At 37.3% G+C, this 55279-nt stretch carries 73 protein-coding genes (1 of these 73 cut by a window edge); 54 read left to right on the forward strand and 19 right to left on the reverse strand.

Going from position 1 to position 55279, the window contains the following annotated elements:
• Positions 1-855: hypothetical protein (locus tag MTT09_RS10020; RefSeq protein ID WP_429803739.1), on the reverse strand; the 855-nt coding region annotated here is incomplete at its 3' end.
• 202 nt (positions 856-1057) lie between these two features.
• On the opposite strand from MTT09_RS10020, the gene MTT09_RS10025 reads away from it, so the two are divergent.
• The 7 genes from MTT09_RS10025 to MTT09_RS10055 all read left to right on the forward strand — a co-directional run bounded on the left by MTT09_RS10025 (position 1058) and on the right by MTT09_RS10055 (position 6783).
• Positions 1058-1321 carry a type II toxin-antitoxin system prevent-host-death family antitoxin gene (locus MTT09_RS10025; RefSeq protein WP_429803740.1) on the forward strand — a complete coding sequence of 88 codons (264 nt, stop codon included), beginning with the start codon at positions 1058-1060 and terminating at the stop codon, positions 1319-1321.
• Complete coding sequence (locus tag MTT09_RS10030) at positions 1314-1616, forward strand: type II toxin-antitoxin system RelE/ParE family toxin (RefSeq protein ID WP_429803741.1); 303 nt, start codon at positions 1314-1316, stop codon at positions 1614-1616. The genes MTT09_RS10025 and MTT09_RS10030 overlap by 8 nt, the downstream gene beginning before the upstream one ends.
• A 142-nt stretch (positions 1617-1758) precedes the next feature.
• Positions 1759-2307, forward strand: a complete 549-nt coding sequence (locus tag MTT09_RS10035) for a tyrosine-type recombinase/integrase (protein ID WP_429803776.1) — start codon at positions 1759-1761, stop codon at positions 2305-2307.
• A 34-nt stretch (positions 2308-2341) separates the two neighbouring features.
• On the forward strand, positions 2342-3688 hold the full coding sequence (locus MTT09_RS10040) for a hypothetical protein (RefSeq protein ID WP_429803742.1): 1347 nt from the start codon (positions 2342-2344) through the stop codon (positions 3686-3688).
• Entirely contained in the window at positions 3685-4149 is a 465-nt protein-coding gene (locus MTT09_RS10045) for a hypothetical protein (RefSeq protein ID WP_429803743.1), read from the forward strand. The genes MTT09_RS10040 and MTT09_RS10045 overlap by 4 nt, the downstream gene beginning before the upstream one ends.
• A gap of 96 nt (positions 4150-4245) precedes the next feature.
• Positions 4246-4797, forward strand: a complete 552-nt coding sequence (locus tag MTT09_RS10050) for a zinc ribbon domain-containing protein (protein ID WP_103652011.1) — start codon at positions 4246-4248, stop codon at positions 4795-4797.
• A 12-nt stretch (positions 4798-4809) separates the two neighbouring features.
• The gene (locus MTT09_RS10055; RefSeq protein ID WP_429803744.1) at positions 4810-6783 is read left to right on the forward strand and encodes a double zinc ribbon domain-containing protein; all 1974 of its coding nucleotides are present in this window, start codon (positions 4810-4812) and stop codon (positions 6781-6783) included.
• Between the two features lie 38 nt (positions 6784-6821).
• Here MTT09_RS10055 and MTT09_RS10060 read toward each other — a convergent pair whose 3' ends face one another.
• From MTT09_RS10060 to MTT09_RS10075, 4 genes are all read right to left on the reverse strand, one after another.
• Complete coding sequence (locus MTT09_RS10060; RefSeq protein ID WP_429803745.1) at positions 6822-8372, reverse strand: hypothetical protein; 1551 nt, start codon at positions 8370-8372, stop codon at positions 6822-6824.
• Position 8373: 1 nt separating this feature from the next.
• A complete protein-coding gene (locus tag MTT09_RS10065; protein ID WP_196088722.1) occupies positions 8374-8931 on the reverse strand; it encodes a ClpP family protease in 558 nt (185 codons plus the stop codon).
• 96 nt (positions 8932-9027) lie between these two features.
• Positions 9028-10314 (reverse strand): hypothetical protein, encoded by a 1287-nt coding sequence (locus MTT09_RS10070; protein ID WP_429803746.1) that lies wholly within the window; start codon positions 10312-10314, stop codon positions 9028-9030.
• Positions 10315-10691: 377 nt separating this feature from the next.
• Entirely contained in the window at positions 10692-11123 is a 432-nt protein-coding gene (locus MTT09_RS10075; RefSeq protein WP_103615040.1) for a hypothetical protein, read from the reverse strand.
• Positions 11124-11322: 199 nt separating this feature from the next.
• Between MTT09_RS10075 and MTT09_RS10080 the strand changes: the two genes are divergently transcribed.
• The 7 genes from MTT09_RS10080 (at position 11323) to MTT09_RS10110 (ending at position 17666) form a co-directional block, all read left to right on the forward strand.
• On the forward strand, positions 11323-11805 hold the full coding sequence (locus MTT09_RS10080) for a DUF1566 domain-containing protein (RefSeq protein WP_103634384.1): 483 nt from the start codon (positions 11323-11325) through the stop codon (positions 11803-11805).
• A 158-nt stretch (positions 11806-11963) separates the two neighbouring features.
• Positions 11964-12287, forward strand: coding sequence for a DUF1566 domain-containing protein (locus tag MTT09_RS10085; RefSeq protein ID WP_429803777.1), 324 nt, complete (start codon positions 11964-11966; stop codon positions 12285-12287).
• A 224-nt stretch (positions 12288-12511) separates the two neighbouring features.
• Entirely contained in the window at positions 12512-12949 is a 438-nt protein-coding gene (locus MTT09_RS10090) for a DUF1566 domain-containing protein (protein ID WP_180997408.1), read from the forward strand.
• 99 nt (positions 12950-13048) lie between these two features.
• Positions 13049-14641, forward strand: a complete 1593-nt coding sequence (locus tag MTT09_RS10095) for an McrB family protein (protein WP_103634381.1) — start codon at positions 13049-13051, stop codon at positions 14639-14641.
• A 4-nt stretch (positions 14642-14645) separates the two neighbouring features.
• Positions 14646-15182, forward strand: a complete 537-nt coding sequence (locus MTT09_RS10100; protein WP_429803747.1) for a hypothetical protein — start codon at positions 14646-14648, stop codon at positions 15180-15182.
• Entirely contained in the window at positions 15175-15900 is a 726-nt protein-coding gene (locus tag MTT09_RS10105; RefSeq protein ID WP_429803748.1) for a 5-methylcytosine restriction system specificity protein McrC, read from the forward strand. The genes MTT09_RS10100 and MTT09_RS10105 overlap by 8 nt, the downstream gene beginning before the upstream one ends.
• Before the next feature lie 515 nt (positions 15901-16415).
• On the forward strand, positions 16416-17666 hold the full coding sequence (locus MTT09_RS10110; RefSeq protein WP_196088720.1) for a hypothetical protein: 1251 nt from the start codon (positions 16416-16418) through the stop codon (positions 17664-17666).
• Between the two features lie 10 nt (positions 17667-17676).
• Here MTT09_RS10110 and MTT09_RS10115 read toward each other — a convergent pair whose 3' ends face one another.
• Together MTT09_RS10115 and MTT09_RS10120 are read right to left on the reverse strand one after the other, a co-directional pair.
• Positions 17677-17964 (reverse strand): type II toxin-antitoxin system RelE/ParE family toxin, encoded by a 288-nt coding sequence (locus MTT09_RS10115; RefSeq protein WP_196088719.1) that lies wholly within the window; start codon positions 17962-17964, stop codon positions 17677-17679.
• Positions 17965-18216, reverse strand: a complete 252-nt coding sequence (locus tag MTT09_RS10120) for a hypothetical protein (RefSeq protein WP_002941240.1) — start codon at positions 18214-18216, stop codon at positions 17965-17967.
• 170 nt (positions 18217-18386) lie between these two features.
• On the opposite strand from MTT09_RS10120, the gene MTT09_RS10125 reads away from it, so the two are divergent.
• Both MTT09_RS10125 and MTT09_RS10130 read left to right on the forward strand, forming a co-directional pair.
• Positions 18387-18611, forward strand: coding sequence for a type II toxin-antitoxin system VapC family toxin (locus MTT09_RS10125; protein ID WP_103615032.1), 225 nt, complete (start codon positions 18387-18389; stop codon positions 18609-18611).
• A 971-nt stretch (positions 18612-19582) separates the two neighbouring features.
• On the forward strand, positions 19583-21451 hold the full coding sequence (locus tag MTT09_RS10130; protein WP_429803749.1) for an NERD domain-containing protein: 1869 nt from the start codon (positions 19583-19585) through the stop codon (positions 21449-21451).
• Between the two features lie 6 nt (positions 21452-21457).
• Here the strand turns inward: MTT09_RS10130 and tpx are convergent, their stop codons facing one another.
• The 3 genes from tpx to MTT09_RS10145 all read right to left on the reverse strand — a co-directional run bounded on the left by tpx (position 21458) and on the right by MTT09_RS10145 (position 23814).
• A complete protein-coding gene (gene tpx, locus MTT09_RS10135; protein ID WP_429803750.1) occupies positions 21458-21988 on the reverse strand; it encodes a thiol peroxidase in 531 nt (176 codons plus the stop codon).
• A gap of 9 nt (positions 21989-21997) precedes the next feature.
• The gene (locus tag MTT09_RS10140) at positions 21998-23140 is read right to left on the reverse strand and encodes a trans-sulfuration enzyme family protein (RefSeq protein WP_429803751.1); all 1143 of its coding nucleotides are present in this window, start codon (positions 23138-23140) and stop codon (positions 21998-22000) included.
• Between the two features lie 218 nt (positions 23141-23358).
• A complete protein-coding gene (locus MTT09_RS10145) occupies positions 23359-23814 on the reverse strand; it encodes a DIP1984 family protein (RefSeq protein WP_103613104.1) in 456 nt (151 codons plus the stop codon).
• Positions 23815-23902: 88 nt separating this feature from the next.
• Between MTT09_RS10145 and MTT09_RS10150 the strand changes: the two genes are divergently transcribed.
• On the forward strand, positions 23903-25069 hold the full coding sequence (locus MTT09_RS10150) for a MalY/PatB family protein (protein WP_087583613.1): 1167 nt from the start codon (positions 23903-23905) through the stop codon (positions 25067-25069).
• A gap of 783 nt (positions 25070-25852) precedes the next feature.
• Here MTT09_RS10150 and sodB read toward each other — a convergent pair.
• Complete coding sequence (gene sodB, locus MTT09_RS10155; protein ID WP_107965538.1) at positions 25853-26470, reverse strand: superoxide dismutase [Fe]; 618 nt, start codon at positions 26468-26470, stop codon at positions 25853-25855.
• Positions 26471-26892: 422 nt separating this feature from the next.
• Here sodB and MTT09_RS10160 point away from each other — a divergent pair, with 422 nt between their 5' ends.
• The 3 genes from MTT09_RS10160 to MTT09_RS10170 are packed head-to-tail and all read left to right on the forward strand — an operon-like array spanning position 26893 to position 29722.
• Entirely contained in the window at positions 26893-27885 is a 993-nt protein-coding gene (locus tag MTT09_RS10160) for a DctP family TRAP transporter solute-binding subunit (protein WP_429803752.1), read from the forward strand.
• Positions 27885-28427 (forward strand): TRAP transporter small permease, encoded by a 543-nt coding sequence (locus MTT09_RS10165; RefSeq protein WP_021084026.1) that lies wholly within the window; start codon positions 27885-27887, stop codon positions 28425-28427. The genes MTT09_RS10160 and MTT09_RS10165 overlap by 1 nt, the downstream gene beginning before the upstream one ends.
• An 11-nt stretch (positions 28428-28438) precedes the next feature.
• Positions 28439-29722 carry a TRAP transporter large permease gene (locus tag MTT09_RS10170; RefSeq protein ID WP_103568883.1) on the forward strand — a complete coding sequence of 428 codons (1284 nt, stop codon included), beginning with the start codon at positions 28439-28441 and terminating at the stop codon, positions 29720-29722.
• Positions 29723-29747: 25 nt separating this feature from the next.
• On the opposite strand, the gene MTT09_RS10175 is transcribed toward MTT09_RS10170, so the two are convergent.
• Genes MTT09_RS10175 through MTT09_RS10195 form a run of 5 tightly spaced genes read right to left on the reverse strand, consistent with a single transcriptional unit; the run spans position 29748 to position 34581 of the window.
• Positions 29748-30797: a GGDEF domain-containing protein gene (locus MTT09_RS10175; RefSeq protein ID WP_193798651.1), complete on the reverse strand. Its 1050-nt coding sequence runs from the start codon at positions 30795-30797 to the stop codon at positions 29748-29750.
• Positions 30790-31884, reverse strand: a complete 1095-nt coding sequence (locus MTT09_RS10180) for a GGDEF domain-containing protein (RefSeq protein ID WP_429803753.1) — start codon at positions 31882-31884, stop codon at positions 30790-30792. Before MTT09_RS10180 ends, MTT09_RS10175 begins: the two co-directional genes overlap by 8 nt.
• A 46-nt stretch (positions 31885-31930) precedes the next feature.
• Positions 31931-32089, reverse strand: a complete 159-nt coding sequence (locus MTT09_RS10185; RefSeq protein WP_002941615.1) for a hypothetical protein — start codon at positions 32087-32089, stop codon at positions 31931-31933.
• Positions 32090-32099: 10 nt separating this feature from the next.
• Entirely contained in the window at positions 32100-33944 is a 1845-nt protein-coding gene (locus MTT09_RS10190; RefSeq protein ID WP_429803754.1) for a mechanosensitive ion channel domain-containing protein, read from the reverse strand.
• Complete coding sequence (locus tag MTT09_RS10195; protein ID WP_021086289.1) at positions 33937-34581, reverse strand: carbonic anhydrase; 645 nt, start codon at positions 34579-34581, stop codon at positions 33937-33939. Before MTT09_RS10195 ends, MTT09_RS10190 begins: the two co-directional genes overlap by 8 nt.
• A 171-nt stretch (positions 34582-34752) precedes the next feature.
• On the opposite strand from MTT09_RS10195, the gene MTT09_RS10200 reads away from it, so the two are divergent.
• The 6 genes from MTT09_RS10200 to MTT09_RS10225 all read left to right on the forward strand — a co-directional run bounded on the left by MTT09_RS10200 (position 34753) and on the right by MTT09_RS10225 (position 39397).
• A complete protein-coding gene (locus tag MTT09_RS10200) occupies positions 34753-35451 on the forward strand; it encodes a Bax inhibitor-1/YccA family protein (RefSeq protein WP_002941542.1) in 699 nt (232 codons plus the stop codon).
• Positions 35444-35827 (forward strand): hypothetical protein, encoded by a 384-nt coding sequence (locus tag MTT09_RS10205; protein ID WP_021089275.1) that lies wholly within the window; start codon positions 35444-35446, stop codon positions 35825-35827. Before MTT09_RS10200 ends, MTT09_RS10205 begins: the two co-directional genes overlap by 8 nt.
• Positions 35828-35889: 62 nt before the next feature.
• Complete coding sequence (secG, locus tag MTT09_RS10210; protein ID WP_103568887.1) at positions 35890-36219, forward strand: preprotein translocase subunit SecG; 330 nt, start codon at positions 35890-35892, stop codon at positions 36217-36219.
• A gap of 2 nt (positions 36220-36221) precedes the next feature.
• Entirely contained in the window at positions 36222-37181 is a 960-nt protein-coding gene (locus MTT09_RS10215) for a polysaccharide deacetylase family protein (protein WP_103616246.1), read from the forward strand.
• The gene (gene frr / locus MTT09_RS10220; protein ID WP_087581160.1) at positions 37171-37728 is read left to right on the forward strand and encodes a ribosome recycling factor; all 558 of its coding nucleotides are present in this window, start codon (positions 37171-37173) and stop codon (positions 37726-37728) included. The genes MTT09_RS10215 and frr overlap by 11 nt, the downstream gene beginning before the upstream one ends.
• Before the next feature lie 91 nt (positions 37729-37819).
• Positions 37820-39397, forward strand: a complete 1578-nt coding sequence (locus tag MTT09_RS10225; protein WP_429803755.1) for a DUF4153 domain-containing protein — start codon at positions 37820-37822, stop codon at positions 39395-39397.
• Here MTT09_RS10225 and MTT09_RS10230 read toward each other — a convergent pair.
• The 3 genes from MTT09_RS10230 to MTT09_RS10240 all read right to left on the reverse strand — a co-directional run bounded on the left by MTT09_RS10230 (position 39389) and on the right by MTT09_RS10240 (position 41973).
• Complete coding sequence (locus MTT09_RS10230; protein WP_429803756.1) at positions 39389-39943, reverse strand: ribonuclease HII; 555 nt, start codon at positions 39941-39943, stop codon at positions 39389-39391. The two genes, MTT09_RS10225 and MTT09_RS10230, sit on opposite strands and share 9 nt — an antisense overlap.
• The gene (locus MTT09_RS10235; RefSeq protein ID WP_429803757.1) at positions 39943-40797 is read right to left on the reverse strand and encodes a hypothetical protein; all 855 of its coding nucleotides are present in this window, start codon (positions 40795-40797) and stop codon (positions 39943-39945) included. Before MTT09_RS10235 ends, MTT09_RS10230 begins: the two co-directional genes overlap by 1 nt.
• A gap of 78 nt (positions 40798-40875) precedes the next feature.
• A complete protein-coding gene (locus MTT09_RS10240; protein WP_429803758.1) occupies positions 40876-41973 on the reverse strand; it encodes an AAA family ATPase in 1098 nt (365 codons plus the stop codon).
• A gap of 153 nt (positions 41974-42126) precedes the next feature.
• Here MTT09_RS10240 and MTT09_RS10245 point away from each other — a divergent pair, with 153 nt between their 5' ends.
• The 28 genes from MTT09_RS10245 to rpsD all read left to right on the forward strand — a co-directional run.
• On the forward strand, positions 42127-42774 hold the full coding sequence (locus tag MTT09_RS10245) for a tetratricopeptide repeat protein (protein WP_103617599.1): 648 nt from the start codon (positions 42127-42129) through the stop codon (positions 42772-42774).
• A gap of 293 nt (positions 42775-43067) precedes the next feature.
• Positions 43068-43376, forward strand: a complete 309-nt coding sequence (gene rpsJ, locus MTT09_RS10250; RefSeq protein ID WP_009295257.1) for a 30S ribosomal protein S10 — start codon at positions 43068-43070, stop codon at positions 43374-43376.
• A 20-nt stretch (positions 43377-43396) separates the two neighbouring features.
• The gene (gene rplC / locus MTT09_RS10255) at positions 43397-43975 is read left to right on the forward strand and encodes a 50S ribosomal protein L3 (protein WP_002941563.1); all 579 of its coding nucleotides are present in this window, start codon (positions 43397-43399) and stop codon (positions 43973-43975) included.
• Complete coding sequence (rplD, locus tag MTT09_RS10260; RefSeq protein WP_429803759.1) at positions 43972-44586, forward strand: 50S ribosomal protein L4; 615 nt, start codon at positions 43972-43974, stop codon at positions 44584-44586. The genes rplC and rplD overlap by 4 nt, the downstream gene beginning before the upstream one ends.
• 1 nt (position 44587) lies before the next feature.
• On the forward strand, positions 44588-44869 hold the full coding sequence (locus tag MTT09_RS10265) for a 50S ribosomal protein L23 (RefSeq protein WP_002941535.1): 282 nt from the start codon (positions 44588-44590) through the stop codon (positions 44867-44869).
• 1 nt (position 44870) lies between these two features.
• Positions 44871-45704 carry a 50S ribosomal protein L2 gene (gene rplB / locus MTT09_RS10270; protein WP_103567076.1) on the forward strand — a complete coding sequence of 278 codons (834 nt, stop codon included), beginning with the start codon at positions 44871-44873 and terminating at the stop codon, positions 45702-45704.
• A 2-nt stretch (positions 45705-45706) separates the two neighbouring features.
• Positions 45707-45988 carry a 30S ribosomal protein S19 gene (gene rpsS / locus MTT09_RS10275; RefSeq protein ID WP_002941639.1) on the forward strand — a complete coding sequence of 94 codons (282 nt, stop codon included), beginning with the start codon at positions 45707-45709 and terminating at the stop codon, positions 45986-45988.
• 11 nt (positions 45989-45999) lie between these two features.
• Positions 46000-46332: a 50S ribosomal protein L22 gene (gene rplV, locus MTT09_RS10280; protein ID WP_009295259.1), complete on the forward strand. Its 333-nt coding sequence runs from the start codon at positions 46000-46002 to the stop codon at positions 46330-46332.
• Between the two features lies 1 nt (position 46333).
• Positions 46334-47032, forward strand: coding sequence for a 30S ribosomal protein S3 (gene rpsC / locus MTT09_RS10285; protein ID WP_002941650.1), 699 nt, complete (start codon positions 46334-46336; stop codon positions 47030-47032).
• 2 nt (positions 47033-47034) lie between these two features.
• Positions 47035-47460 (forward strand): 50S ribosomal protein L16, encoded by a 426-nt coding sequence (gene rplP, locus MTT09_RS10290; protein ID WP_002941572.1) that lies wholly within the window; start codon positions 47035-47037, stop codon positions 47458-47460.
• Positions 47447-47641 carry a 50S ribosomal protein L29 gene (gene rpmC, locus MTT09_RS10295; RefSeq protein WP_087586687.1) on the forward strand — a complete coding sequence of 65 codons (195 nt, stop codon included), beginning with the start codon at positions 47447-47449 and terminating at the stop codon, positions 47639-47641. The genes rplP and rpmC overlap by 14 nt, the downstream gene beginning before the upstream one ends.
• Position 47642: 1 nt before the next feature.
• Positions 47643-47894 carry a 30S ribosomal protein S17 gene (gene rpsQ / locus MTT09_RS10300; RefSeq protein ID WP_002941511.1) on the forward strand — a complete coding sequence of 84 codons (252 nt, stop codon included), beginning with the start codon at positions 47643-47645 and terminating at the stop codon, positions 47892-47894.
• A complete protein-coding gene (gene rplN / locus MTT09_RS10305; RefSeq protein ID WP_002941516.1) occupies positions 47894-48262 on the forward strand; it encodes a 50S ribosomal protein L14 in 369 nt (122 codons plus the stop codon). Before rpsQ ends, rplN begins: the two co-directional genes overlap by 1 nt.
• On the forward strand, positions 48262-48498 hold the full coding sequence (gene rplX, locus MTT09_RS10310; protein ID WP_002941666.1) for a 50S ribosomal protein L24: 237 nt from the start codon (positions 48262-48264) through the stop codon (positions 48496-48498). The genes rplN and rplX overlap by 1 nt, the downstream gene beginning before the upstream one ends.
• A gap of 5 nt (positions 48499-48503) precedes the next feature.
• Positions 48504-49049 (forward strand): 50S ribosomal protein L5, encoded by a 546-nt coding sequence (gene rplE / locus MTT09_RS10315; RefSeq protein WP_002941643.1) that lies wholly within the window; start codon positions 48504-48506, stop codon positions 49047-49049.
• 1 nt (position 49050) lies between these two features.
• Positions 49051-49236 (forward strand): type Z 30S ribosomal protein S14, encoded by a 186-nt coding sequence (locus tag MTT09_RS10320; RefSeq protein ID WP_002941532.1) that lies wholly within the window; start codon positions 49051-49053, stop codon positions 49234-49236.
• Between the two features lie 9 nt (positions 49237-49245).
• A complete protein-coding gene (rpsH, locus tag MTT09_RS10325) occupies positions 49246-49641 on the forward strand; it encodes a 30S ribosomal protein S8 (protein ID WP_009295261.1) in 396 nt (131 codons plus the stop codon).
• Between the two features lie 197 nt (positions 49642-49838).
• Positions 49839-50375: a 50S ribosomal protein L6 gene (gene rplF / locus MTT09_RS10330; RefSeq protein ID WP_002941606.1), complete on the forward strand. Its 537-nt coding sequence runs from the start codon at positions 49839-49841 to the stop codon at positions 50373-50375.
• A gap of 10 nt (positions 50376-50385) precedes the next feature.
• Positions 50386-50742, forward strand: coding sequence for a 50S ribosomal protein L18 (gene rplR / locus MTT09_RS10335; protein ID WP_002941658.1), 357 nt, complete (start codon positions 50386-50388; stop codon positions 50740-50742).
• A 15-nt stretch (positions 50743-50757) separates the two neighbouring features.
• Entirely contained in the window at positions 50758-51201 is a 444-nt protein-coding gene (gene rpsE / locus MTT09_RS10340) for a 30S ribosomal protein S5 (protein WP_002941646.1), read from the forward strand.
• 15 nt (positions 51202-51216) lie between these two features.
• Entirely contained in the window at positions 51217-51618 is a 402-nt protein-coding gene (gene rplO / locus MTT09_RS10345) for a 50S ribosomal protein L15 (RefSeq protein ID WP_103597035.1), read from the forward strand.
• The gene (secY, locus tag MTT09_RS10350) at positions 51618-52880 is read left to right on the forward strand and encodes a preprotein translocase subunit SecY (protein ID WP_009295263.1); all 1263 of its coding nucleotides are present in this window, start codon (positions 51618-51620) and stop codon (positions 52878-52880) included. Before rplO ends, secY begins: the two co-directional genes overlap by 1 nt.
• 1 nt (position 52881) lies before the next feature.
• Positions 52882-53640, forward strand: coding sequence for a type I methionyl aminopeptidase (gene map, locus MTT09_RS10355; protein ID WP_103597034.1), 759 nt, complete (start codon positions 52882-52884; stop codon positions 53638-53640).
• Positions 53641-53674: 34 nt separating this feature from the next.
• The gene (gene infA, locus MTT09_RS10360) at positions 53675-53893 is read left to right on the forward strand and encodes a translation initiation factor IF-1 (RefSeq protein WP_002848031.1); all 219 of its coding nucleotides are present in this window, start codon (positions 53675-53677) and stop codon (positions 53891-53893) included.
• Positions 53894-54082: 189 nt separating this feature from the next.
• Complete coding sequence (rpmJ, locus tag MTT09_RS10365) at positions 54083-54196, forward strand: 50S ribosomal protein L36 (RefSeq protein WP_002941545.1); 114 nt, start codon at positions 54083-54085, stop codon at positions 54194-54196.
• A 3-nt stretch (positions 54197-54199) separates the two neighbouring features.
• The gene (gene rpsM, locus MTT09_RS10370) at positions 54200-54568 is read left to right on the forward strand and encodes a 30S ribosomal protein S13 (RefSeq protein ID WP_002941610.1); all 369 of its coding nucleotides are present in this window, start codon (positions 54200-54202) and stop codon (positions 54566-54568) included.
• A 22-nt stretch (positions 54569-54590) separates the two neighbouring features.
• Positions 54591-54983, forward strand: coding sequence for a 30S ribosomal protein S11 (gene rpsK / locus MTT09_RS10375; protein ID WP_002941551.1), 393 nt, complete (start codon positions 54591-54593; stop codon positions 54981-54983).
• 25 nt (positions 54984-55008) lie between these two features.
• A protein-coding gene (gene rpsD, locus MTT09_RS10380) for a 30S ribosomal protein S4 (protein WP_429803760.1) crosses the window boundary here: on the forward strand, positions 55009-55279 show its start. It continues 356 nt past the right edge of the window; only the first 271 of its 627 coding nucleotides appear in the window; it begins with the start codon at positions 55009-55011; its stop codon lies beyond the right edge, outside the window.

Consider the following 55279-nt stretch of genomic DNA (forward strand, 5'->3'; position numbering starts at 1 on the left):
ACTAAGGATAGGTAAGGTTACGCCATAAAGAGATCTATTACTTTGATGCTCGACCATCTTGTAGGTTAATTTACTAAGCTCATAGAATAAAAAGCATCCGTTTGCCTTTTTAAGCGCAGCCTTTGGGTCACTTAGATCAACTATGCTTAGTATAAAAAGAAATATTTGTTTTAGTAAAAACTCTCCGCTTTCTTTATTTAACTCGCTCAAATTCTTATCTAACTCTATAAAACACTCTTCAATGCTTTTTTCAAATTTAGCTCCATCTAGCCCCTCGCTAGATATCAAAGAGCTAGCATCACTTAGTAGATCATTTTTTAAGGTATTTAGGCACTCTTTTACGATATCTTTGGCGTCATCATAGTTGGATACTATGACCTCAAACATATCATAAAAGCTTATAGCTTCTGTCTTTGTTTCACCCATGCTTTTTAGCAAATTTCTCTCGTGCTCATCCTGAGCAGCTTCAAGTTCAGCTTTATATCTTGCTTTACTTTTTATGGGGCTTATCTTCTCTTTTAAATTTGCAAAAAACTTGTCAACCGCACTCTTTTTATGAACAATCTTTACTGGTATATCTCTATATTCAAATTCTCTTATTCTATTTAGCTTGCTATCAGTAAAGCTCTCTTTATTTATATAAAAGTCAGATACGATCGATACATCTTTTTTATCTCTCTTCTTAGAAAATATTAGATTAGATATGATCTCATTAGCTATGCCGTTAGAGTACGATGTGAGTGAATTTAGGCTAGACGTATAAAGCGTCACACTCTTTGCATCAGCCATATACTCTTTTATCTTTTTTAATGTCTCTTCACAAGAGTAGGTTATATTTATTTCGTTGTTTTGCATATTAAGCCACCACTACTGTTTTTGATATTTTATTGTGATTGTATTTATAATATTATTAATTTATTACTGGTTAAGGAAAAGTAGGAAATGTTTAATACTTGGGCTTATATTTTTTAGTTTGCCAAGTTAGCTAGATAAAGCCATCTAAATTTATATCATAATTATGCTATAATCATGTCATATTATTAAAAGGAAATAACATATGCCTCAAATAGTACCTATAAAAGAGCTTAGAAACACAAATGAAATTTCACAGCTATGCAATAGCAAGGATGAACCAATATTTGTAACTAAAAATGGCTATGGAGACTTGGTTGTGATGAGCATAAAGACATATGATAAGCTAGTAGCCACAGCCGATATAGATAGCGCCATCGCATCATCTGAAGCTAAGATAACAGTAGATACAAAGATGCTAGAAGCAAAAGACGTTTTTGCTAGTTTAAAAGATAAGTATCTTGAGTAAGTATAAAATCCTTGTCTCACCACAAGCTTATGAAGAGCTTGAAGAGATTTATAAATATATCGCACTATCTTTGCTCTCGTCAGGTGCTGCAAACTCTACGCTAGAGGCTATCAAAAACACTATCCTTAGTCTAGATGAGATGCCAAATCGTGGTGCTATTAGAAAAGTTGGCAGATATGCCAATATGGGCTATAGACAGCTATTTGTTAAAAACTACACGGTGATTTATAGGGTAAATGAAAAAGATAAGGCTGTTATAATCATCACTATTAGATATACACCAAGTGCTTTTTAGACATACAACTTCAATAATATCTTTCTAGAGAAATATCCACCAATCTAGCACTCTTTTTTTGTGAAAATATACATAAACATCTTTTAAAATTCCAGCCGATGAGAAGTCACCGAAAGACAACTTTAGTCTAGATGAACTAAAAATAGTTCTTGATACAAAAAGGCTTGATCTACGAAACTATATGATGTTTGCTCTTCATACTGGGCTAAGGCTTAATGAAATTTGGCAACTTGATAGCAAAAGCATAGGCAAAGAAGATGGTATAAAATTTATAAATGTTAAGACTGCCAAGCAAAAAGGAGGCGTTAGCAAATATAGACAAATTCCGCTACATAAGAATATTGAGCATTTGGCTGACTTAAAGTGGTTAGAGCAAATCAAGAAAGGAAAAGAGAGTAGTGATTATTTTGGAAAGCGCCTAAATAGACACATTCATAAATCTATCCCAAGTGCAAATGTTAGTTTTCACAGACTACGTGGCAATTTCGCAAAAGCCATTAAAGACTATTGTTTGGAAAATTCTCTAGCAGATCTTACTTCCGTTCTTTTGGGTCATAGCATAGACCTAGCAACTGATACATATGCAAAAGGAGTGCCCTTGAAGGCTAAAAAAGAGGCATTAAAGGGGCTCGAAATCTTTAATTTTTTGATTTTTAGCGCTAGCAAAAATTTTTTATCGCAAAAGATATAATTACTAGTATAAAAATTTTAAAAAAGGATTTTTTATGACAAAATATATTAAACAGCAACTTGAAGTTGATGATTTCAATGAATTAAATCATCTAGGAACAAAGTTTTATTATCAAGACAAGATAGAAGAACTATCTGATGATATAAAATATTGTCTCACAAAGGGATATGGGAGAGCCACAAGTGATAAGAATAAAGATTACTGGCTAAAAATATGCTTTAATCTTTTTGGTCTATTTCCATACTCTGTCCATTTGCCTGGAGCTAAAAAGCTTGATAAGATAATAGATGAGCGACTTAGTGCCTTAAAATTCAAGACCGATACTACCCAAAGACTTGCCGTCCCGATAGATGATGATCTGCCTGTAGAGGAGTTAATAAATAGTTTTTGTCCAGCTGCACCAGAGAAAAAACCAGCCCATAAGAAAAAGAATGCTAAAGAAATTCCTAGTGGCAATACAGTAGAGGTAAAAGATGGGCTTATTGCTTTTATACCACATTATATCGTGTCAGAGATATTAAACTATAAAGAAAAGAAAAAGAAAACCAAAATAAAGCCAATCAAACCTAACAAAGATTCACTAAATATAGCAACGATAGAAGATTTAGTTGAAAACTATTTAGAAAGTGTTGGATCAAGACAAAAGTTTAGCGAAAGCACAAAAAAAGAATACAGATTTGCATCAAAACTACTTCAAGAATTTCTTGATAGTAAAAGCATTGGGATAAATGATATAAATTTAATTGTAGCTGAAAAATTTCAAGGTAGTCTTTTAAATTCTAAAGATGGAACACAGAAACGTGGCGAAAAAAGAGTGAATAAGCAAGCATATAATTGTGTCATTATAGATACAGCAAAAGGCAAATACAGTAGCGAATCCAAAAGAGTAATTGTCCTACATGAAAATATCAAAGACTTACATAATTATAAATGGGTTAAAGCCATAAAAGAACAATACCCTACAATAAAGTCTTTTAATAAAAAAGCCAATGGCTGCATAAGAAAAGTTATAAGTGATAAAAAAGTTAGTGATCATCGCTTGAGAGGCAACTTTGCTAAGAAATTAGTAGAATACGATCATATAAACAACATAAGTGACTCCATTGTAAATGTTGCAGATGAATTAGGCCACAATACAAATAAAAACAATAGAAAGAATCTTGAACAATATAACGACCAAGTTAGGGGAATGTTGGGTTACAATCTCTCCGACGCTCTTGACATATACGCCCAGTCTAAACTTTTGAAAACTAAACTAAGAGACATAAAAGCATTTGATGAATATTCAGGTATTTTCAAATACTTAGATATACCAAGTAATAAAATACCACACATTAAATCAAATAAAAATAATAAAAATAATAAAAAGGACAAAAAATGATAATAATTCATAACAATGAACTTTTGTTCAGACCTGCTTACTCAGACGAACTTTATATATTTGATGATCCGTTTGAGACTGTTAATGATTGGCTTGATGCGATGATCATGGGCTTAAAACAAGAATGCCCTTTTGTTTTAAGCGGTTCATCTCTTGGCGAATTTACTACAGAAACGAGTGATTTCACAATAGGTGGCGAACAAGGCGAGGCATTGACTTACCAAAATGTATTAGATTTTTGTAAAGAGCTATACGATGAAGTCTTTAAGATCAGGGGCAAGCTAGTTGGGCTCTTTTGTCAGTCCATAGGCTGCACAGACAAAGAGGAATTTGACGAAATTTATCAAAAATTCAATAAAAAACTTGATGAGTTTAAAAAAATTCTAGACAAGTTTAAAATACCACAAGGTTTAGATATGCAATATGGCTTCAAGCAGTCCATGCCTTCTTATATTTATTAAAGCTATGCTTATTTTTAAGAATGAGCTTAGTAAAAGTTAAATAGAATTATTCACTTTGAATAGTTCTATTCTTTAAAAATAAAAAAGGAATGTAGTATGGAGACTAAATTTTGTCCATTTTGTGGTGAGACAATTAACAAAGATGCTATTAAATGCAGATTTTGTGGTAGCTTCTTAAATGAGGAAGCCAAAAACCAAGCAAGAGAACAAATGAATAGCCAAAAAAATATGGCGAATAATTTCCCATATCAAAACCAAGCAAATAGTAATGAAATCCCGCTTGGTTTTATAAGAACATGGGATGGAGAAGTAATCCTAAAGCCACAAGGCTTCAACTTTTGGGCATTTATATTTGGGCCTCTATACTATACTGGATATGATAACCTGCTATATATATCTCTAGCAACTATATCAACAGTTTTATTATACTTCTTGATTAGTATAGGCATAAAAAATGATAGTATGGAAATGATTAATATTGTTTATGTGGTTTATTCAATCGGTTTGACCGTGGCACAAATCATAGCGGGTGCAATAGCAAATAAGGTTCTTCCAGTAAAAACAGTTAAATTTAATTATGGCTGGGCAATTGGTGCATTTTTAGTATTGCTTATTGCACAATTGATATCTCTAAGACTATTTTTTTAGTAGGATTTGGGCATGAATAACAATCTAGTCAAATGTCCCTTTTGTGCTGAAGAAATAGAAAAGGACTTGGAGTTTTGTCCTATCTGCGACACACAGCTAAAAACGCAGTGCCCTTTTTGCAAAGAAGAAGTAAAGACAAATGCTACCAAGTGCAGATTTTGTGGTGAAACCTTGCACTTTATGCCAAAAACCAAGAAAGAGATCATTAAAGAGCAAGAAGAGAGTGAAAGAAAAAGGCTGCGAAAGTTAGAAGAAGAAGCAAGAGAGAAGCAGCTAAGAAAAGAAAAAGAAGAAGAGGCAATTCGCTTGAGAGAGCAAAGACAGCGTGAATTAGAAGAAGCTAGACTTGCCGAAGAAGCCAAAAAAAGAGAAAACAAAGAGCAACTAAAAAAGCATATAAAAAACTATAAATTTATATATGCTATATCTATTTTTATACTTGCTGTAGCGGTAGCTTCTGCATTTATATTCTTAGGAAATCCAAGTAGATATGAAATTTATAGCCTAGAAAATGAATGCGAAAATCAAAATGGTGATAGTTGTATGAAGTTGGCATACTTTTATGAAAAGGAACATGACACTGCAGCAAAGCTGTATGCAGACAAAGCGATAAGTCTTCTAAAAGAGAAGTGCAAATCTGACTCTAAAGCCTGCTATCAACTAGGCCTGCTTTATGAACATGGCGACTATCAAACTAGTAGTTTTACTTTAGAGAAGATAAAAAATATAGATTATAAAGAGGCTTATGAATATTACAAAACATCTTGCAAATCAGATAATACGCAAGCTTGCGATAAGCAAAAAGCACTTGAAGACGATGCAAAAATTGCTTGCGAGATAGGGATAAGCGATGGCTGCATAAAACTGGCTAAAGATTATGAACAAAAAAACGACCTAGAGCATGCAAATGAGATCTATACAAAGCTATGCAACAATAACAACAAAGAAGCTTGCAAGGCTTTAGCTGGCAATCTACTAAAAGGTAATCCCTCTGAAAAAAATATAAAAGTAGCTTATGAGATATATAAAAAAGTTGATGCCTCTAAAGCAAATACAGTTTTTAACGGCGAACATGGATGCCTTCTAAACAATAGTCTTGCTTGCTTTGAATTGGGATTAGAATATAGCAACAAGGGTGATTACAAGAAAGCGAATGAATATTATGAAATGGGGTGTAATTTAGGAAATGGCGAATCTTGCACTAACTTAGGCGTTAATTACCAAATGGGAAAAGGAGTCTCAATGGATATAGACAAAGCAAAAGAGTTTTACCAAAAAGCTTGTGATATTAAAGATGGTTTTGCTTGCCAAAACCTAGCTTTTGTATATTATATAGTTGAAGAAAAGATAGATAGTGCTGCTATAAATTTTGAAAAAGCTTGTAATCTTGGTATGGCTAAATCTTGTGGGTATGCAAGCGAACTTTTTAAGGATGACGCAAACATCTTTAAGGATCTAAAAAAAGCTATCGAATTTGCTAAAAAAGGGTGCGATCTAAAAGATGGCAAGAGCTGCTTTATCCTTGGTGCTGGATACGGAGAAGGCGATGGTATAAAAAAGGATCTTAAAGAAGCTAATAAATACTATCAAAAAGCTTGCGATCTAAATAACGATGCTGAAGGATGTGCAAGTCTTGGTTATAACTATAAATATGGCTATGGGATAACTAAAGATCTAACTTTGGCTAATAAATATAATCAAAAAGCTTGTGACGCAGGAAGTGGTAGAGGTTGTAACTATCTTGGTGTAAATTATAGAGATGGTGCTGGCTTTGAAAAAAATATGCAAAACGCATACTCTTACTTCAAAAAATCTTGTTATGACTACAACTATGCTAGGGGATGCACAAATTTAGGCGAAATATTATGCATATATGGCAATTATACCAATGCAAAACAAGAAGCACAAGACGCGCTAAATAAAGCATACTATAAACTAGGCGACAAAAAAGCACTAGATATACTTAATCAATATTTTAGCAACTAAACACTCATGGGAAGCTCTCCCATGAGTAAATTTACATCTTATAAAATCTCCCAGAGCTCTTTATCTTCGTCACTTGCTTCGTTTGCTTCTTGAACTAAAGCATTTAGCTTTTTAAGCAGTGCATCAAGTTTTTGATTTAGCACTGGCACTTCAGACTTCTTTTTTGTCACTATGTCTTGTTTTATGAGCAAAGAGCGCCTTTTAAATAGCTGCTCGTTATATACTAAAATTTCATTATCCCCAAGAGCTACATTAGTAAAACTACTACCGATACCAAGCTCTTTTTGATAGCTTAACTCAGCCTTTAATAGGTCATTTTCATCTATAAATATAGGCGAAGCTTTATAAATTTTACCATCGTGGTAATACTCAAATTTTTTTAACTTGCTAAAGTCTTTATCCTCTCCGCTGGCGTATTGTCTGACCGAGTTTTTAAAGAAGTATTGATTGGTTAAATTTCCCACCAGCTCTTTATATCTTGAGTCACTACCAAGGCTACTTTTTAGCACATCTTCGTTTTGAAAGGCGAGTATGAGCTCAACCCTAGCCTCTCTTAGCACGTCAGCGTGTAGGTCCGTTGAGGGATTTAGCACACGCTGCGCCTCGTCTATAAAGATACTAACTGGCACCTTCTCTTCGTTTGCTATGCGTTGCGCCATATTTGAAAGGGTGGAATTTAGCATAAGCTCTACCGCACTATCCTTTAGCCCTTGAGAATTTACAACAACTATCTTTCCTTCATTTAGTAGCTTACTTATGCTATTGCCATGATAGTTTAGCATCTCATCGTCAGCTATGCTTTGCAAGGCAAAAAGCATAAATGTGTAGTTTGAGAAAAGCCTTGCTTTTTGTGACTCTTCATCATTTCTTACACCTTCATACTCCTTAAAAGCTTGTATGAAATTTTCAGATTTTTCATTAAACTCGCCTAATGCCCAAATTTTCTCATTTAAAGAGCTAGCCAAATGTCTTCTTTTGCTTATACCTTTTGCAAATGCTGTGTCGCTTTTTACATGATCATCTACCAGTTTAACTAAGGCATAAAATTTTTTAAAGTCGCCTAGCTGCTGGGTTGATTTGCATAAATTTGCAAAGCTTGGCTTTATATCTTTCGCTCTATTTTCTATATATGGGGTGCAAAAACCTTGCTCCGTAAGGTCACATATCGCCTTCATCATTGAAAGGGACTTTGTAGCGATATTTGCCGCTAAATTTCCCCAAAATGGATCACGCTTTGTGCCAAATGTCTTTTGAAAGAAATTCATCAATAAGCTCTCACTTGCATCATCCATTATGTTTATTTTGTTTCCCCATGGCACGTTTATCATTACTACATCTTTTAGCCTGCCATGCTTCTTGGCTAGAAATTTAACCTTTTTATGCTCAACTCCTTTGTAGTCAAAGACAAGCATCCCATGCCCTACTTTTATACGCTCATCCATCGCTGGCAGGATCGCTGAAGTGGTCTTGCCACAACCTGTTTGCCCCGTTATCATCGCATGCGTAAAGCTAATAGGTATGCTAAGAGCGTTTGAAGTAGCGACTTGGGCTACACCTTTTGTATTATTAATTAGTGAAAAAACTGACATATTATTCTCCTTTATTAGTTGGTATTATTTCATTGGCTAGGCCATAAGCAATAGCTGATGATGCGTCTATATAGCAGTCCCTATCGGTGAGCTGCTCTATCTTTGCTATTTTTAGGTTGCTATTAGTCTTTATCATCTCATTGACTTTTGATTTGATTTTTAAAATTTGATTTGCGATCAGCTCTATGTCGCTTGCCTGACCTGATGCACCGCCAAGAGGCTGATGAAGCATGAGGCTTGAGTTTGGCAGCATATAGCGCTTATCTCCGTTTAAAAATATGAGTGCAGACATAGAGGCAGCTAGCCCCACGCAAAATGTATTGATTGGTGATTTTATGGTCTTCATAAAGTCGATTAGTCCAAAGCCATCATATATCGAGCCTCCAGGGCCGCTTATATATATGTTTATGTCGCTTTGATCTACGCTGTCAAGATACAAAAGCGTCTTTTGTGTAGTTAGGCAAATTTCTTGATCGATCTGCCCATATAAAAAGATATTTCTATCAGCTAGCAAGCTCATGTGAATGTCGGCGAAATTTAACTTGTCAAACTCTGCCATCTTCTCTCCTTGTTTTGATTTTTGTGAGAGAAGTTTAAGATAGTAGATGAGTCTTTAAATTCCACCTATTGCTTCTAGAGCCGGTGGCTTGGTCGTTTATAAAAGCTCTATATCGTCTATGTGATGTCCCAAAGCAGGAGATCTTTTTTCATCAATGAATAAATTTAAGCTCTTACCAAGGAGATCTTCAAAGTAAATTTTAGCTATCTCTTTAGAGTTTTTATATTTAAAAGGAGTATGCACGGCAATATATAGTCCGTAGATATCATCAATAAGCCACTGCCTTGCGTATCTATCTTTGTTTATTTCAAAATTTTTGTGAGAAAGATCATTTTTTAGATTATCTAGCTCCTTTTTAAATTTGCTTAATACAAAGATATTTTCATCTTTAAGGGATTTATATATAAGCTCAGGGTCTAAAAGCGAGCTATCATCTAAAGATTTTAAACGCTTTTTAGTGAGGGTGGTTTTTATTTTTATCACATTTTGCTTTATCTTCCAAATTTCATCATAAATTTGATCAAAGTTACCAAAAAATGCGGGTGAGAATATAATCAAGGCATCATCTTCTCTAAAACTTATATATCTATCTTTAAAAATTTCAAACTCAAAAATTTCAGATCCCATATTGCTAAAAACTAGCTCTTGGTTATCTCTATCTAGCCCCATCACAAAGCCTCTTTTTATGATCAAAACATTCATGGATTTTAAAAATCTCTGAACTTTTGCCTCTTCATAAACATAGCTTAAAAGATAAAGCGTCATATCATCTGGCTGACTACTTGAAAAGTCTTTGTATTCGCAATCCCAAAGGTAATTTCCTGGTCTTAAACACATCATTATAAAAGCAGCGTCTTGCATATATGCAAATTTTTTATCATCGCCTATTGATCTACTTTTTAGAGATTTTACATGCTTTTCTAGGTATTCATTTGGAGCTAGGATGTAACTATTTTTATCGTTTATATGCTGTTTTTGGCTCGGTACTAAATTTTGATCTAGCTTTATAAGTGCATACTCTTCACATACTTTTTTTAGCTTTATATTTATTTGCCTTCTTTTGCTGTCTATTTTTTCATCAAAATTTTTGATGTAACCACGAAGTCTTGGCACATTTACTATTAGACCTTCGTCTTTGCCGCAAACTTTGCAAACTTCATCCATAAATTTTTCAGTCTGCTTATCTCTTTCTTTATTAACCAACTTTTTAAGTATAGGCAGATCATTTTCTTTACTAAAATCATAAAATTTACCAACAAAAAGAGAGAGCGCATATGTATTTACAATAGAGTTTAAAATAGGTGTTTGATGTATTTCTAGGTTATTATTTGGTTTCTTTTTACTTCTACCATTAAAAAGTTTATATTCGACCTCGAATGACATATTTTATCCTTGTAGTTTTTAATAGACCTATAGTATTTCAATAGACTACATCCACCAAAATTCTACCTATATTTTTATTAGTTTTCCAAAAAACAAAGCAAAAATATTGCTGAAATGATAAGTCTCATAGCCGTCTGTTCTATTTTGAAGCACATAGGTTGATTGAACACCTGTATCTATAGTATATTTGAAATTGCTAGTAGCACCTCTTTCCAATCCATATACCATACTAGCAAAAAAGCATATAATAAATAATGCCTTTTTCTATAAGTAAAAATTTGCAAGTATATTATTCATTACGAACTTTATTTAATATAAAATTTATTCTAACTACATAGTTTCTAGGTATGGTTGTCTTTATGGCGAGTAGAAGGTGGTTATAAAAGAGAAATATCTCTCATATGTCTTAGCGTTTGCTCTTTGTTTTTCTCTAGAATTTCTATTAGCCTTGATAAGAGTGGTTCTGAAGCATATTGACAAAGATCTATGATACGACTTATGTTTTGTAAATTTTCATATTCTTTATCATTGTAATTACATTTATTGACAATATCTTTTAAAAAGCTTGAGATATTAAGGTCGTCTATGAAAAGTTCTTGCTCGCTTACTTCAAGGGCTTTTGCTATATAAGGTATAAGCTCGGCCTTGATCTCTCTATTTCCATTGAGATAGTTATATATAGATGGCAGAGACGGCACTTCGCCTGTGCTTTTTAGCCTAGGTTCAAGATCTATAAATTTTTGGACAAAGTCCTTTTTCTTTAACTTTTTACTTCTTAGGATCGCATTTATTCTTTCATAAATTTGCATTTTACACTCTTTGAAATTGCTCTAAATTTAAGAAGTATAGTTGATAAAAAAATACTATATGAATTAAGTATTCAATAAGAATAATTCTAATAAGATTATCCGTATAGTAAATTTATTCTTAATAGTGATAGTTTTTATGAACCAACATACGTAATCAAGTTAATAGGTCTAATTTCAAGAAAAACAAGAAAGGATAAAGATGAAAAAGATAGCTTTTATGTTTGCTCTTTTGCTGTGTTGTGGCTCTGCGTTTGCGTTTGACCCAGTTGTGGGCGATATAACTACTGGATTTAGCAGAGATGACCGTTTGGGAGTTGTCAAAGACGATATATATAAACTGATGTGGCAAGATGGTGATTTGTCGCCACATGAGATGACTCACGACGAAGCCGTTCACTACTGCGAAAATTTAAATTCTGCTGGCTTTAATGACTGGCGTTTGCCTACGATAAAAGAGCTTTTAAGCATCACGGATGATACTAGATTTGAGCCTGCTATAAACAAAGCTTTTAAAAACGTCGCATACGAGACGACGGACCATAGAGGCGAGAGATGGTACTGGAGCCAAACTAAAAGTGCCGGCGCCTCGTCTAGTGTGTGGGTCGTGAATTCCAATGATGGCTTCGTTGGCTGGCGCGACGTTTCCTCTCGCCGCTTCGTGCGGTGCGTCCGGGACTATTGATTTTTGAAAATTTAGATAAAGGAAAAAGTATGAAAAGATATATAGCCGCTTCTTTGCTGCTTTGCGGTTTACTTCACGCAGAAGCTCTAAGCCCTACGTGCTACCGAGATAACGATAAAAACGTAGTGATATGTAACGACAAAAAGCTAGGAAGACTAATGTGGCAGGATGAAAAGCAAGGCTTTAAAGTAACGTGGGATGAGGCGCAAAAGTACTGCAAAACATTAAGCCTAGCCGGATACAAAGACTGGAGGCTACCAACAAAAGTGGAGCTACTAAGTATAGCGGATCATAGTAGGTATAACCCCGCTCTAAATACCGCTTTTAAATACATAGCAGACCCTAAATATTCAGATTACTGGAGCCAAACTAAATACGCCGTCAACTCGTCTTATCCGTGGTTCGTGGGTTTCAGTCTTGGCTACGCTGGCTTGAACTGCGTTTATTGTCGCCCCTTCGTGCGGTGTGTCCGACAGTATTGATTTTTGAAAGGATTTGAAAGAGTTGCGATATAAAAATTTGTCTATATTTAGAGCTTCTATGAGATTTTGCGTCTATTTAGAAAACAGTGTGATGAAAAACTTATAAATTTAAAAAGCTTCGTTTCTAACTCATATAAAATGGGCTAAGTAAAAGGTGGCTTTGATAAATGAAAGTCTGGAAAATATCCAAGCGATATATAACTTTAAAAAGTAAAGGAAGATGGATGAAAAAATACATAATTATATCTTTGCTGCTTTGCGGACTGCTTCACGCAGAGGAGTTAAGCACTGCGTGCTACCGAGATAACGATAAAAACGTAGTGATATGTAGCGAAAAGAAACTGGGAAGACTAATGTGGCAGGATGAAAAACAAAGCTTTCAAGGAACGTGGGAGCAGGCGCAAGAATACTGCAAGATAGTAAACCTAGCCGGATACAGAGACTGGAGGCTGCCGACCGAGACAGAGCTGCTAAGTATAACGGAAAGATCCAACCCCACTCTAAATACCATTTTTAAATACATAGCAGACTCCCCATGGTACTGGAGCTCTAACTATAACGCCAACTCGTCTAGTGCGATAATTATGCGTTTCTGGGACGGCATCTCTGGCTGGGAAAACGTTTCTCGTCGCTTCTACGTGCGGTGCGTCCGACAGGATTGATTTTTAAAATTTCTTTTTTAAGAATTTTAGACTTAATGGAGGCGCTTTGAAAAGCCTTTTGCTCCCTTTACGGGAGCTTTTTAAATTTTGGAGAATGAAATGACAAATTTTACGGCAGAACAGATAATAAAAATAAACGAAATTTTTAGCAGAGTTGTCGACTGCAAGGGAAATTTGAAAGTGTTTGGAGGCTTTCATTGGGACGAGCAAAGCAAAAGATATGAGTCAAACACCAAAGATGAACAGACCGTTATACTTTATGGCAATAAAACGGATAAAAATATAAAAACCTTTAATCAAACTAGCGATAATACCCTGGAAAACAAATTTTCATATTACTATAAGCATACAAATGATCAAAATTTTAATTCAAATGTCGTATTTGGGCTTTGCAGTAAAAGCAACATAGCTGATTTTAACCAAGAAAAAAACAAAGGTCTTATTGAGCATAATTTTAAAATAAATGACATTTCAAATGACGACAATATAAATACACAATTTTCTATACTGCTTTATAGGTTTAAGTCTCTTCAAAAAAACGATTTTGAAATTTTATATACCGCATTTTACGACCTTTTGAAGCTTTGTGGTTTTGATATACTCAGCAATAAGGTCAATATAAATATTTTATACAAAAATATATTTCAAAAAGTTATCGAAGTTTTTACTGGTAAAGGCGTTGATCTATATTGCAACAAAGAACCAAATAAAAGTCCTGAAAAGATAGACGATGCCTTAACTAAAAAACTAAAAGAATGTTATGAAATAAATAAATTATTTTGCAAAGTTAAATCAAGCCAAAATTTAGACGATTTAAATGATGAAGAAAAACTAATTTTTAAGAAATATGGATATTTAGTAAAAGTTGCCGTATTTACCGCATCAATAGAAACATGGTCAAAAAATATGATTTTCTACGGTGCTCCTGGAACCGGCAAAACGAAATTCGTAAAAGACTGCCTTGATATTTTAGATCCGAACCGCACTAGAACCGAATGGGTACAGTTTCATAGCGGTTTTGAATACGAGGACTTTATAGACGGCATAAAACCAAACGGCATACAAAACGGAAATTTAAATTTAGCTTTGACAAACGGCATATTTAAAGAATTTTGCTTAAAAGCAGCACAAAATACTGATGAAAATTTCTTTTTTATAGTCGATGAGATAAATAGAGCCGACATAGCAGCGGTATTTGGTGAGACGTTATCGCTTTTAGAGGAGAATTACCGAGGTAAAAGCATAAAGACTAAAAATTATGCACTTAGTAAGCAGGAGTTTTCTATACCAAGCAACGTATATTTCATAGGTATGATGAACGATGTGGATAAGAGTATCGACTGCTTTGATTTGGCTCTTAGAAGGCGCTTTGCGTGGGTCTTGATGGAGTGTGATTATGAGGTTGTAGAAAATGCGACGGATAAAGCCTACGAGACAAAATGTGAAAGTTTAAATAGCTACATCATTAAAGAAGAGTACCAGCTAAAAGGTAGCAAAAAAACAGATGGCTTAAATTTAGGCAGAGCTTACGAGATTGGACATTCGTATTTTCTCAAAAAGGAAGCAATGAGTGAGCAACAAATTTGGAATAGGCATATCGAACCGATTTTGCGTGAATATATCAGAACGCAGTTTGGTGACCGTGACGCGGAAGATAAGCTAAATATAGCTAGGGAAATTTTTGTAGGCTAACGCAATGTTTAAAGATAATAGCCTCTGCAGCCAAAAAACTTATAAAAAAGAAATCACCTTTGACAAGCTGGCAAAAGGTAAGACGGACGTCATTTTTTTAAACGGACGGCATGATAAATTTAAATCCAAGATAAAAGACGACAAAGATGCGCACTATATTTTAAGAGAGTGCAAGAATGGCGGTTTTAAATTCGGCAACTATATAGGCCGTTTTACCTTTGAAGGACAAGAATATATCATAAACTCGCGCTTTGGCAAAGAACTAGAAGCCGATCTTTTAAAAACTATCGACTCGGCGTTTTTTAGCTCTGGCGGTAGCGTCGCGGGCGCAAGCGGCGAGATCCCTATGGACTACATCCTTTACACCTCGTTTATCAGTCGCTTAAAGCTAGCCAAGTTAAGCGGCTTTCCAAGCGTTTATAAGAAAATTCCTTTTAGAGACTACGCCCTGCACGGAAGCCTTGACGTTAAAAATTTTATCAAAAAAGATCAGCCCTTTATGGGTAAAATTTTCAAGTCGAAAAAGCTCGCGAGTGCCTGACGAAGTGGTCGCAAGGGTGCTTTTAAAAGCTTACGATATCTTGGTTAGAAAAAACACTAAATTCGCACTTTACGACAAAGAAATAAAGAATTTTTTGCTAGCCAATGCTAATGGCAAGATGAAGAGTATCAGAGACATAGATGCGGCTTTGAACTCAAAATCCGTTATGAACGAGCTTTACAAAGACTACAAAATTGCCCTTCAAATCGCTAGGATTATCATTTTGCAAGATTCTAGATATACGAACGAAAGCGCCGTCAAAAATCTAAATTTTGGTTATTTACTGTATGCGCCCAACCTTTTTGAACTTTATGTCGAGAGGCTCATAAGAAGTGTATTAGGCGAATTTGGCGGTAAATTTAGCCTAGAGACTCAGTATAAAATTCCAGGCTCAAATTTGAGACCTGATTTTGCGATAAAAGATGAAGAAGGGAAAATTTTAGCTGTTTTGGATGCTAAATATAGGCATTTTTGTAATGCCAATTTAGGTGAAACTGATTGCAAGAATTTGCTACAAATAAAAAGATATGCAAAGAAAGCCGGTTCAAACACTGGAATTCTAATCTATGCTAAAAGTGGCGTCTTTAATGGGTTAGGAATCATAAGACATAGTTCTGAAAACAAAATTTTTATACTCAGTGTATTAAGAAACAATAATAAAAAATTCGCTGACAAATTTAAAAAGTATCTTAAGAAGATTTTAGAAACTATAAAATAAAAAAGATAATGTGAAAACATTATAAAGGTTGCAGCGTTTATGGCCATAAGATTGCTGGATACAAAAGCTGTTTTATCCATAGAAGGATATATGGTAAAGATGTTCTTTTAAAAGAAAAAAAGATAGTATCGCTGTCTATGTGGATATAAGATAAAAGGCACTATATCATCAAGTGATCCGCTAGTAGTCGCAGTGCTAAGCGGAGAAACATACTGTAAAGATATGCTTTAAAGATAAAAAATAAAATACGTAAAATATGCGATTAGAAAAATGCCTATGTAGCAGATGATGCACAAACAAGCTAAGGCATAAAGGACTCATTTAGTCTAGCTCTAGAATATGACTTATATTTTAAAAGAATGTAGGTCAAATCTCTCTTTTACATTAAAAAGCCTCGCAGAGCCCAAAGGTTTAGAGCTCTCTAAACCAATTTGGGCAATAAAATGGTTTAGGCTAATGATTTTTGCCCAAACACATATAATTACTATAAATAGATATTAAATTAAAGAGGCAATATGTTTAAAAACCAACAAGCAAATATAACATTTGAGCTAGCTAGTGACCGCACAAATGCTCATAATAGCAGAGAAGAAAAACCTGGCTACCTAATGCCAAGATACTATCTAAATGAAAAATATGGCATCTTGAAAAAGCCTGTGAGGCACATAAGATTAAATAAGCTTAGCTTTGATGACTTATGGCAAAAAAGAAGAGATGAGATGAAGTATGAAGTATCACATCTTGGCAAGATAAAGTTGATAGATAAGCATAAGGGCAAAAAACCACTAAAACAAAATTGTCACTATGAATGTGTCATAGGACTAAACGAGCATACGCAACTATCAAGCTTACTAAAATCCATAAAAGCTGTAAGCAAAATTTTAAATATTGAACCCATAAATTTATACATTCATAGTGATGAAGGGCACCTTTTAAGAAAGAGCGATAACAAGGAGATATTTCCACTATTTCATGATGAAAATGGCAAACTAGGTGGCACATACATTACAGATAAGGATGGCAGAGCTTATTACATACATATAAAAGAGAGCATAAATGGCAAGCAATACTATGAAAAAGGGGCCGAACTCGAATATGAAAAATTTGAACCAATATTTCAAAAGCATGCTCATGTAGAATGGAATAGCCTAGTAAATGGCAGAAACCAAATGCAAAGATTCAAAAAGAATACAACTGATCCAAATTTGGACTATAAAACCGTTTTTAAAACTGTATATAACACAAACGCTGAAATTCTGGGAATGATAAAAGGAGATGGTGGTAGTAAGCATAAAAAACTAAAAGCTTTTAGAATAGCCAGCGAAAATGATAAGCTTATGAAAAAACTAGAAGAGCTAGAGGCTATCATTGAAAAAGATGAGACATATATAGGGATCATTACTGGATATAGTGAAGAGCAAAAAGTAAAGGTAGAAGAGCTAGAGTATGAAAATCAAACACAAAGAACAAGACTTAGCGATCAAGAAAGCTTATATAAAGCTCAAGAGACGGAGCTGCAAACTACTAAAAATGAGCTTTGCAAGGCTAATCAAGAGCTTATCAAAAAGAATATTGAAATAGAGCTTGCAAGAGAAGAGATAAGGCAAGTAAAAGAAGAAATTTATAATCTAGTCATAACTCATGCAAATACAAATATCAAGCTAAAAAGAGAGCTTGAATACTTTGGTATAGCCTTTCCTGTGGAGATTAAGATGCAAGAGCTAAATAGTAATTTAGAAGCTATAGCCTCTATAAATTTAAGCTAATAGCGTATTTCTATGAGTAAGAAGTAAGATTGTGCTTATATATTGCAAGTATTTTTATGTGATCTTGTTCTATACGAAAGACCACCACATATCCTTTAAAGATAAGATCTCTTGTGTCTTCTCTATTGATTGTTTTATTTTTTCTAAATCTATAAGGCATATAAGAGATACTTTTTAGTCTTTCTAATAGCTCGCAATAAAAAGCCCGAGCAGTCTCAATGCTATCCTTAGAGTAAAAATCTAAAATCGCATCAAGTTGGCTTAGAAATTCCTTGCTTAAATAAGGAATTTGCTGCATTTAAGCACCGTATTTTTTAAAAAGAGAATTTACATGAGCACTCATTTCGTCCATTGAGACATACTCTAGCTCTCCTTTATCATCCATATCAGAAATCCTCTTTAGGTGCTCTTCGTCCTCTTTACTAAGATAGTTTTGCTGCTCACCATAGGTTTCAAAAATAGCAGCTGGATCTATTTTAAAAAGTAGAGCCTTTATCGCTTCGAGAGTGGTATTATCTGCAGTTGTTTGAATGTTTATCATGGTAGTCATAAAAGTCCTTTTAAATTTGGGTAGATTATAGCACTTTAGAGTCTTTGATTTTATTAAAACAAAAATTTTCTATAGCTAAAAATTCTAGAAAAAGTTGTCCTGATAATCGGACAAGTTTTTTATTAAAAATACTCTAAAAGCTCCTTAAAATCATAGAATACTTGTTACAGATGGGCGATTTTATCTCAAATTTCGGCGTTTTGGATTTTACGAGTAAATGCGCAGCAAGCTATGGTAAAATAAGGCTTGAGATGAGAAATAAAAACAGAAGGATAGGCGATATGGATATGCTGATTGCTGCCGTAGCGCTTGGCAATAATCTTATTTTGGTTACGAATAACGAAAAAGATTTTAAAGATATAAGCGAGCTTAGGATGGGAAATTGGAGCATTTGATATAATATACGGTAAATACAAAGCCTTTTGTTGGTTATATCGGAGGTTAGCTTAAAGCTGGAATGTGCAACCAAAACAAAGATGACTAAGCTCATGAAAACCAGTTGTGCCGCTCTCGATAGACTACTAAACCCAGACAACGATTCGCTAACGCTAAGCACGCTTGAAGGTGCGATAGCGTCAGGCAAAAGACTAAGTATCTAGGTAACCTGGCGGTTGCCGATTAATATATTTAAATAAAAATCGTCTAAAATTTTGGACGAAATTTTATATAAAATATCGCAGAGGAAAGGAATTAATGGTGCTAGACTTGTTACATAGACTTTTTACATCTTTTTACCCAGAAAGAGTCAATATTTATACTCTTAAAAATGCCATAGAAATCCCATTTTTAGGTACTTGTAGTAATGAAAAATGTTTTTACACTCTAGGTGTCCCTATCTCCCGGCCACTTCAAATTTTAAATCGCTTTTATTTTTCACTCATTTTACTTATTTTAAATTTTATATTTTTGCTATAAAAATTTAGATTTAATGCAAATAAAAAATACAAAGGTATAGAAATTAAAATAATACATTTCGTCTCTAAATTTTGGAGAAATTTTGTGGTATTTAAACTGGCACGAGAGCTCTAAAATAGCAGGATTTACTAAGTTTTTAGAAAAATAATCAATAAATAACTAAAAACTAAAATTTGCGTATCTTAAATAGTAAAAATTTTAGGCGAGATAAAATACAAAGCTTACTTTTAGTTTAAAAAAGCAAGAGAGGCGGCATGGTATGCGCTAAAACCATGATTTTTGGTATGTTTAAAAGAAAAAAGAACTTATATTTAAATGATTAAAACCACTCTGCTAGTTGGCTAGGACCCACATTGTCATAAAAAAGCTAGCTTGATAGCTCAACCGCTTCAAACTCTAAGATTAAAATTTATAAAATAGCAAAGTTGTTAAAAATCTAAAGGAGTGGTTTATGAACATAAAAAGCATTTTTAGTAAGATATTTAAAGGTGAGCAGGGTGAGGCCGATGTGCTCGAGGCTATCGGTAAAATTTTAAATCAAAAGGGCGATGAAAACTACTATCTAATCCCAAAGGCGAGCATCGACGATCCTGCGGGCTCGTCTAGGGAGATAGATCTGCTTTTGCTCCATCCAGCGCTTGGAATTTACGTCATCGAGGTGAAAAACTGGGATGATCTTGAGCAAATAGACGAAAATAATCCATACGAACAGGTGAAAATTTATCAAAGAATGCTTCTTGCAAAGATAGAGTCAGAGCTTAAAAAAGTGCCTATAAATGTCGAGTACAGGGTCATTTTCCCCTCTATCAGCAAGGCCGAGGCTAGTAAATTTTACGCGAAAAATCCAAGCTATCTAAAATTAAAAAATCACACCTTTTTCAAGGACGATCTAACAGACGAAGACATCTTTGCTAAATTTTTCAACTCCTCTATAAGCACGCTGCCAAACAAAAAAGAGTTTCTTAAAATTTCAGAAATGCTTGTCAATCAAAGCAGGCTAAAACAAAAGATAATCCCGATAATCACGAAAGATGAAGTGATGTTTTTTGACCACAAGCAGCTTAGTATCATGAATGGCTACACTGGCGGTTTTCGCGTGATCAGAGGCGTGGCCGGCACTGGTAAGACGATGATACTTGCAAATTTTGTTGCAAATAGGCTTGAGCGTGACGAAAATGAGAAATTTCTCGTGCTTTGCTTTAATAAAAATTTGGCTCAAAATATCAAATCAAGCTTTGGCGATAAATTTATAAACAAAAATATCGCCGTTTATCCGATCATCTCGCTGCTAAAACGCATAGAATTTGATGAGAGCAAGCTTGGCATGGATGAAAATACAAATATCAGCCAAAAGTATCAAATTTACGAATCAGATGAAGCAATAGCCGAGTTTAGAGCGAAATTTAAAGCCCACCTTGCAAAGCACCCGATCGACTACGTCCTTTGCGACGAAACCCAGGATATGCCAGCTGGCTTTATGCGCGTCATCTACGAGGAGATAAAGGACTGCATATTTTTCATCGACGAGGCGCAGAAATTTTACACATACACTATGAACAACATCGCCGACATCTTTCACCATCCAAAATTTGAGCGTATCGACATGAGAGGGCGCGTGAAAAATCTAAAAAACGTCTACCGAACACCTTCAAATATCGCTAGGTGCGCATTTGAGATCTTGCAAAAGGACTCAGCGATAAATGACTACTACAAAAAGAGCTTTTATCTAAATCAAGACTTCATCTCAGACATCCAGTGTATCTTGCAAGACGGCAGCATAAAAGTAGCCGAGCTTGATGAATTTGCAGAGCTTAAAAAGTGTCTAAAAGCCTTGCAAAATGGCGAAACAAGTGTCGTTTTAAGTAATAGCAAGGTCGCTGTAAATGCCATAAAAGAGAGCGTCTTGCCAGAGGACAAAAACGTAGAGGTTTTGACGATACAGTCCATTAAAGGCCTTGAAGCACAAAATGTCATCATCCACAACTTTTTGCCGTTTTTGCAGACCATATATAAAAATGAAAGGGCGCTTTTTTATAGAAAAATTTACGTCTTACTAACTAGAAGCCGTGAAAATTTATATATTTCACTGCCTAAAAATTTAGATGAAAATTTGCCAGATGAGATAAGGCAGGTGGTAGATGTTATCAAAAAATACGCAAGCATCACGCAAGACTTGCCGCCGAAAAATGAACAAATAAAAGAAAAATCAAGCCTAAAACTAGCCTCCATAAGGCCAGTTTTAAGAGGTGTAAAAGAGGGAGCCGAGCTGGTGGTGACAGGCAGTCAGCTCTTTGCCATCATAGCTGGGCTATTTGCATAGTAAATTTTAATGGCAGCCGCAGCCACAACCACATCCGCCGCTTTGTTTTATCGCGTCAAAAACTGCGTCGTAGTTTGGCTCCTCTGTCACTTCAGGGACGATTTGCTTGTGGATGATGACGCCATCTTTGATGACAAAGACCGCTCTTGCAAGTAGGCCTTTTAGCGCTCCATCACTCATCAGCATGCCGTAGTTTTGGGCAAATTCGCCGTATCTAAAGTCGCTTCCCACACGCAGGTTTGCTATGCCCTCAGTCGTGCAAAATCTTCCCATCGCAAATGGCAGGTCGTTTGAGATGATGCTAAGTTTTACGCCGTGTTTGCCAGCCACTTTTTCGTTAAATTTACGAGCCTCAGCCGCGCAAACGCCAGTATCAAGTGATGGTAAGCAGACAAGCACCTCTATGCCGTTATTTCCGCCCACGCTAAATTCGCTAAGATCTTGCGCTACGACTATTGCTTCAGGCGCATAAGAGCCGACAAATAGCTCATTTCCGCTTAAATTTACCTCACTGCCTTTAAATTTTGTAGTTGCCATGATTTCTCCTTATCTTTTAGCTTTTTTAAATGCTTGATCAAGGTCGGCTATTAGATCACCTGCGTTTTCGATGCCGATGGCTAGGCGAAGCAAATTTTGCTTTATGCCGATCTTGTCTAGCAACTCTTTTGGATATGCCTCGTGCGTCATCGTAGCAGGCCTGCAGATAAGGCTCTCTACGCCACCAAGGCTCACTGCTAGATCAAAAATTTCTAACGCTTTTACAAATTTATTTACATCATATTTTTCATCAAGCTCAAATGATATAAGAGCACCGATGTCGCTTGCTTGAGCCGCTTGCATCTTTGCCTCTTGCTCGCTGTATGAGCCAGGGAAATGCACCACGCTAACGGCGTCATTATTCTGCAAAAATTTTATGATTTTATGGGTATTTTGCGTTTGTCTATCAAACCTAACGCTAAGCGTTTTAAGCCCACGTATTAGGTAGTATGCATCCATCGGACTGATGATGCCACCAAGCGTGTTTTTAGCAAATTTGATCTTTTCAGTCAAAGCATCGTCGTTTAGCGTGACGATACCAGCGATCACGTCAGCGTGTCCGCCGATATACTTTGTAGCGCTATATACCACGATGTCAGCTCCGTGCTCAAGCACTTTTTGATAGTAGGGCGTCAAAAATGTGTTATCCACGATGACTAGAGCGCCCTTTTTGTGAGCGATCTTTGAAATTCTAGCGATATCAGTCACTCTTAAGAGAGGATTTGAGGGAGTTTCGATGAAGATGGCTGCCACGTCGTCGCTTATGTCATCTTCGCTTAAAAAATTTAGATCATCTATAAATTCGCTCTTTATGCCGTGGCTTTCAAAAACTGTCGTGACATATCTATATGTGCCGCCATAGACGTTGCTATTTAGCAGGACTTTTTGCCCTGTTTTGATAAGGCTAAGTGCAGCTGCTGTTGCTGCCATGCCTGAGCCAAAGCTAAATGCGTATTTGCTACCTTCAACTTTAGCAAAGATATCATCAAAGGCTTTTTTCGTAGGGTTGTTACCACGTGAGTAGGCAAATTCTTGAAAATTTTCAAGGTCATCTTGCACAAAGGTGCTAGCTAAAAATACTGGCGGAACGACCGCTTTGTTTGGGTTGTTTTTAGCTTCGATGCCTTTTACGATTAGAGTGTCTAGTTTCATAAATTTCCTTTTTAAAAATTTACGAAATTTTACATGATAAAGATTAATTTTCCCCAAACCCACCCAAAATATAGCCAAACCAGTAAGTGGTAGTAAAAGTGCTTTTTAAATTTGCATTTGTAAGATTGCTAAGACTAAATTTAAGCTTTTGCCTGGTCTTCGCAAGCCGCCAATGTATGGTTTTTTACTCGCTTTTGGCTAAATTTTTACCATAAATTTTACTCTACTAGATCAACCGACCAGTTTGCCTCCTGAAGCTTCATCTCAAGCTCTCTGATCTCTTTTGAAAGCGCATCTACTTGTTTTTGAAGTGCGCTCACATCGACTGTGCTTAAAATTTTGATCTCGCTGTTTGAGTAAAGATCGACCTTTTGACTAGCACTCGTGGCAAACTCCCTAAGCACATTTGCTTTTAGGCTGAGAGCGTCCTTTTTAGCGATCATCTCAGTGAGGCTCATGCCTTCAAATTTTGCACTTGAATTTGTTAAATTTATAGAGCAAATGAGCGTAAAAAGCTCGCTTGTTAGCTTGTCAAGCTCTTTTAAAAGCAGCTTTGGATCCTCGCTTGGACTTTCATTCTCCTGCGTTTTTGCGTTGCTAAGTAGCCTAACTTTTAGCTGTTCGATGCGCTTTTGCGTGTCAGATCTTAGGATGAGAGCCTGAGCTAGTTTCATCATTTTTCCTTTTTGGGTATTAAATTTTTAAATCATCTTAGTATCTTTTGGGTTATAATTGATTTAAAATTTTATTTAAGGAAAAGCTATGAAGTACGATTTTGACACATTAGTAAGCAGAGAAGGCACAAACTCATCAAAATGGCGTATGAAGAGCGATGTTTTGCCGATGTGGGTTGCGGATATGGACTTTAAGGCCGCACCTGAGATCTTAAGCGTCCTGCAAAAGCGCCTTGATAACGGCGTCTTTGGCTACTCTTTCATCCCAAAAGAGTGGAACGAAGCGATAAAGAGCTGGTGGCAAAGACGCCACAACGTGAGCTTTGAGAATGAGTGGATGTGCTTTTGCACGGGCGTCATACCAGCTATCTCGACTGCTATTAGGAGATTTAGCAGCCCAGGAGATCAAATTTTAGTGCAAGCGCCTGTCTATCACGTTTTTTTTAACTGCATCAAAAACAACGGACGTGAAATTTTATCAAACGACCTCGTCTATAAAAATGGCTCTTATGAGATCGACTTTGACGACCTAGAGGCAAAGCTAGCTCAGCCGCTAACTACCATGATGCTTCTATGTAATCCCCACAACCCAATAGGCAAAATTTGGGACAAAGAGACGCTTAAAAAGATAGGCGAGCTTTGCTATAAGCACGATGTTTTGGTTATCAGCGACGAAATTCACTGCGACATAACTGATCCTGGGCTAAACTACGTGCCATTTATCAGCGTGAGCGAGGAGTGCAAAAACAACTCCATCACGTGCATCTCGCCTACAAAGGCCTTTAACATAGCTGGCCTTCAAAGCTCAGCCGTTGTCACGCCAAATGAAAAGATCAGATCAAGGCTAAATGCTGCTATCAACTACGATGAGGTCGGCGAGGCAAATGCCTTTGCGATCATCGCCGCAATCGCCGCATTTAACGAGGGCGAGGCGTGGCTTGATGAGCTTAGAGAGTATCTTTTTGAAAACAAAAAGGTCGTCGCAAACTTCATAAAAGAGCAAGGCTTACCAGTGAAGCTCTTGCCATCAAGTGCGACCTATCTTTTGTGGCTTGACTGCAGTGCGTTTTGCGAGGATTCGAGTGAATTTATGAATTTCTTGCGCGATAAAGCTGGACTTTGGCTAAATGACGGCAACGCTTACAGAGGAGATAGATTTTTCCTTCGTATGAATATCGCGACGCAGCGCGAAAGGGTGCTTGAAGGGCTAAAACGCTTACAAAATGGTATAAATTTATACACTTCAAAAAGATAAATTTTGGCTGGGTGGCTTTGAAATTTAAGCCGTCCTTGCTTGATACAAAATAGCTACTAGGGGCATTTTGAAGTAACAAATACTGCTCCCATTTCTTAAATATTAAAGTAAGTATTATTCATAAATTTAAAGCCTAGCGAGCCTATGCTGTTTTTTGTTGCATTAAATTTAAGCGCGGAGTTGCTTGGTCGTAATGGAGCAGGCGATTATTTCGCTAGCATGCCTTAGAGTGCCAACAAGAGTGTCTTGATCGCGTTTGGGAGTTGTTTTGAAGTTTTAAGTAGCTTTGGAGCATAAATTAGCAGTTTAAATTTGAAATAGAGAAATTTAAGGGCAAGATAGTTGCCGTTGGTCTTGATTTTCGTTAAATTTAAAGCAAAAAGCCTTTGAACGCGAATGCTTAGAGGTATTTTCAAAGCAGTAAAGACCGCGATCATTTTGAGTATCAGGGTGGTTTTAAATTTAAAGGCGTGAAGTTGTTTTATAGTGCTAAATTTAAAGTGAAAGCCACCGCACCAAAAGGGTGGTAGCTAAAACGAGTATTTTACGCCTTTTAGAGAAGTAAATATCGTGCAAGTTAATTGCTAAATTTAACAACTCAAAAAAATTTGAAAGTTAGATATCTTGCGCCAACTTTAAATTTAAGAAAACTCACTTGGTAAAACGAGAATTTGAGCCGTTTAAAATCGCATTATCTTTCAAAAAGTGATTTTGCTTAGAAATTTGATGATTTTGAATTTTAGAAAAAGCAGAAATATAAAGGCGGGGAGGTCCCGCCAGATATTATTTATGTAGTTCTTTTGTGTAAAACTCAACTGAGCCAAGGCCCTCTTTTAGCGCCCACTCGTAAGCTTGGCTTACAAATTCCCAGTTTATGTTCTCATAAAATGTCTCTAGGTATTTTGGACGAGCGTTGAAGTTGTCGATGTAGTAAGCGTGCTCCCAAACATCAACGACTAGAAGTGGCACTTTGCCATCGCTCACTGGAGTTTTTGCGTTGCTAGTTTGCACGATCTCTAGCTTTTTGCTACTTGGGTCAAATACAAGCCACGCCCAGCCTGAGCCAAAAAGCGTTGTAGCTGCTTTTAAAAATTCCTCTTTAAAATTTGCGAAATTTGCTTCAATCGCAGCTTTTAGCTCGCTTGATATCTCGCTTTTTTTAGCGATGCAGTCCCAGTAAAAGTCGTGGTTATAGACTTGAGCGACGTTGTTGTAAAGGCCACCTTCACTATTTCTTAGGATCTCGTAAAATGATGCGTTAGCAAATTTTGTATCTTTTATGAGATTGTTTAGATTTGCAACATAGGTTGCGTGGTGCTTGCCGTAGTGGTATTCACAGGTTTTAGCACTTACTACTGCGTTGTGGTTTGCGTCAAACGGAAGTTTTCTTAATTCAAACATAATAATTCCTTAATAATAAAATTTGTTATTTCGCATTATAGCCACAAAAGATTAACAAATGAAAATCTTTTAAATTTAACCCCAAAATATAGGCTAAATTTAAGCTAGCTAAATTTGCAATTCTTGCCTGCTTTTAAATTTAGGGCAAAACGGCTGGTAGGCTTGAATAAGTAAATTTAAAATTTGATAAAAGCAAAAATAAAATAAATTTAGTGTGTAAAAACGTAACAAATATTATCCAAAAGCTCTTTACTGAAAAATTTATAAAAATTTGCAAAAACAAAATTTGACTTTTCAAGGGCTATTTGTTACTAAACTACACATATAAAAATAAATAATTGTGCATTTACGAAACAAAATTTCCAAATTTTCATTTTTGAAATTTATAATGCACCTAACAAAACCATTACAAAGGATAAAAGATGAAATTCTTACAAGCTTTACTTTTCACTTGTGCCATCAGTGGCTTAGCATTTGGTGCTGACAAAGTATATACGATCAAATTTGCGCACGTCGTTGCGGCTTCTACGCCAAAGGGCAAGGCGGCAGACTTTTTTGCTAAGCGCGCTGAGGAGCTAAGTGGGGGCAAACTAAAAGTTCAAGTATTCCCATCAGCTCAGCTACTTGATGATGATAGGGTTTTTGGCGCGCTAAAGCTTGGCAACGTCCAAATGGCAGCTCCTAGTTTTTCTAAATTTACACCTATCGTGCCGCAGTTTCAGCTATTTGACCTGCCTTTCATCTTTAAAGATGCAGACCACCTTCACAAAGTCCAAGACGGCGAGGTCGGCGAGGAGCTAAAAGGCCTTGTGACTAAGAAGGGCTTTGTGGCGCTTGATTATTGGGATGCTGGATTTAAGCACTTTAGCTCGAGCAAAAAGCCAGTTCTTGTGCCAGAAGATGCAAAAGGACAAAAATTTAGAATCCAAAGCTCAAAAGTGCTTGAAGAGCAGATCAAAGCGATCGGTGGTAACCCACAAGTTCTGCCATTTTCAGAGGTTTATTCCGCGCTTCAACAAGGCGTAGTTGATGCGACTGAAAACCCACTATCAAATTTCTATAACTCTAAATTTCACGAGGTTCAAAGCTCGCTTACACTTTCACACCACGGATATCTAGGCTATCTAGTCGTTATGAGTGATAAATTTTGGAGCAAGTTACCAGATGATCTAAAAGCAAATGTAAAACAAGCTCTAAGCGAAGCTACAGCTTACGAGAGAGAAGAGACAGCTAAAGAGGACGCTCACGTCATAGCCGAGCTTGAAAAATATATAGCAGAGACTAAAAAGCTAGAAATTTTCAAGATAGACGATGCACAAAAAGCTGAGTGGGAGAAGACTATGCAGGCTATCTATCCTAAATTTTACGATGTCATCGGCAAAGAGCTTATAGAAAAAACAATCGAGACAAAATAATGAAAAATTTCATTAACGCTCTTGATATATTGATAGTATCGCTAAATAAGACTATCGCCGTTTTAGGGCTAGCTAGTGGAACGCTACTAGCCTTTGCCAACGTCGTGGCTAGATACTTTTTCGACAAAAGCTGGTCATGGGCGAGCGAGCTATCAAACTACCTCTTCATTTGGTCGGCGTTTTTTGCCGCAGCATACGGCTTTAACAAGGGTATCCACGTGAGCGTAACTATCTTGGTGGAGAAATTTCCACCAGCGCTTGCGAAAGCGTGCCTGCTCTTTTCGCACATCTTAACAACTGTCTTTTTGATATTTATCGCGGTTTATTCGGTGGATTATCTCAAAATTTTACACGAGATCGAGCAGATGATAATAGACCTTGGTATACCTCAATGGGTCCCTATGCTAGTGCTTCCAATAGCTTTCGTCACAGCTAGCTACCGCTCGGCTGAAAAGGCTATCAAGGTAGCTCTAACTCCTGCAGCAAAGGTCGTAAGCAACGAAGCGCACGAGCTAGCTCATGGTAGCGTAGTCAAAGACTAAGGAGAAAAAAGATGACAATAGCATTTTTATTTATCCTGCTTTTTGCACTGATGCTAATAGGCGTGCCAGTCGCGGTTTCGTTAGGCACAAGCACCGTTTTAACGATGATATTTTTTACAGATATTGACATCGCTACGATCCCGCAGCTAATTTTTGATGGTATCAATAAATTTTCGCTAATGGCGATACCGATGTTTATCTTGGCTGGAAATTTACTAAGCAAAGGCGGCTCAGCAAGGCGTATCATCGACTTTGCAAAGTCTATGGTCGGACACTTGCCAGGTGGCTTGCCTATGAGTGCGATATTTGCCTGCATCATCTTTGCGGCGGTATCTGGAAGCTCGCCTGCGACGGTTGTAGCTATTGGCTCAATTATGTTTGCAGCTATAAAAGAGGCTGGCTATCCAAAAGAGTACGCAGTGGGCGGCATAACTACGGCTGGTTCGCTTGGGATTTTGATCCCGCCTTCAGTTGTTATGATAGTTTATGGCGTAACTGCTGAGGTAAGTATCGGCAAGCTCTTTATGGCAGGCGTCGTGCCTGGTCTTATGCTTGGTGCTTTTATGTTAGTTCAAACTTATGTAGGCGCAAAAAAGCTTGGATTTAAAGCGACTAAGGCTGAGCCATTTAAAGCAAGAGTGCAGAAATTTGCAAAAGCATTTTGGGCTTTACTTATCGTCGTCGTGGTCATTGGCGGAATTTATGGAGGCATATTCACTCCGACTGAAGCTGCTGCGGCAAGTGCGGTCTATGCGCTATTTATCTCACTTTTCATATATAGAGATATAAAGATAAGAGACCTTTGGGATATCTGCCTAGACTCAGCTCTTACAACAGCTATGATATTTTTCATCATCGCAAATGCCGTTGTTTTTGCATATTTGCTAACTAGCGAGCAGATCCCACAAGCGATCGCATCGATGATACTTGATGCAAATATCGGCATGATAGGGTTCTTGATATTTGTAAATATCTTGCTCTTTATCATGGGTCAGTTTATGGAGCCTTCAAGCGTTATCATGATCATGGTGCCACTCTTGCTTCCGATAGCTACGCAACTTGGTGTTGATCCTATTCACTTTGGTATCATCTTGGTTGTAAATATGGAGATAGGTATGGTCACTCCGCCTGTTGGACTAAATTTATTTGTCGCAAGCGGTCTTACAAATATGAACTTAAAAGAGGTCATCGTGGCGTGCTTGCCATGGACGCTAACCTTGTTCTTTGGCCTTATCTTGGTTACTTATATACCGCAAATTTCACTTTGGCTACCAAACATAATGTATGGACATTAAAATTTAGAGGCCTAGGCCTCTAAATTTATCCTTTTGGATCGTAATCCGCACTCATAACGATATTTTTACCATTTCTCTTACCGACATAAAGCAGCTCGTCAGCTTGCTTGATCATACGCTCGATATTTACCTCAGTGTTGCCGCTGTGAGCCACGACACCAAAGGTCATCGTCGCTATGATCCTATGGTTTTCAAATTCAACGACATTTTGATTAAGCGTCTCTCTGATACGCTCTAAGATGCTAACCGCTTTTGCCTTTTTAACGTCAAAGATAACAGCCAAAAACTCCTCGCCGCCAAATCTTGCAACCCTGTCTTCATTTCTAAAAGCGTTTTTGAAAATTTTAGAAAGGCTCTTTAGCACTTCATCGCCTGCGCCGTGTCCGTAGGTGTCGTTTATCTTTTTAAAGTTATCGATGTCGCACATCACGATAGCAAAGTCATTGCCGTCAAATAAATTCTTTTGTCTAAAAATTTGTTGCATCGAAGCTCGGTTTAAAAGTCCAGTTAGTGGGTCGTGGTTAAAGACAGCTTTAGCGGACTCTTTCTCTTCTAAGATGCCTAAGAATATAAATAAATTTGAGCTCTCTAGCAAAAATGATGTTAAGACAGCAAACACACAAGATGCAGTTAGGTTAAATACAAAAAATATCTCTTTGTATAAAGGATCGTCCTTTGCTGGTAGATCTATCACTAGATAAAAAAATAAAAATGCCGCGATATCTAGCAAAGAGATAATTCTGCTTAACATTTTAAAGCTAACTGATAAGAAAAAGAGGCTAATAGTTGATGTTAAAAATAAAATTTCAAAGCCCCAGCCTAGACCAAGGATAAAGACGCAAAGTGAGGCGTGGAGTAAAATTTCTACTTGCAAGATGAGCATCACGATCTTGTTGTTCTCTTCGCTATCAAAGAGTATCTTTAGTGCAAAAAGATATATGCTAACAGAAAGGATGTTTGCCACAGCCAAAATTTCTTCGCCCATGAGGCAGAACATAACTAGGTAAAAAGTATGTACAGCTAGAAGTGAAAAGACGATGATCTTTTGTGAGATATAAAGTGAAATTTTAGGCATTGTCTTTGTCCTTATTTGCCTTCATGATCTCATACTCGATGCGGTCTTTGCCATTTTTCTTACCCTCATATAGCTTTTTATCAGCTTTGTTTATGACTGTGTCGATATCAGTTATAACGCCATTTGCGCAAAGGACTAGACCAAAGGTCATGGTTACTGAGCTCTTATCAGGCAGTTTTACCTGCGCTATCCTTGTGCCAAGTCTGGTTTCTACCTTTTTTACGTCTTCAGTTTTAACTTCAGGCAAGATAACTAGAAATTCCTCTCCACCCCATCTACAAATGTGGTCATTTTCTCTAAAAGTATCTTGCAAGGCTCTTGCGATCTCTTTTAAGACCTTGTCGCCCCAGTCGTGTCCATAGGTGTCATTTATCTTTTTGAAGTTATCTATATCTCCTAGCATAACGACTAAATTTGCGTCACTGCTTTTTTCTCTAAGCTCTTTTAGCTCATATCTAAGCGTTCTTTCGATAGAGCGTCTATTTAAAAGACCGGTTAAAAAGTCATACTTAGAAATTCTCTCTATCTCCTCTTTCTCTTCACTGATCTGTTTGTAGCCACTAGATGTGATCGCATCAGAGAAAAACGAAAGTCTAAAGACCAAGTAAAAAGTAAAGAAAACGCTTATACAGGTTGAGCCTATTTGTACCATGGTGTCTATCTCAACCACTTTATCTTTATATGTAAGATATAACCACAAAAGGACAAATAGCTCAAGAAGGCAGACAGAGTATGTAAGAAGCCTTTGGTTAAAAGCCAAAAAGTAGTTTATAAAGATAACACCAAGGAGTGTTATCCATATATTAGAGCTCCAGCCCATGCCAACAACGCCAGCGATAACTGCGGTGATGACATTTAGTTGAAAGATGGCCGAGATTAAAAATCTGTATTTGATATTAAATCTAATCCTTAAAGCAGTGCTAATAGAAAGAAATAAAAAACAGATAAAAATGATCGTTAAGTCAAAGTAAAAACTACACAGTACGATCAAGACAAAGGCGTTACTTGCTATCGCTACGTTTAATATCGTTTTGTAAATGTCATCGATAGCCTTATAGCTATCTTGCTCTATAAATTCCTGTACCAAGCATTCTCTCCGTTAATTTCATCCATTAAATTTAATTTAGATCATTTTAATACGAGTCGTAACTATCCTCATCCTCATCGCTATCTTCATAGTTGTAGTCATTTTCGTCGTAGTTATAGTCATAGCTATCGCTACTATCCTCGTCCTCGTCGTTAAATTCAGAGTAGTCTTCTTCTACCTCTTCGTAGTCAAAATCATCACTCATTTTTCTCTCCTTAAATTTTATCTTTGATATTTTCGATATACAAGCTTTGGCTTGGGAATGCAAAATTTAGACCATTTTGCTTTAAAATATCCATAATTTTTAGCATTACATCTTGTTTTACGTCTAGAAAATCGCCCCAAACGATAGTTTTTGCAAAGCAATAAACTAGGATATTTATCGAGCTATCAGCAAAGTCATCAACCACGACAAATAAATTTGACTTATACCCAGCGTAGTCATCAACTGAAACTATGTTTTGTCTATATTTTAGGCCTCTTTTATTAGCTGCGATATCTTCGCTTTTAGCGATATCAGGGTGATTTATCAGCATATTTTTGATGTCATTTACACATTTTTTGATCTCTTCTGTAGTTGGTCCATACTCGATGCCAATAACCATCCTTATACGTCTGCCGACCTTTCTTCTGCTCCAGTTTCTAACAGGATCGCTTGCTAGCTTTGAGTTTGGCACGAAGATAAGGGCGTTATCAAAGCTTCTAACAGTTGTTTTTCTAAATCCTATCTCAACGACCGTACCCTCGATGTCGCCACAAACTATCCAGTCGCCTTGTGAAAATGAGTTGTCAAAGAGCATCATAACAGAGGCAAAGAAGTTTGCGATGATGTCTTTAGCAGCGAAGGCAACGGCAAGACCACCGATACCAAGTGAGGCGATGAGCGCTGAGATATCAAATCCAAGCTTTTGAAGGATCAGTAAAAGTGTGATAATTAGCACGATCACGTAGATCACTTTTAGCGCTAGGTTTATCACCTCTTTACGCTTGCTTTTTTGCGCGATCTTGTCGATTATAGCGATGCCGTAGCCATTTAGTATGGTTAGGACAAGCCATGAAAATGCGACTATATATATGATAGAAAAGATATTTGCTACCGTTAGAGGCACTGGCACTGGGTAAAATCCGACGCCGATACAGATATTTAGCGCATAGATGATAAGAAGTGCTGAGATCGGCTTTTTCACGATATCAACGATCTGATTTTTAGCCTCTTTTACCCCTTCGCCTGAAGCGATGAGTGACATTAGCCAGTAGGTTAGTTTGGCTAGAATTCTAGTTAGCGAAACGAAAAATAAAAATATCGCAACGATAACAACAATCTTGCCGATGTTAAATTTACTTGAATTTATGTCAGTTGTTTTGTTTATGTATTCGACTGCATCGACTAAATTTAGCTCAGACAAGAGCATGCTTGAGCTTAGAAGATCGGCGTTATTTTTAAGATAGGTTAAAATTTCTTCTTCACTCTCTTTTTTTAGTTCAAGATCAAAAAAGGCGCTGTCATAAGAGCCTGAAGTGTCATTTAGTGAGTCTTTTAGATCTTTTATACTTACATAAGAATTTGTCTGTAAATTTAAAAGTCCATTATCTATCACTTCTTTTATAGAATTTGCCTTAGCACCCTTTTTAAAGACCTCTTCTAGGCTAATAAGCGCTGAGTAGTAAGCGTAATCAACCTTCATCTTCTCAAGCTCGATAGCACTTTGGATGTAGGCATCCTTGTTTGACTGCTTCTCAAGTCTTGCGACCTTTTTCTCTAGTGCCTCTTTTTGCAGATTAAATTTATTTATATCGCTTTGTGTTACCTCGATCTGCATGACGTAGTTTGGTATCTTTTCTAAAAGATCGCTCTTTTTCTTTTGAAGAGTGATCAAATTTGAGTTATCGATCTTTGAAGCGTTTAGGTCTTTTTGCTGAGATTTTATGATATTTATCTGGCTGTTTAGGGTTTGAATTTGATTTGTTATGCTGATGATATCGTCTTCTTGCGTTACGTTGTTATCAACGCCAAAAAGAGTTATGAAAGAAAGCAGGATGATGGTTAGAAATTTACGCATTTTCGCCTCTTTTGTCCGCTAGAAGTTTAAACGTGCCCTCTTTTAAATCGTAGCTAAAAATTTCGCCAGTTTCTATGATGTAGTGCCAGCCATAAATTTGAAGCTTGCCACTTTCATACTCCTCTTTTACATTTGGATATGTCATTATGTTTTCTATCGAATTTATCACGTTTAGCCTCTCGGTTAGCCACGCCATTTTGGCTGGATCATCGCTTGTAAATTTAAGCACTTCTCGCTTGATAGGCTCTATTAGCCTGATCCAGTTTCTAACGTTTGGAGTATTTTTTAGCTTCTTTTCATCAACATAAAGCGCCGCACATCCACCACAGTCAGAGTGTCCGCAAATGATAATGTTTTTGATGTTTAAAACTTCAAGCGCATATTCGATCGCCGAAGTAGTCGCCAAAAACTCTTCACTCACCCTATAAGGTGGCACGATGTTTGCGATATTTCGCACCATAAAAAGCTCACCTGGCAGGCAGTTTGTTATCAAATTTGGCACAACCCTTGAATCCACACAAGATATGAAAAGCGTGTGCGGATCTTGTTTGTGTTGCAGACTTTTAAAGAGCTCTTCGTGCTCTAAAAAGCCATCTTCCATAAATTTTACTGCACCTTCAAGTATTGAATCATCCATAAAATTTATCTCCATTTTTTATATTTTTATCGCGATTATAGCAACTTTTATTTAATCAAAAAAATGCCCTCTAAAACGGACTTTAAACTAATATTTTTTATTAAACTTCTTTTTATATATTGTTTAATTATTTTAGGCTAAACTCACCACAAAAATTCATAAGGAGAAAAAATGAGTTTGTATGATAGAAACTACGCTAAGCAAAATCAAGAAGAGCTTGCGTATTCTCAAAGCTCACTAAGCACTTTTATAAAACAAACTTATCAACTTTTTGCAGCATCACTACTTTCAGCTACTGCTGGCGCTTATGTAGGCATTAGCATTGCTGGCGTTTTTGCGGCAAATAGATTTTTGTTTTGGGGACTTGTGATACTAGAGTTTGTATTGCTTTTTGGACTAATGGCAGCTAAACGCAAAGAGGGATTAAATTTAATACTTCTTTTTGCATTTACATTTGTAAGCGGTCTTACGCTAACTCCGCTACTTTCAGCGATCCTTGCTATGCCAAGTGGCGCTAGTATCGTAGCTCAAGCGTTTGGTTTGACAACAGTTGCATTTGGTGCATTAAGCGTCTTTGCGATGAATACAAAACGCGACTTTACAACGATGGGCAAGATGCTATTTATAACTTTGATAGTTATCGTTGTGGCAGCGATCATCAACATTTTCGTTAAAAGCACGATGTTTCAACTTGTAATCGCAAGTATTTCATCGATCTTATTTAGTGCTTACATACTTTTTGATACACAAAATATCATCCGTGGCAACTACGAGACACCAGTTGAGGGTGCTGTTGCTTTGTATCTTGATTTTGTAAATTTATTTACATCATTACTACAAATTTTAGGCATTTTTAATAGAAATGACTAATGACGAGCGCATCTACCGAGTGATAGATGCGAATCTAAATAGGCTAAAAGAAGGACTTCGCGTCGTTGAAGATATAAAAAGATATGTCTTTGATGACGCCAAGCTCGCCTATAAGATAAAGTCCCTCCGCCACAAGGCAAAGATCCCACAAAAAGAATTTTTAAAATTTAGAAATTCACAAAATGACGTTTTAAAAACCAGCACAAAAAGCGAGCAAGAAAGATCAAATTTAGATGAGATCATCACTGCAAATTTCAAGCGTGCTCAGGAGAGCGCCCGCGTGCTTGAAGAGTGCTTTAAGCTTGTAAATTTAGAGCGAGCCGAGCTTTTTAAAAGCATAAGATACGAGCTTTATGAGCTTGAAAAAGAACTTTAACTAAAAATTTAAATCTTTTCTTGTATAATCGCAAACTATTTAAAAAATTTAAAGGAAATTTCGTGAGTTTAATATTTTTAATCTTACAATTTGTTCTAGCTGTCGTTATCACGATCGCAGTTTTACTCCAAAAGAGCTCATCTATCGGTCTTGGAGCATACAGTGGAAGCAACGAGAGCCTTTTTGGAGCAAAAGGACCAGCTGGATTTTTAGCTAAATTTACCTTTGTGGTGGGCGTTTTGTTTATCCTAAACACACTTGCGCTTGGATATTTTTACAACAAAGATCTAAAACGCTCTATCGTTGATAGCGTCGATAGCAAATCTCTAGTCATACCAAAATCAAACGGCGTGCCAGCAGCTCCTAGCGCACCACAAAATCCAGCAAAATAACAATGATAAAAACGTTTTTAGCGTCACTTTTGACGCTAACGTTTGCTTTGGCAGACGCTCACATTCTAGTTTATCACCGCTTTGACGAGCCAAGGCACGCTAGCACGGATATTTCTATTCAAAATTTAAGAGCTCAGTTTGAATACTTCAAAAATAACGGCTACGAAGTTGTCAAGCTATCAAGGCTTGTCGATGCGGTAAATGCTGGTGAGCCGATCCCTGATAACTGGATCGTTATAACGATCGATGATGGCTATAAGAGCTTTTATAACAAGGCGCTTGAAGTTTTTAAAGAGTATAACTACCCATTTGCGATGATGATATACGTCGAAGCAGTCGCTGGCAAATATGGCGACTATCTCACATTTGATCAGCTAAAAGAGCTAGAAGCTTACGGTGAGATTGGCTACCACTCATACGCTCATCCAAGGATGACTAGACTTAGCGATGAGGCCTTAAGAGAGGACTTTCAAAAGGGCGTTGAGACCTTTGAAAAACACATGGGTTATAAGCCAAAATACTTTGCAGTCCCTTACGGTGAGATCGATAGTAGGGTCGTCTCTTTGGCAAAAGAATTTGGCTTTTTAGCACTTTTAAATCAAAACTCAGGCGCAGTTTCAGATAAAAGCGATGTTTATGATCTTTACAGAACGCCGGTGATGAATGGCACAAAGATAGCACTAACTTTTAATAGCAAATTTTTAAATGCCCAGTGGATATTTCCAGAGGGCTATCCGCAAAATAACGCTATCGATAAACTCATCATCAAGACCGATACAAACGCAAGTGAGGGCAGTTTTTTCATGACTGGCTTTGACGGCTTTAGAAAAGTACCTATGACAAATGGCGTTTTTGAGTGTAAATTTAACCCACCACTTGATAAACGCAAAGTGTTAATGTCGCTAAAAGTAGATCATCACAGAAGCACAAAACTTCTAATAAAGGACACCAATGCTAAATAAAATTTACGATACCCAAAAAGAGGGTTGCGAAAAGGCGATCGCTTCTTTAAAACGCGATTTTACAACGCTAAGAACTGGCAAAGTAAATATCAACATCTTAGATAACGTTATGGTTGATTACTACGGCTCGCCAACTCCGCTTAATCAAGTAGCCACCGTACTTACAAGCGACGCTTCAACTATCGCTATCACTCCTTGGGAAAAGAGTATGATAAAAGCGATCTCATCAGCCATCCAAGCTGCAAATATCGGCGTCAATCCAAACAGCGACGGCGAGAGCGTTAAGCTATTTTTCCCACCGATGACCGTCGAGCAACGCCAAGAAAACGCAAAACACGCAAAAGCTATGGGCGAAAAGGCAAAAGTTAGTATAAGAAACGTTAGAAAAGACGCAAACGACGAGGTCAAAAAGCTTGAAAAAGACAAAGCTATAACTGAAGACGAGAGCAAAAAGGGTCAAGATGAGGTTCAAAAGATAACCGACGCCTATACCGCAAAGATCGACACTCTCGTAAAAGAGAAAGAAGCCGAGCTTTTAAAAATCTAAATTTACTTAGAAATTTGCGCCCCTTGCAAATTTCTAAACCCTCACTTTTAGCCACGTAATGTGGCTAAATTTCACTCTTTAAAGGACGACCTTGCAGATCGCCACTGAACTAAAAACCGCATTTGCTGATAAGAAAATTTTGCTTCTTACCATTTTGGTATTTAGCCTAGCTACCATTTTTCTTAGCCCAAACCAGATAGTGGATGAGTATAGAGGTTTTTGGCTGCTTGAGCCGCTACTTTTGGTCGCTATCTACCTAAATAAAAGGCAAATTTTACTTCCTTTATACTTTTTGATATTTGGAGCTAGCCTTTACTTTTTTGGCCTTAAGCTAAGCGGTCACGCTAGCGATCTTGTGGCACTTTATCTCATAGCTTTTGTGCTTTTATTTTCTTTAAATTTTGCCAAAGATAATGAGAAATTTATAAGTCAGAGCCTGGCAAGACTTTTAAATTTACTCATCTCATTTGCCCTTTTCCACCTATTTTTTCTTGGCATTGTGGCTATTTGTGCAGGGCTTAACTACCTTTTTGATTTAGAGCTTTTAACCAGCCACAGGACGCAAAGGCTCTATCTGACACTGGCCTCTTTTGCTCTGCCTTGTCTATTTATCTTTTTTGAGAGCAAATTTAGCGAGTACAGGCTCTTAAATTTCATCAAGATCGCTATAAATTTCATCCTAAATCCCGTGCTCATCATCTATGTGGTGCTTTTAAATTTATACTGCATTTATAGGCTTGTTTTGCTTGAGCTGCCACGAGGCGGAGTAGCCTATATCGTGCTTGCCTGCTTGATCGCTGGCTTTGTTTTAAGAGGGCTAAATTTACTTATCAAAAGCCAAATTTATGATCAAATTTTCAGGCTCTTGCCACTTTTTGTTATCTTGCCTAGCATAATGCTTTGGTGGGGCGTTATGCACAGGGTCGGCGAGTACGGCCTAAGTGAGCCTAGGATCTATCTCATCGCCTGCGTGATATTTGCAAATTTGAGCTATTTTGCGATGATATTTCTTAGAAATTTCCCTTATAAATTTTTAGCATTTTTCATGATATTTGGCATATTTTTCACGCATTTTGTCCTTGATACGAAGCAGCTTGTGCTAAATTCTCAAAAAGAGCTTTTGCTAAGAGAGCTAAGGGCGCTAAATTTGCTTGATAGTAGCGGCTTGCTAAGTGGTGACGTGAGCAAGATAGACAAAGAGAAGCTCTACTTTTTGCAAGATAAATTTGACTTTTTAGTAGAAAATGGCGATAAATTTGCACTAGAAAATAAAAAATTTATAGCGGGTCTTGAGGTGGCTGAGCAGAAAAATTGGCAGATATTTAGCATAGATTTTAGTGGCACCGCTATAAACGTGAAAGATGCGACCATCAAAATGCCCATCGCAAGCAGCACAAATGGCGATGAGCTCGTCATGCAGCTAGATCATGAAAGCGTTAGCATAAATATGCAAAAGCACTTAGAAAAGGCGCTCTCAAGTCTAAATTTAAAGCCAGATGGCGACTTTGGCGCTGAGGTCTTTGAGCGGCTAAAAGAGAAGCTTTTGATCTTTGAAGTAGGCAAAAGGGTCTTTGTTCTGCGCTCTATGGAAATCGTGCAAGAAAACGGAGTTTATAAATTTTACGACGCAAGCGTGCTTTTTTATATGGAGGATGCGTTGCTAAAATAGTGAGCTCTGCGCTAGTTTTGGCTTTATGACAAAGCTTTTTCTATGAAAGTCCGAGTAGCCAAATTTAGCTATGGCATCTATGTGCGACTTTGTGCCATATCCCTTGTGCCCTGCAAAGCCGTATGCTGGATAAAATTTATCCCAGCCACTCATCAAGCGGTCACGGCTTACTTTTGCTAATATGCTAGCAGCACTTACCCCAGCGACCTTGCCGTCAGCCTTTATCATAGTCGTTATACCAACGCCGTAGTCTAAATTTCCATCGTAAATGATCTCAAAGCCCTCAAAATGTGCCTTGAAAAGTTTGAGCGCGCGCCTTAGGCACTCACTTAGCCCAAGCTCGTCTATCTGGGCGTTTGAGAAGTAGGCGATGAGGAAATTTGAGCTTTTTGTGATCTCTTTAAAGAGCTCTTCGCGCCTTTTTGCGGTTAGTTTTTTGGAGTCGTTTAGGCCAGAAATTTCGCTATTTAGCACGCAAGCAGCCACGCTTAGTGGTCCAGCCAGCGCCCCACGCCCAGCCTCGTCGATACCACAAATTTTAGCCATTACAGCCCGACTTCATCGCTAAAGTAAGCTCTTAGCTCCTCAAGTGGGACGCTGATTTGCTCCTCGTTTAAAAATGTAAGCCCAAGCGGCGAAAGCACGAAGTTATCGCTCATACCAGCGGTTGCTAGGACTGCTTTTAGATGTTCGTTATTCATATCTTTAAAAATTTGCTTTAGCTTTAGCTTTTTGTTCGTCGCAAGTGAGATCACCTCGCAGTTTATCTTGGCGTTTTTGTAGGTGCAAACGCTTTTTATCTTATCATTTATATAGTAGATATTTTCCAGGCTCTCGTACTGGCTGTTTGGCCACTTTTTGCGCTCGCTTTTTAGGTCGTAAAGTAGTGAAAGTAGCTTGTTTTTGTGCTTTTTGGCTAGCTCTGTCGGAAAGATATCGTTGATGATCGCTTCATATTTTGTGCCATTTGCCTCGGTCATTTGGATGCCGATATTTAGGATCTCATACTCGTTTGTAGCCCTTAAAGTGGCGTTATAGGCTTTGTTTTTAACGACGATCTTGCCTTTTAGCTCGCCATTTTCGTTTTTAACGTCTAAATTTATCTTATCAGAGACAGCATTTAGCGATGAAATTTCACTGCCATTTTGCTCTAAAGAGCCCTTTTCAAAGTCGTACTTGGCGTTGTCAAAAAAGATGTGGCCGCTTATCTTGGCTGGGACTTTAAAGCTCTTGGTTTGTTTGAAATTTTCAAATTCATCTTTGAAATAGTTTAGATAAACTTCAAATTTAACTCCGTTTGCGTTGCCTGTAAATTTGTAGAATTTGGCCCAGTTTTCGTGGTTTATCTCATAGCCAAAAAGGCTTGCTGCGAGGATTAAGACTCCTAAAAATACTCTCATGCTCCGTCCTTCGTTTTTTTGATTATAACTTTTTTATTTCTGTGCTTTTAAAACAATAACCAAACAAAGGGTGTAAATTTACAAACCAAGGCTCCACCTAGAAAATGGCAAGATTTCGCATTTTATCCCCTCGATGCTTAGCTCGGCTTGGTTTGCGACGCTGATGATTTGAAGTTTGCTAACGCCTAGCTCTTTTAGGCTCGCGTGGAGTTTTTTAAATTTCAAAAATACGATCTCAGGCGCAGAAAAGGGCACACAGATGATCGCAAGCTTCCTTTTAGTAAGGAAAAAATCGATCTCTTTTGTATAAAAAATCTGCTCTTCAAATTTAAATAATTCACAAAATATTACATTGGTAAAATTTTTGGTAAAGTCCTTTTTAAAGCTAAGAGCATTTCTTAGTGCAAAGTCTTCAAAGTATAGCCTTTTGGTTGCATTTGGCTCATTAAATTTAGCTACCAATGATATATATCCGCTCTCTTCAAGCTCGCCTAAAGAAGCATATACGCTATCTTTTGATATCTTTATTCTTTCTTTTAATCTTTTGTAAAGCTCATAGACACTTAAGCTTTGCCCTTGAAAAGCCACACACTCTTTAAGTAAATTTATATGTATATCATCTAAATTTTCTTTAAGTATATTTTGTAGATACGAATTTACTTCGCTAATATCTAAAAGTGCTGAAGTAACGCTTCTGCCACGAGATAAAAAATGGCTAAAAAGCGCGTCTTGATCTAGGTTTTTATGAAAAAATGCTATAAATTCCTCGTAATCTAAAAAGCGTAAATTTAAACTCTTAAATTCTTCTAACTTTATACTCTTTTTGTTTGTTGTAAATATTATATTTTCTACATTATCTTTTAAAATTTTATAAAAATTATCAGCGGTTATTTGTGAGTCAAGATTGTCTATTGCTACTATTTTTACATTACTATTTATTTTTAAAAAACTTATCAAATTTTCTAAAATCTCACTCTTATCGACCCTAATATCGTTTAAATTTATATATAAACTCTCTTCATTTTTAAATTTTTTTAGATAGTCAATTACTAGTGATGTTTTACCACTTGCATTTGCCCCTATTATGATAGTTTTTGATGAATCTATAGTTAATTTTCTATCTATAAATTTGATATTTTTGGGCGGATTTTGATAAAGCACATTTAGGATTTGCATTTTTGGCCTTTTAAATTTGAAAGATTATAGCGAAGTTTCCTTATAAAGAGGAAAAAAATGAAATTTGACGCCAAAAAAACGATGGCAAAATTTAACGATTTTTAAGTAGGAGGGGGTAGAATGCGTTAAATTTTTATTTGAAAGGCGGATATTATGAAAAAAATTACGGTTTTTTGCCTAATGTTAATAAGTGCTTTGGCGATAGACAATCCGATGGCAGATATACTAAAGGACTATGAAAACAAGTGTAATGCCGGAGACGAGATGGTGTGCGGTGTGGTGGGCGGAGTTTATGATTTTGCCTTTGAGGTGTACGGGGTAAAGCAAGACTACGGCAAGGCGATGAAATTTTATAAAAAGGGCTGCGATAATGGAAACTACAGGTCGTGCAATAATCTAGGCTTTATGTACGAAAATGAAAAAGGCGTAAAGAGGGACTACAAAAAAGCGTTTGAGTTATATACTAAGTCTTGCGACATCGGAAACGACGCGCTCGGTTGTAGAAATCTCGGATTTTTGTATATCAATAAGCATGTTTCAGGCATAAATGAGAAGCAAGCGTTTTTGGAAGGATTTGGGCGTGTTAAAAAAAGTTGCGACATCACGCCGGATTTTACTGCTTGCAGCTTTTTGGGCGATGCATATTTAGGAATAAATGAGAAAAATGACGCAATGAAATATTATCAAAGAGCATGCGCTGCCGGGGCTACCGATAATGTTGTTCAATCTTTTGAAGGAGGCGTTAAGCTTTGGCAACTAACCTGCGGAATGTACGAACTTTTAAAGCAAGGCTCAAGGTGATTTTGAAATTTGGACATGACTTTAAACTGTCCAAATTTATCCCAAATCAAATTTAAATATTTCTCTTCAAATTTTCAGCCAAATTTACAAAAGCTTCCTTATAAAAAGGAAATAAATAGTACAAATTCTATAAAAAAATCCCAAATTCTTGACTTTATATACACTTTTTTGTAAAATCGCAGTCTCTTTACGAAAGACCTATGTCTTGCTCGTACGATCGCTTGATCCTATGCGAGTTATTTTGATGTAAAGAGGTCGCGAGTTTGCGACAAGTTCTTTTTAAAGGAAAACACATGGAAAGAATCAGGTTAAAGCTAAAAGCTTACGACCATAGAGTTCTAGACCGCACTGTTGCAGCAATCGTAGAAGCTGTCAAACGAACAGGTGCCGACGTTCGTGGCCCGGTACCAATGCCTACAAAGATCAAACGCTATACAGTCTTAAAATCTCCACACATCAACAAAGACTCACGTGAGCAGTTTGAGATGAGAATACACGCTCGTATGCTTGACATCGTAGCTGCTACTCCAGAAACTGTAGATAGCCTAACAAAACTCGACCTAGCTCCAGAAGTTAATGTCGAAGTTCGTGCGATGAAATAAGCGGACAAAAGGATAAGAGTATGGAATATATTGTAGAAAAAATAGGCATGAGTAGAACGATTGCCACGAAGAGTACGCCAGTTACACTACTTAAGCTAGTTGAGGCTAAAGTATGTGAGATCGACGAAAACAAACGTGCTATCGTAGCGTATGCCCACACTAAAGCAAACAACAAAGCTATCGCTGGTCAGCAAAAGAAATACAATCTGACAGCAGAATTTAACAAATTTGCTACGCTTGAAGTAGCTAATAGCGAAGTTGGAAACCTAGACTTTACACCATTAAATGAGGCTAAAATTTTAAAAGTTAGCTTTAACTCAAAAGGTAGAGGCTACCAAGGTGTGGTAAAAAGACATGGTTTCGGTGGTGGTCCAAAAAGCCACGGCTCACGTTTCCACAGACGCCACGGATCAATTGGTAACTGCGAATGGCCAGGTCGTGTTCAACCAGGTATGAAAATGGCAGGACACATGGGTAATGAGAAAGTTACTGTTAAAAACGAGCTAATAAGCTTTGACGCTCAAAATGGCATCGTAGTTGTAAAAGGTTGCGTTCCTGGTCACAATGGTGCAATGGGTAAAATAAGGATTGTAAAATGAGTAAAATTCACGTATTAAACGATAAATTTGAAAATTCAGGCGAGTTAGAGCTTCCTGCAAGCTACGCTGAAGTAAATCCGCACAACCTATATCTTTATGTAAAATCTTACCTTGCTGGTATAAGAGCAAATTCGGCTCACACTAAAAGCCGTGCTTTTGTAAGCGGTGGTGGTAAAAAACCATGGAGACAAAAAGGACGTGGTGGTGCAAGAGCGGGTTCAACTAGAACTAACGTTTGGGTAGGCGGTGCAGTTGCATTTGGTCCAACAAACGAGAAAAACTATTTTCAAAAAGTCAATAAAAAACAAAAAAGACTAGCTCTTGAGTACGCTTTGGCAGTAAAAGCACAAGATGGTAAAATTTTCGCAGTAGATAGCATCTCAATCGAGTCTGGAAAGACAAAAGATGCAGCTAATATCATCAAAAATTTAAAAGTAAAAGACGCGCTTATCGTTAAAGATTTACTAGACGATAAAACACTACTTGCTTTTAGAAATTTAGCAAACTGCTATGTAGTAGATGCAAATGAGGTAAATGCTTATCTTGTCTCTACATTTAGTTCGGTTATCATTGAAAAAACTGCACTAAAAACTATAACAAAAGAGGGCTAAAATGGCGGATATAACTGATATCAAAACAATTATTTATACAGAAAAAACTCTAGGCCTTCAAGAACAAGGCGTTGTTGTTATCCAAACTTCACCAAGAGTTACAAAAAACAGCTTAAAAGCGGTTTTGCAAGAGTATTTTGGAGTAACGCCTGTTCGCGTAAATTCACTTAGAATTAGTGGCAAGGTTAAGCGTTTTAGAGGAAGAGCAGGCCAACGTGACGAGATAAAGAAATTCTACGTTAAGTTACCTGAAGGCGTAAGCCTAGAAAATACGGAGGCGTAAGATGGCTATAAAATCATATAAACCATATACACCTAGTCGTAGATATATGACTGGACTAAGCTCTGAAGATATAACAGCTAAACCAAGCGTTAGAAGCTTGCTTGTTAAACTACCTGCGTCTGGCGGTAGAAATAACAATGGTCGTATAACTTCAAGACACAAAGAAGCAGGTGCAAAAAAACTTTATCGTATCATAGACTTCAAACGTCGCAAATTTGGTATAGAAGGTAAAGTTGAAGCGATCGAGTACGATCCAAACAGAAACTGTCGTATCGCTCTTATAGCTTACAAAGATGGCGAAAAGCGCTACATAATTAGACCAAACGGCCTAAATGTTGGCGACGTTATCGCATCTATCGATGAGGGCTCACTAGATATTAAACCAGGCAACGCTATGAAATTAAGATTTATCCCAGTTGGTACTATCGTTCATAACGTTGAGCTAAAACCTGGTAAAGGCGCTCAGATAGCTCGTTCAGCTGGTGGTTATGCTCAGCTAATGGGTAAAGAAGAGAAGTATGTTATCTTAAGAATGCCAAGTGGTGAGATGAGACAAGTACTAGCTGAGTGTATGGCAAGTATCGGTGTAGTTGGCAACGAAGACTGGGCTAACATCACCATAGGTAAAGCCGGACGTAATCGCTACCGCGGTATCCGCCCACAAACACGTGGTTCTGCTATGAACCCAGTTGATCACCCACACGGTGGTGGTGAAGGTAAGAAAAATTCAGGCCGTCACCCAGTTACTCCATGGGGTAAACCAACTAAAGGTGCTAAGACTCGCCGTAAAAAAGCTAGCGATAAGCTTATAATTTCAAGAAGGAAAGGAAAATAGAGATGGCAAGATCACTCAAAAAAGGTCCTTTCGTAGATGATCATGTAATGAAAAAAGTTATTGCCGCAAAAAATGCAAACGATAACAAACCAATCAAGACTTGGTCAAGACGTAGCACGATTGTACCTGAAATGATTGGACTAACATTTAACGTTCATAATGGCAAGAGCTTTATTCCTGTATATGTTACAGAAAATCATATAGGCTATAAACTTGGCGAATTTGCTCCAACACGCACATTTAAGGGTCACAAAGGCTCAGTGCAAAAGAAAATCGGCAAGTAAGGGGAGATGATATGAGTAAAGCAATTATAAAATTCGTAAGACTTTCTCCTACAAAAGCAAGACTTATAGCAAGAGAAGTTCAAGGTATGAATGCCGAGCTAGCACTTGCAAGCTTGCAATTTATGCCAAATCGTGGTGCTAAGTTTATAGCAAACGCTATTAGCTCAGCAGTAGCAAATGGCGGATTTGAACCAGAAGAGGTTGTAGTAACTAGTTGCCGCGTTGATGCTGGTCCTGTATTAAAGAGATTTAGACCAAGAGCAAGAGGAACAGCGAGCAAAATTCGCAAACCTACTTCTCATGTAATGGTAGAAGTATCTAAACCTGAAAAGAAGGAAGCATAATATGGGACAAAAAGTAAATCCAATAGGTCTTAGACTAGGAATTAACCGCAACTGGGAATCTAGATGGTTTCCAACCAAACAAAGTCTTCCTGAAAATATCGGTGAAGATTACAAAATTCGTGCATTTTTAAAGAAAAAACTTTACTATGCAGGAATTAGCCAAATTCTAATCGAAAGAACGGCTAAAAAACTTCGTGTAACCGTGGTTGCAGCTCGTCCTGGTATCATCATCGGCAAAAAAGGTCAAGATGTTGAAAACCTAAAGAACGAAGTTAGCAAACTTATCGGCAAAGAAGTAAATGTAAATATCAAAGAAGAAAGAAAAGCTCAAGCTTCAGCTCAACTTGCTGCTGAAAACGTAGCTATGCAACTTGAAAAGCGTGTCGCATTTAGACGTGCTATGAAAAAAGTTATCCAAGGTGCTCAAAAATCAGGCGCTAAAGGTATCAAAATTTCAGTTGCTGGTCGTTTAGGTGGCGCTGAGATGGCAAGAACCGAGTGGTATCTAGAAGGTCGCGTTCCGCTTCATACTCTTAGAGCGAAGATCGATTACGGTGTAGCTGAGGCTCATACGACTTATGGAAACATAGGTATTAAAGTATGGATTTTTAAAGGTGAGGTTCTTCAAAAAGGTGTTCAACCTGAAAAAACTGAAGAAGAAGCACCTAAGAAAACACGTAGAGCAAGAAGAGGTAAATAATTATGTTGATGCCTAAAAGAACGAAATTTCGTAAGCAAATGAAAGGTCGCAACCGTGGTTATGCGACTCGTGGAGCATCTTTAGCAACTGGCGAATTTGCACTTAAAGCTGTTGAAGCTGGTAGGGTAAATTCACGCCAAATAGAAGCTGCTCGTCAAGCTCTAACTCGTCACGTAAAGAGACAGGCTAAAATTTGGATTAGGGTTTTCCCTGACAAGCCACTTACTAAAAAACCTCTACAAACTCGTATGGGTAAAGGTAAGGCTGGAGTTGAAGAGTGGGTTATGAACATTAAACCTGGTCGTATAATATTTGAAATGGCTGGTGTTGACGAAGAGTTAGCTCGTGAAGCTTTAACTTTGGCTCTACACAAACTTCCTTTCAAATCAAAATTTGTAACGCGAGAGAGTGAAAATGAAATATACTGAGTTAAAAGATAAGAGCGTTGCAGAATTAAACGCGTTGCTAAAAGAGAAAAAGGTGCTTTTATTTACACTTAAACAAAAGCTAAAAACTATGCAGTTAAGCAACCCTAATGAGATTAGTGCTGTTCGCAAAGAGATAGCTCAGATCAACACTGCAATTAGTGCAACAAGACAAGGGGCGTAAAATGGCATTAAAAAGAGAAATTCAAGGTGTTGTTTTACAAAAAGCTGGAGATAAAACAGCTACTATTTTGGTAGAAAGACGCGTTATGCATCCAAGATACCATAAATTTGTAAAACGCTTTAAGAAGTATTTAGTTCATGATGAGAAAAATGAGACAAGAGCAGGCGATACAGTTGTTGCAGTTGAGTGCAGACCACTTTCAGCTCGCAAGAATTTTCGCTTAAAAGCTGTATTGGCAAAGGGAGTTGAGTAATGATTCAAAGTTTTACAAGACTTGCAGTTGCTGATAACAGCGGCGCAAAAGAATTAATGTGTATAAAGGTTCTTGGCGGCAGCAAAAGAAGATACGCTACACTTGGCGATATCATAGTTTGCTCTGTTAAAAAAGCTCTTCCAAATGGTAAGATCAAAAAAGGACAGGTTGTAAAAGCTGTTGTTGTAAGAACTAAAAGAGAGGTTCAAAGAGATAATGGTTCGCTAATCCGCTTTGACGAGAATGCAGCTGTTATACTTGATAGCAAAAAAGAGCCAGTCGGCACTCGTATTTTTGGACCAGTTGGACGTGAAGTTAGATATGCTAACTTTATGAAGATTGTTTCGCTAGCTCCGGAGGTTTTATAATGGCTAATGTAAAATTTAAAGTCAAAAAAGGCGATACTGTTAAGATCATCGCTGGCGACGATAAAGGCAAAACTGGTAAAATTTTAGCAGTTCTTGCAAAAAAAGGTCAGGTTATAGTTGAGGGATGCAAAATAGCTAAAAAAGCTATCAAACCAAGCGAAAAAACTCCAAATGGTGGTCACGTAAATAAAGAGATGCCAATTGATATATCAAACGTCGCGAAAGTTGAAGGATAAGAGATATGAGTAGATTAAAAGATAAATTTAACGAAACTATCAAACCAGCTCTCGTAAAAGAATTTGACATCAAAAATCCAATGCTTATCCCTGCGCTCGAGAAGATCGTGATCAGTGTAGGCGCTGGAGACTCTGCGAAAGATCAGAAAGTGCTTCAAAATATGGCTGATACCATTTCACTTATCGCTGGACAAAAAGCGGTTATAACTGATGCTAAAAAATCAGTTGCTGGCTTTAAAGTTCGCGAGGGTTTCCCTGTTGGTATCAAAGTAACTTTGAGAAAAGAGCAAATGTATGCTTTCTTAGATAAGTTAATCAGCGTTGCTCTTCCAAGAGTTAAAGACTTCCGTGGTCTTCCAAAAAATGGCTTTGATGGACGTGGAAACTATAACTTTGGTCTTAGCGAGCAGCTAATGTTTCCAGAGGTTGAGTATGATAAAATTTTACGAACTCATGGTATGAATATTACGATTGCTACTACGGCTAAAAACGATAAAGAGGCATTCAAATTGCTAGAGCTATTTGGTGTGCCGTTTGCAAAAGGAAAGTAAAATGGCAAAGAAATCAATGATAGCAAAAGCTGCACGCAAGCCAAAATTTGCGGTTCGCGGCTATACTAGATGCCAAATTTGCGGTCGTCCGCACTCTGTTTATAAAGATTTTGGAATTTGCCGTGTTTGCCTAAGAAAAATGGCTAACGAAGGCCTAATACCTGGTCTTAAAAAAGCAAGTTGGTAAGGAAGAGAAATGTTGAACGATTTAATATCAGATGGATTAACACGCATTAGAAATGCAAGTATGAGAAGACTTGAGACTGCGAAATTGCTTCATTCTAAGGTTGTTGAGGCTACTCTTTCTATCCTTGCAGCAAAAGGCTATGTAGAGAGCTACAACGTTATCGAAGAAGGTAACAAGAAATTTATAAACGTAGTTTTAAAGTATGATGAGTACGGCAGAAGCGTCATAAACGAGCTTAAAAGGGTTTCAAAACCTGGTCGCCGTGTTTATCAAGGCAAAGACGACATTAAGCGTTTTAAAAATGGTTACGGAACAGTTATCGTTAGCACAAGCAAAGGCGTTATGAGCGGTATTGAGGCAAGTAAAGCTGGCGTTGGCGGCGAGGTTCTTTGCACCGTTTGGTAATAAACTGCGTTAAAAACGCTATTTTGACCTTATAACTTAAGGTTAAAATTTCTTTTTAGCTAGGTGAAATTTTATATTTCGCCAAAGCTAAATTTTGAAATTCAAATGAAGGTTTCGTCAAATTTGACGATCAAATTTACGGCATTGTGGTGTTTATTCGTAAATGTAGGAACACCCTAGACAAGTAAAGGAAAAAAATGTCACGTATTGGAAAACAGCCTATCGCTATCCCAAGTGGTGTAGACGTTAGCGTTGAAAATAATGTCCTAAAATTTAAAAAGGGCAATCACTTAAAAGAGCTTGACACAAAAGGTCACGTTGATGTCAAGATAGAAAATGGTCATATAGTTTTTGCTCCAAAGGGCGAAGATCGCCAAAGCAGAGCTTACTGGGGAACATATAGAGCACTTGCTAACAACATCGTAACTGGTATCACTCATGGCTTTACTCGCCAGCTTGAGATCAACGGCGTTGGTTATAAAGCAGCTGCAAAAGGTAAAATTTTAGAGCTTTCTCTTGGTTTTTCACACCTTATCAACTATGAGCTACCAGCAGGCGTTGAAGCTAGCGTTGATAAAAACGTTATTACTATCAAAGGTGACGACAAACAAGTAGTAGGTCAAGTGGCTGCTCAAGTTAGAGGATTTAGACCACCTGAGCCATATAAAGGCAAGGGCGTTAAATATCTAGAAGAACGTATCATCCGCAAAGCGGGCAAGACATCTAAGAAGTAAGGAGCGGTAAATGACAGCAAAAGTACTAAAAAGAAAAATCGCTCTTAGAATTAAGAGAAAAAGAAGAATCAGAGGTAAAATTTCTGGTGTTGCAACTTGCCCAAGAGTTTCTATTTTCAAATCAAACAGAACCCTTTATGTTCAAGCGATTGACGACGTTACGGCTACCACACTAGCTGCAGTTGATGGTAGAAAAATAGGCATAAAAGCAAATAAAGAAGGTGCGGTCACTTTAGCTAAAGAATTTGCTAAGGCTTTGAAAGCTAAGAAGATAGATGTTGCAATTTTTGATAGAAATGGTTATCTATACCATGGCGTTATCGCAGCATTTGCTGAAGCTTTAAGAGAAAATGGCATCAAGCTATAACCCAAAGGAAAATCGATGGAAAAATATAATAGAGAAGAATTTGAAGAAGTAATCGTCGATATCGGTCGGGTTACAAAGGTTGTTAAAGGTGGTCGTAGATTTAGATTTACAGCTTTAGTTGTTGTTGGTAATAGAAATGGCCTAGTTGGCTTTGGATATGGCAAAGCTAAAGAGGTGCCAGATGCGATGAGAAAAGCGATTGACGACGCATTTAAAAATATTATCCACGTTAAGATCAAGGGCACAACTATCCCTCACGACGTAGAGGTAAAATACAACGCAAGTAGAATGCTACTTCGTCCAGCTAGCGAAGGTACTGGTGTTATTGCTGGTGGTAGTGCGCGTCCTATTATCGAGCTTGCAGGTATTAAGGATATCCTTACTAAATCACTTGGCTCAAACAACTCAGCAAACGTCGTTCGTGCTACTATAAAAGCACTTAGTTTGCTAAAAAGCTAAGAGAAAGGAGTTAAGATGGCATTAGAAAAATTAACACCTGCTGCAGGTTCAACTCATGCAACTAAAAGAATAGGTCGTGGTCAAGGCAGTGGCAATGGCAAAACTGCTGGCAAAGGCAACAAAGGTCAAAGAGCAAGAAAAGGCTACAATGAAAAAAGAGGCTTTGAGGGCGGACAACAACCACTTCAAAGACGTCTTCCAAAAGTAGGCTTTGCTTCTAAATTTGAAAAACCTTATGTTATCAACATTGAAAAGATCGCAGCTATAAAAGAGCTTGCGGAAATTTCAATAGCAACAATAGCTAGCGTTCATAAAATTTCAAAGAGCGTTACTAAGATAAAACTAATCGGTGCAAGCGCAAAAGCTCTTGCTTCAAAGATCAAAGACGAGAACGTTAGCGTTAGCGGAACAAAATAATGGATAAAACACTGACCAACAAGATTTTAATCACGTTGGCATTTTTGTTCGCATACAGGATACTGGCTTATGTACCAGTTCCTGGTGTTAATGTCGACGTAATTAAAGAATTTTTCAATTCAAACAATAGCAACGCCTTGGGTCTATTTAATATGTTTAGTGGTAAGGCCGCTGAGCGTTTAAGTATCATATCTCTAGGCATTATGCCTTACATCACAGCTTCGATCATCATGGAGCTTCTAGCAGCGACATTTCCAAAGTTAGGTCAGATGAAAAAAGAGCGCGACGGTATGCAAAAATATATGCAAATCATACGTTATGCAACTATCGTTATCACTCTTGTACAATCAATCGGCGTCTCTATCGGACTTCAAAGCTTAAGCGGTCGTGGTGGCGAGCAAGCTATCATGATAGATATGAATTTATTTATCGCGATCTCTGCTGTATCTATGCTAACTGGCACTATGCTACTTATGTGGATAGGTGAGCAGATCACGCAGCGCGGTATAGGCAATGGTATAAGTCTTATCATCTTTGCAGGCATCGTCTCTGGCATACCTAGTGCGATTGGCGGAACTGTAAATTTGGTAAATACTTCTGAGATGAATTTCCTAACAGTCATCGCTATTTTGGTGATCATTTTAGCGACCATCGGTGCTATTATCTTTGTCGAGATGGGCGAAAGACGTATACCTATTTCTTACTCAAGAAAAGTGATAATGGAAAATCAAAACAAGCGTATAATGAACTATATACCGATCAAAGTAAATTTAAGTGGCGTTATCCCACCGATATTTGCTAGTGCGATTTTGATGTTTCCAAGCACTATTTTGCAGGCTAGCACAAATCCAGTAATCCAGGCTATCAACGACTTTTTAAGTCCAAATGGCTATATGTTTAATGTTTTAACATTTTTATTTATCATCTTTTTTGCGTTTTTCTACGCATCTATCGTGTTTAACACAAAAGATATAAGTGAAAATTTGAAAAAACAAGGCGGATTTATCCCAGGTGTTAGACCAGGCGAGAGTACAGCTAGCTATCTAAATGAAGTAGCTGGCAGGCTAACTTTAGGTGGAGCTTTGTACTTGGGTATCATTTCAACATTACCTTGGGTACTTGTAAAGACTATGGGCGTACCATTTTATTTTGGCGGTACATCAGTTCTTATTGTGGTTTCAGTAGCACTTGATACGATGAGACGTATAGAAGCCCAGTCTTATACAAATAAATACCAAACTCTAAGTGCGGTAGGTCTATAAAATGGCTATCACGCTAAAAAGACCAGCTGAGATAGAGAAAATGAGAGCGGCGAACAAGATCGTCGCTCGAACACTTGATCACGTTTCTACGATCATAAAACCTGGAATTTCACTTCTTGAGATAGATAAAATTTGCGAAGATATGATAAGAGCCGCTGGAGCAAAACCTGCCTTTAAAGGGCTTTATGGCTTTCCAAATGCAGCTTGCATAAGCGTCAATGAAGTGGTGATCCACGGAATTCCAAATGAATACAAGCTAAAAGAGGGCGATATCGTTAGTGTAGATATTGGTTCAAATTTAGATGGTTATTTTGGCGATTCAGCTAGGACGTTTGGAGTTGGTAAAATTTCAAAAGAAGACGAGGCTTTGATCGCTTGCTCAAAAGACGCGCTATATTTTGCGATAGATTTTATAAGAGCTGGTATGCACTTTAAAGAGATTAGCTACGAGCTTGAGAAATTTATACTAGGCAGAGGCTATGTACCTTTGCGCGGATATTGCGGTCATGGCATAGGCAAAAGGCCACATGAAGAGCCAGAAATTCCAAACTATCTTGAAGGAAACAATCCAAAAGCTGGACCAAAGATAAAAGAGGGAATGGTTTTTTGTATAGAGCCGATGATTTGCCAAAAAGATGGCACGCCAGTTTTAGGAAGCGATAACTGGAAAGTAACCTCAAAAGATGGTTTGAGAACTAGCCATTATGAGCATTGCATGGCGATAGTTAATGGCAAAGTCGAAATTTTAAGCCAAGCGTAAATTTTATAGCAAAAATTTAAAGAAAGGAGAGTTTGTGGCAAAAGATGATGTCATTGAGATTGATGGAAATGTTGTTGAAGCACTGCCAAATGCAACTTTTAAAGTTGAGCTTGACAACAAACATATAATTTTATGTCATATCGCCGGTAAGATGAGAATGCATTATATAAAGATAATGCCTGGCGACCGCGTAAAAGTAGAACTTACGCCATATAGCCTAGACAAGGGCAGGATCACTTATAGATATAAGTAAATTTGATTTTGTGGCAAATATGCTAAGTAAATTTAAAGCTGGTTTTGGGTAAAATCCAAGCTTTGCGAAAAGCTGTATGAAGAATTATTTTCAAAGTTCCCCACTTATTTTGAAAATAGTTGGTTTAAATTATTTCTTTAGACCTGATGCAGCCCCTAAAAAAGTGGAATAAATTTTTAGGAGACTAAAATGAAAGTTCGTCCTTCTGTAAAGAAGATGTGTGACAAATGTAAAATTGTCAAACGTAGTGGCATAATTCGTGTTATCTGCGAAAATCCAAAACATAAACAAAGACAAGGATAAGGCATGGCACGTATTGCAGGTGTAGATTTACCAAACAAAAAGAGAATAGAGTATGGTTTGACTTATATCTATGGTATAGGTCTTTATAAATCTCGTCAAATCCTTGACGCAGCTGGAATTTCTTACGACAAGAGAGTTTACGAGCTTAGCGAAGACGAAGCAGCAGCTATCCGTAAAGAAATTCAAGAGCACCATATCGTTGAGGGTGATTTGAGAAAACAAGTTGCTATGGATATCAAAGCTCTTATGGATCTTGGAAGTTATAGAGGTCTTCGCCACAGAAAGGGTCTTCCTGTTCGTGGTCAAAAGACTAAAACTAATGCTAGAACCAGAAAAGGCAGACGTAAAACTGTCGGTGCGGCTACTAAGTAAGGCAAGGGTTAAAGGATAATAAATGGCGAAAAGAAAAATTGTTAAGAAAAAAGTAGTTAGAAAAAGCATAGCCAAAGGTATCGTTTATATCAGTGCAACATTTAACAACACTATGGTAACTGTAACTGATGAAATGGGAAATGCTATTGCATGGAGTAGTGCAGGTGGCTTAGGCTTTAAAGGTAGTAAAAAATCAACTCCTTATGCAGCTCAACAAGCTGTAGAAGATGCTTTAAACAAAGCAAAAGAACACGGCATTAAAGAAGTTGGCATCAAGGTTCAAGGTCCAGGTAGCGGACGTGAAACGGCTGTGAAGAGTGTAGGTGGTGTTGAAGGCATAAAAGTAACTTTCTTCAAAGATATCACGCCTTTACCACACAATGGTTGCAGACCGCCAAAACGCCGCCGCGTATAATTAGAGAAAATTAGGAGAAATTATTATGGCTAGATATACAGGACCTGTTGAAAAATTAGAAAGACGTCTTGGTGTGTCTCTTGCGTTAAAAGGCGAAAGAAGACTTGCTGGTAAAAGTGCTTTAGATAAAAGAAACTATGCGCCAGGACAACACGGACAAAGAAGAGCAAAGATAAGCGAATATGGCTTACAACTTCGTGAGAAGCAAAAAGCTAAATTTATGTATGGTGTTTCAGAGAAACAATTTAGAAGATTATTCCAAGAAGCAGCACGCCGCGAGGGCAACACAGGTGCTC

The organism is Campylobacter concisus (assembly GCF_050447505.1).
GTDB lineage: Bacteria > Campylobacterota > Campylobacteria > Campylobacterales > Campylobacteraceae > Campylobacter_A > Campylobacter_A concisus_BP.

Coding starts and splice junctions, on each gene's coding strand:
- MTT09_RS10025 (WP_429803740.1), top strand. CDS start 1,058: ATGCCTCAAATAGTACCTATAAAAGAGCTTAGAAACACAAATGAAATT.
- MTT09_RS10040 (WP_429803742.1), top strand. CDS start 2,342: ATGACAAAATATATTAAACAGCAACTTGAAGTTGATGATTTCAATGAA.
- MTT09_RS10045 (WP_429803743.1), top strand. CDS start 3,685: ATGATAATAATTCATAACAATGAACTTTTGTTCAGACCTGCTTACTCA.
- MTT09_RS10050 (WP_103652011.1), top strand. CDS start 4,246: ATGGAGACTAAATTTTGTCCATTTTGTGGTGAGACAATTAACAAAGAT.
- MTT09_RS10055 (WP_429803744.1), top strand. CDS start 4,810: ATGAATAACAATCTAGTCAAATGTCCCTTTTGTGCTGAAGAAATAGAA.
- MTT09_RS10060 (WP_429803745.1), bottom strand. CDS start 8,372: ATGTCAGTTTTTTCACTAATTAATAATACAAAAGGTGTAGCCCAAGTC.
- MTT09_RS10065 (WP_196088722.1), bottom strand. CDS start 8,931: ATGGCAGAGTTTGACAAGTTAAATTTCGCCGACATTCACATGAGCTTG.
- MTT09_RS10070 (WP_429803746.1), bottom strand. CDS start 10,314: ATGTCATTCGAGGTCGAATATAAACTTTTTAATGGTAGAAGTAAAAAG.
- MTT09_RS10075 (WP_103615040.1), bottom strand. CDS start 11,123: ATGCAAATTTATGAAAGAATAAATGCGATCCTAAGAAGTAAAAAGTTA.
- MTT09_RS10080 (WP_103634384.1), top strand. CDS start 11,323: ATGAAAAAGATAGCTTTTATGTTTGCTCTTTTGCTGTGTTGTGGCTCT.
- MTT09_RS10085 (WP_429803777.1), top strand. CDS start 11,964: ATGTGGCAGGATGAAAAGCAAGGCTTTAAAGTAACGTGGGATGAGGCG.
- MTT09_RS10090 (WP_180997408.1), top strand. CDS start 12,512: ATGAAAAAATACATAATTATATCTTTGCTGCTTTGCGGACTGCTTCAC.
- MTT09_RS10095 (WP_103634381.1), top strand. CDS start 13,049: ATGACAAATTTTACGGCAGAACAGATAATAAAAATAAACGAAATTTTT.
- MTT09_RS10100 (WP_429803747.1), top strand. CDS start 14,646: ATGTTTAAAGATAATAGCCTCTGCAGCCAAAAAACTTATAAAAAAGAA.
- MTT09_RS10110 (WP_196088720.1), top strand. CDS start 16,416: ATGTTTAAAAACCAACAAGCAAATATAACATTTGAGCTAGCTAGTGAC.
- MTT09_RS10115 (WP_196088719.1), bottom strand. CDS start 17,964: ATGCAGCAAATTCCTTATTTAAGCAAGGAATTTCTAAGCCAACTTGAT.
- MTT09_RS10120 (WP_002941240.1), bottom strand. CDS start 18,216: ATGACTACCATGATAAACATTCAAACAACTGCAGATAATACCACTCTC.
- MTT09_RS10125 (WP_103615032.1), top strand. CDS start 18,387: ATGGGCGATTTTATCTCAAATTTCGGCGTTTTGGATTTTACGAGTAAA.
- MTT09_RS10130 (WP_429803749.1), top strand. CDS start 19,583: ATGAACATAAAAAGCATTTTTAGTAAGATATTTAAAGGTGAGCAGGGT.
- tpx (WP_429803750.1), bottom strand. CDS start 21,988: ATGGCAACTACAAAATTTAAAGGCAGTGAGGTAAATTTAAGCGGAAAT.
- MTT09_RS10140 (WP_429803751.1), bottom strand. CDS start 23,140: ATGAAACTAGACACTCTAATCGTAAAAGGCATCGAAGCTAAAAACAAC.
- MTT09_RS10145 (WP_103613104.1), bottom strand. CDS start 23,814: ATGAAACTAGCTCAGGCTCTCATCCTAAGATCTGACACGCAAAAGCGC.
- MTT09_RS10150 (WP_087583613.1), top strand. CDS start 23,903: ATGAAGTACGATTTTGACACATTAGTAAGCAGAGAAGGCACAAACTCA.
- sodB (WP_107965538.1), bottom strand. CDS start 26,470: ATGTTTGAATTAAGAAAACTTCCGTTTGACGCAAACCACAACGCAGTA.
- MTT09_RS10160 (WP_429803752.1), top strand. CDS start 26,893: ATGAAATTCTTACAAGCTTTACTTTTCACTTGTGCCATCAGTGGCTTA.
- MTT09_RS10165 (WP_021084026.1), top strand. CDS start 27,885: ATGAAAAATTTCATTAACGCTCTTGATATATTGATAGTATCGCTAAAT.
- MTT09_RS10170 (WP_103568883.1), top strand. CDS start 28,439: ATGACAATAGCATTTTTATTTATCCTGCTTTTTGCACTGATGCTAATA.
- MTT09_RS10175 (WP_193798651.1), bottom strand. CDS start 30,797: ATGCCTAAAATTTCACTTTATATCTCACAAAAGATCATCGTCTTTTCA.
- MTT09_RS10185 (WP_002941615.1), bottom strand. CDS start 32,089: ATGAGTGATGATTTTGACTACGAAGAGGTAGAAGAAGACTACTCTGAA.
- MTT09_RS10190 (WP_429803754.1), bottom strand. CDS start 33,944: ATGCGTAAATTTCTAACCATCATCCTGCTTTCTTTCATAACTCTTTTT.
- MTT09_RS10195 (WP_021086289.1), bottom strand. CDS start 34,581: ATGGATGATTCAATACTTGAAGGTGCAGTAAAATTTATGGAAGATGGC.
- MTT09_RS10200 (WP_002941542.1), top strand. CDS start 34,753: ATGAGTTTGTATGATAGAAACTACGCTAAGCAAAATCAAGAAGAGCTT.
- MTT09_RS10205 (WP_021089275.1), top strand. CDS start 35,444: ATGACTAATGACGAGCGCATCTACCGAGTGATAGATGCGAATCTAAAT.
- MTT09_RS10215 (WP_103616246.1), top strand. CDS start 36,222: ATGATAAAAACGTTTTTAGCGTCACTTTTGACGCTAACGTTTGCTTTG.
- frr (WP_087581160.1), top strand. CDS start 37,171: ATGCTAAATAAAATTTACGATACCCAAAAAGAGGGTTGCGAAAAGGCG.
- MTT09_RS10230 (WP_429803756.1), bottom strand. CDS start 39,943: ATGGCTAAAATTTGTGGTATCGACGAGGCTGGGCGTGGGGCGCTGGCT.
- MTT09_RS10235 (WP_429803757.1), bottom strand. CDS start 40,797: ATGAGAGTATTTTTAGGAGTCTTAATCCTCGCAGCAAGCCTTTTTGGC.
- MTT09_RS10240 (WP_429803758.1), bottom strand. CDS start 41,973: ATGCAAATCCTAAATGTGCTTTATCAAAATCCGCCCAAAAATATCAAA.
- MTT09_RS10245 (WP_103617599.1), top strand. CDS start 42,127: ATGAAAAAAATTACGGTTTTTTGCCTAATGTTAATAAGTGCTTTGGCG.
- rpsJ (WP_009295257.1), top strand. CDS start 43,068: ATGGAAAGAATCAGGTTAAAGCTAAAAGCTTACGACCATAGAGTTCTA.
- rplC (WP_002941563.1), top strand. CDS start 43,397: ATGGAATATATTGTAGAAAAAATAGGCATGAGTAGAACGATTGCCACG.
- rplD (WP_429803759.1), top strand. CDS start 43,972: ATGAGTAAAATTCACGTATTAAACGATAAATTTGAAAATTCAGGCGAG.
- MTT09_RS10265 (WP_002941535.1), top strand. CDS start 44,588: ATGGCGGATATAACTGATATCAAAACAATTATTTATACAGAAAAAACT.
- rplB (WP_103567076.1), top strand. CDS start 44,871: ATGGCTATAAAATCATATAAACCATATACACCTAGTCGTAGATATATG.
- rpsS (WP_002941639.1), top strand. CDS start 45,707: ATGGCAAGATCACTCAAAAAAGGTCCTTTCGTAGATGATCATGTAATG.
- rplV (WP_009295259.1), top strand. CDS start 46,000: ATGAGTAAAGCAATTATAAAATTCGTAAGACTTTCTCCTACAAAAGCA.
- rpsC (WP_002941650.1), top strand. CDS start 46,334: ATGGGACAAAAAGTAAATCCAATAGGTCTTAGACTAGGAATTAACCGC.
- rplP (WP_002941572.1), top strand. CDS start 47,035: ATGTTGATGCCTAAAAGAACGAAATTTCGTAAGCAAATGAAAGGTCGC.
- rpmC (WP_087586687.1), top strand. CDS start 47,447: ATGAAATATACTGAGTTAAAAGATAAGAGCGTTGCAGAATTAAACGCG.
- rpsQ (WP_002941511.1), top strand. CDS start 47,643: ATGGCATTAAAAAGAGAAATTCAAGGTGTTGTTTTACAAAAAGCTGGA.
- rplN (WP_002941516.1), top strand. CDS start 47,894: ATGATTCAAAGTTTTACAAGACTTGCAGTTGCTGATAACAGCGGCGCA.
- rplX (WP_002941666.1), top strand. CDS start 48,262: ATGGCTAATGTAAAATTTAAAGTCAAAAAAGGCGATACTGTTAAGATC.
- rplE (WP_002941643.1), top strand. CDS start 48,504: ATGAGTAGATTAAAAGATAAATTTAACGAAACTATCAAACCAGCTCTC.
- MTT09_RS10320 (WP_002941532.1), top strand. CDS start 49,051: ATGGCAAAGAAATCAATGATAGCAAAAGCTGCACGCAAGCCAAAATTT.
- rpsH (WP_009295261.1), top strand. CDS start 49,246: ATGTTGAACGATTTAATATCAGATGGATTAACACGCATTAGAAATGCA.
- rplF (WP_002941606.1), top strand. CDS start 49,839: ATGTCACGTATTGGAAAACAGCCTATCGCTATCCCAAGTGGTGTAGAC.
- rplR (WP_002941658.1), top strand. CDS start 50,386: ATGACAGCAAAAGTACTAAAAAGAAAAATCGCTCTTAGAATTAAGAGA.
- rpsE (WP_002941646.1), top strand. CDS start 50,758: ATGGAAAAATATAATAGAGAAGAATTTGAAGAAGTAATCGTCGATATC.
- rplO (WP_103597035.1), top strand. CDS start 51,217: ATGGCATTAGAAAAATTAACACCTGCTGCAGGTTCAACTCATGCAACT.
- secY (WP_009295263.1), top strand. CDS start 51,618: ATGGATAAAACACTGACCAACAAGATTTTAATCACGTTGGCATTTTTG.
- map (WP_103597034.1), top strand. CDS start 52,882: ATGGCTATCACGCTAAAAAGACCAGCTGAGATAGAGAAAATGAGAGCG.
- rpmJ (WP_002941545.1), top strand. CDS start 54,083: ATGAAAGTTCGTCCTTCTGTAAAGAAGATGTGTGACAAATGTAAAATT.
- rpsM (WP_002941610.1), top strand. CDS start 54,200: ATGGCACGTATTGCAGGTGTAGATTTACCAAACAAAAAGAGAATAGAG.
- rpsK (WP_002941551.1), top strand. CDS start 54,591: ATGGCGAAAAGAAAAATTGTTAAGAAAAAAGTAGTTAGAAAAAGCATA.